Origin of the sequence: Azospirillum baldaniorum, from assembly GCF_003119195.2 — a bacterium.
In the GTDB taxonomy this organism is placed as follows: Bacteria; Pseudomonadota; Alphaproteobacteria; order Azospirillales; family Azospirillaceae; genus Azospirillum; species Azospirillum baldaniorum.
Window position 1 is genome coordinate 1,121,642 of record NZ_CP022254.1, and the last position, 57,671, is coordinate 1,179,312.

Consider the following 57,671-nt stretch of genomic DNA (forward strand, 5'->3'; position numbering starts at 1 on the left):
GGGCTGCTCGGCCACATGGCCCGCATCGACAAGGTGGCGCTCTGCCCGCTGGTCTACGGTTACGTCAACTACGCGGCCCCCACCGCAGCGGGCGAGAAGCCGGTGACCTTCGCCGACGCGCCGCGTGCCACGGCGGACGGGCGTCCCGGCTCGACGCTGGGCGGCACCGGCATCGGCGTCTCCGTGCGCTGCGAGGTGACGCCCGCCCTGCTCGACCATCTGCGCTGGCTGCTCGGCGCCGAGGCGCAGCGGAGCTTCATCCCGGCCCACGACGGCCAGCCGAGCCGCCGCGACGCCTGGGCGGACACGGCGGTGAACGAACGCTGGGGCGGTTTCTACCGCAACACCGCCGCGACGCTTGAGGCCGCCTATGTCCGGCCGCGCCACGCCGGCTACATCGCTTTCCAGGCCGACGCCGCCGCGATGATCCGCGACGCGCTGGCCGACGGCACGCCGCACCCGGCGTTGCTCGACCGTCTGCAACACCGCTACGCCGCCAGCCGCCCGGTTGCTGGCACCGAACGATAAGGCCCATCCCATGGACTCGCTCAACACCCCCGATCCGGCGCTTGGCGCGGTCACCGTCACGGTGGACGGCTTCGTCGCCACCATCACGCTCGACCGCCCGCAGAAGCTGAACGCGGTGACCCCGGAGATGGCCGCGCAGCTGGTCGCCGCCGTGGCCCGCTGCAACGCCGACGACGACATCCGCTGCGTCGTGCTGACCGGCGCCGGGCCGCGCGCCTTCTGCTGCGGCTCCGACATCCGCGAGCTGGACCGCTACGACACCGCCTGGAACTTCCGCAACCGCGAAGACTATTGCGACGCCATCCGCGGCTTGCGCAAGCCCAGCATCGCCGCGGTCAACGGCTACGCCTTCGGCGGCGGGCTGGAAACGGCGATGAGCTGCGACATCCGCATCGCGTCGGAGAACGCGCAGTTCGGCGCGCCGGAGATCAAGCTCGGCTGGATCGGCGGCGGCGGCGTGGCGGCCTTCCTCTCGCACTCCATCGGCACCTCCAACGCCGCGATGATGATCCTGACCGGCGACCCGATCCCGGCGGACAAGGCACTGGCCTGGGGCCTCGTCAGCGAGGTGGTGCCCGCCGACCGACTGCTCGCCCGCGCGCAGGAGATCGCCGCCATCGTCGCCAGCCGTGCCCCCATCGCGGCGGAGACGGCGAAGCTGAACCTGAAGGCCGCCCACACCATGCCGGTGGAAAAGGCCATCGAGTACGAGCGCGACCTGCAGACCATCTGCTTCGCCACCGCGGACGCCGCCGAGGGGCGCGCCGCCTTCAAGGAAAAGCGCAGCCCGGTCTTCCGGCGCAAGTAACGACCCGGCGCAAGCAAGAGGAGAGGCACCCATGAGCAAGCGACCCCTTCCCCTCGACCCCGCCGCCGCCCTGCCGACGGACGAGGGCGCGCTCCTGGTCGGGCGCGCCTGGCGTCCCGGCGTCGGCCCCTCGGTCATCGCCGTGCGCGGCCGGGACGTGTTCGACATCACCAGCCGCGACGCGCCCACCGTGCGCGATCTGGTGGAGACCGGCGCCGCCGCAGCCATCGCCCGCGACCTGCCCGGCGAATGGATCGGCACCGCCGCCGCCATTCTCGCCAATTCCGACGAGGACCGGCGCGACCCGGAGCGGCCCTGGCTGCTGGCCCCCATCGACCTCCAGGCGGTGAAGGCGTCCGGCGTGACCTTCGTGGTCAGCCTGCTGGAGCGCGTCATCGAGGAGCAGGCGCGCGGCGCCCCGGAGAAGGCGCTGGCCATCCGTGCCGACATCGACGCGCTGATCGGGCGCGACCTGTCCAGCCTGAAGCCCGGCTCGCCGGAGGCCATGGAGGTCAAGAAGGCGCTGATCGCCCGCGGGGTGTGGTCGCAGTATCTGGAGGTCGGCATCGGCCCCGACGCCGAGATCTTCACCAAGGGCCAGCCGATGTCGGCGGTCGGCACCGGCGCCCACGTCGGCATCCCGCCCTATTCGGTGTGGAACAACCCGGAGCCGGAAATCGCCGTCCTGGCCTCCAGCCGCGGGGACATCGTCGGCGCCACGCTCGGCAACGACATGAACCTGCGCGACGTCGAGGGGCGCTCCGCCCTGCTGCTCGGCAAGGCCAAGGACAACAACGCCAGCGGCTCCATCGGCCCGTTCATCCGTCTGTTCGACGACCGCTTCACGCTCGACGGTGTGCGCAGCGCCGAGCTTGGGCTGGTGGTCGAGGGCAGCGACGGCTTCCGGCTGGAGGGCTCCAGCTCCATGTCGCAGATCAGCCGCGACCCGGTGGAGCTGGTGGAGGCCACCATCGGCGAGAACCACCAGTATCCGGACGGCTTCGTCCTGCTGCTCGGCACCATGTTCGCGCCGGTCGAGGACCGCGACCGTCCGGGCGAGGGCTTCACCCACAAGCTGGACGACGTGGTGACCATCACCGCCCCGGCGCTGGGCAGCCTGACCAACCGGGTCCGCCATTGCGCCGACTGCGCGCCCTGGGACTTCGGCGCCGCCGCGCTGATGCGGAACCTCGCGGGCCGCGGCCTGCTCGGCTGATGCCGCACCAAGACCGAGAGCAGCGAGAACAAGAAAGGACCCGCCCGTGACCCTCACCGGCATGATGCTGATCGGCGCCGAGAGCCACCGCGGCCGCAACGGCGAGATCCACGCCATCGACCCGTCCACCGGGGCAAAGCTGGAACCCGCCTTCGGCGGCGGCGGGACGGCGGAGGTGGACCGCGCCTGCCAGCTCGCCTGGGATGCCTTCGACCGCTTCCGCGAGACCGCGCCGGAGGACCGCGCCGTCTTTCTGGAGGCGGTCGCCCGCAACATCCTCGACCTCGGCGACGCTCTCATCGTCCGCGCCATGGCCGAAAGCGGCCTGCCGCGCGCCCGGCTGGAGGGGGAGCGGGGCCGCACCGTCGGCCAGCTCCGCCTGTTCGCCGCGGTGGTGCGGGAAGGAAGCTGGATCGGCGCCCGCATCGACCCGGCCCTGCCGGAGCGGGCGCCCCTGCCCCGCCCCGACCTGCGCCAGCGCCGCATCCCGCTCGGCCCGGTCGCGGTGTTCGGCGCCAGCAACTTCCCGCTGGCCTTCTCGGTGGCCGGGGGCGACACCGCGTCGGCCTTCGCCGCGGGTTGCCCTGTGGTGGTCAAGGCCCACTCCGCCCATCCCGGCACGTCGGAGCTGGTCGGCCGCGCCGTCCAGGCCGCCGTCGCCGAATGCGGCCTGCCGGAGGGCGTCTTCTCGCTGATCTTCGGCGCCGGCTCCTCGGTGGGCACGGCTCTGGTCGCCGACCCGCGCATCAAGGCGGTCGGCTTCACCGGGTCGCGCCGCGGCGGCGTGGCGCTGATGGAGGTGGCGGCCAAGCGCCCGGAACCGATCCCCGTCTACGCGGAGATGAGCAGCATCAACCCGGTCTTCCTGCTGCCGGCGGCGCTCGCCGCGCGGGCGGAGGCTCTGGGCCGGGGCTTCGTCGCCTCGCTGACCATGGGCGCCGGGCAGTTCTGCACCAACCCCGGCATCCTGCTGGCGGTGGACGGGCCGGACCTCGACCGCTTCGTGGCGGCCGCCGTGGAGGCGCTGGGCGGCAGCGCGGCGCCGACCATGCTGACGCCGGGCATCCACGCGGCCTTCGACGCCGGGGTGGCCGCCCTGGCCGGCAACGCCCTCGTGGCGACGCTGGCCCGCGGGCTGGACGGCGACGGCCCCAACCGGTGCCGGGCGGCGCTGTTCGCCACGACCGCCGACGCCTTCCTCGACGACCCGGCCCTGCGCGAGGAGGTGTTCGGCGCCGCCTCCCTGCTCATCCGTTGCCCGGATCTGGAGTCCTTGCGCGCGGTGGCGGAACGGCTGGACGGCCAGCTCACCGCGACCCTGCACATGGACGCGGCGGACACCGGAGCGGCGGCGGTCCTGCTGCCGACGCTGGAGCGCAAGGCCGGCCGCATCCTGGCCAACGGCTGGCCGACGGGCGTCGAGGTCTGCCACGCCATGGTGCATGGCGGGCCTTTCCCGGCCACGTCGGACGGCCGCACCACCTCGGTCGGCACGGCGGCCATCGAGAGGTTCTTGCGGCCCGTCTGCTACCAGGACATCCCGGCCGACCTGCTGCCGCAAGCCCTGCGCGACGGCAACCCGCTGGGGCTGTGGCGCCGGTTCGACGGAGCGTTGGGCCGGCACTGAACCCCGACCACCGGCCCGCATACTCTGGTATGGTTCCAGGATTGCGGGCCAAACCAACCAAAAAAGACAGTAAACGAACAAATTCAGAGGAGGACGCAGCATGAAGCCGTTTCTGAGCGCAATCACGGGCATCACCCCCCTTCTGGCCGGCGGGCTCGCCGCCGCCTTGGCGATGGGCACCGCCTCGGTCGCCCTGGCCCAGTCATCCGGAAAGACGGTGGTGACCTTCGCTGCGTCCCACTTCGCCGAGGTCGGCCGCGGCGATCGGCTGAAGGCCTGGGTGGAGACGTTCAACCAGTCCCAGCCCGACATCGAGGTGAAGCCGGTCACCATCCCCTTCTCCTCCTTCGCGACCACCATCTTCACGCAGATGGGCGGCAACGGCGGCCCCGACGTGATCCGCTTCGACCTGCCGGAGTTCTACGCCGCGGTGGCCGCCAAGTCGGTCCTGCCGATCGACGACATCGTGAAGGACGGCGCCCACAACTTCACCGCCGCCGACCAGTACATGAAGGTCGAGGGCAAGCGCTACGGCTTCGCCTTCGACACCGCCAACTACGCGATGGTCTACAACGCCGCGCTGCTGCCCAACGGCACGCCGCCCAAGACCTTCGAGGAGTTCGTGAAGCTCGGCAAGGAGGCGACGAAGGACGGCAACTACGGCTTCGCCTTCCGCGCCACGATGGCCGAGCGCGGCGGCGTCTGGTACGACCTGACCAACTTCGTCTACGGCTTCGGCGGGCGCTGGTCCAAGCCGGACGGCACGCCGACCTTCAACAGCCCGGAGGTCGTGGCGGGTGTCGCCGCCTACAAGACCGTCTACGACGCCGGCATGATCCCCAAGGGCACCGACGCCGCCACCTACCGGCGGATGTTCTGGGAAGGCAAGGTCGCCATGGAGATCGACAACGGCGGCGTCGCCACCATCCTGACCTCGCAGGGCAAGGCGCACCCCATCGCCGCCGCCCCGTCGCCCTTCCCGCACAAGGAGCAGGGCATGATCCTGGCTCCGGTGACCATCAACGCCAACACCAAGGTGAAGGACGCCGCCGGCAAGTTCCTGCAATGGGCGCTCCAGCCCCAGCAGCAGCAGGAACTCCAGACCCTGCTCGGCGCCGCCAACGTCGCGACGACGGTGGAGCGCACGCCGGAGGAGCTTCAGGCCATGCCCTGGCTGAAGGTCTACGACGCGCAGACCCCGAACAGCGTGCCGGCCCTGCCGCAGGGGCTTGAGACCAAGGCGCCGGAGATCCAGCAGATCATCGTCCAGCAGCTCCTCAAGGTGCTCCAGGGCGGCGTCGCCCCGCAGACCGCCATGGACGAGGCGCAGCGCCTGATCACCGCCCGCGTGCTCGCCCAGAAGTAACGCCCGCACAATTCCAGGGCGATCGCATTCGACATCCTTTTAGCCCTCTCCCCCCTGGGGAGAGGGTGGCCCGAAGGGCCGGTGAGGGGGTTGCGCATAACCGTACGTTCGGCAAAAGCGCAACCCCCTCACCCTAACCCTCTCCCCGGAGGGGAGAGGGAATGTTCGGAAGCGATCGCCGTGGTCCCAACTCCGGATACCGCATCATGATGAGCAGGACCGTGAGCCAGCCCAGGGCCGCCGCGCGGCGCGCGCCGATCGACCATGGCCGCTGGGTTCCCGCACTCTTCGTCGCCCCGGTGGCGCTCTACCTCCTGGTCTTCCAGGGCTACCCGCTGGTGCAGGAATTCCTGCTCAGCGTCACCTCCACCTCGCTGCTCTCGCCGGGCCAGCAGACCTACGTCGGGCTGGACAATTACCGCGAGCTCGTCTTCGACCCGGAGTTCCATCAGGTCCTGCGCGTCACCGCGGTCTACACGCTGGTCTGCGTGGTCGCCTCCATCGGGCTCGGCCTGCTGGCGGCGCTGCTGCTCGACGGCACCTTCCGGGGGCGCGGCATCGCCCGCGCGCTGGTCACCATTCCGTGGGCCGCCCCGCCGGTCGCCGCGGCGCTGATCTTCGTGTGGATGTTCAACGCGCAGTACGGCCTGTTCAGCCATCTCGCCCAGTTCCTGGGCTTCGCCGAGGGCGGGGTGAACTGGCTGGACGAGCCGTCCTTCGCCCTGCCGGCCATCCTCATCACCACGATCTGGCAGATCTTCCCCTTCTCCTCCGTGGTCATCCTGGCCGCCCTCCAGGGCGTGCCGTCGGAGCTGCGCGAGGCGGCGGTGATCGACGGGGCTGACCGGCTCAGCATCTTCCGCGCCGTCACCTGGCCGACCATCCGCCCGTCGGTGGCGCTCCTCACTCTGCTCATTACGGTGTGGTCGCTGCGCCGCTTCGACGTGATCTGGCTGATGACCCAGGGCGGCCCGCTGGGCGAGACCAACACGCTGGTCATCGACCTCTACCGCCGCGCCTTCGTCTATCTCGACCTCGGCCGCGCGGCGGCGGTCGGCATCATCGGGCTGGTCGTCGCGATCCTGGTGACGCTGGTCTATTTCTGGCTGTCGACGCGGGCGGAAAAGGCCGCCGGGAAACGGTGATCTCATGAAACACAATTCCACGGCCCGCACGCTCGCCGTCCTGGTCCTCCTCGGGGTGGCGGCCTTCCCGCTCTACTGGATGCTGGTGACCTCGCTCACCCCGTCGGAGCGGCTGTTCGACGACAGGCCGAACCTGCTGCCGACGCTGTCGCAGATCGGCACCTACGCCGCCGCCTTCACCGAGACCTCGCTGCGCCAATGGCTGATCAACAGCCTCATCGTCGCGGTCGGCACGACGGTGCTGAGCATCCTTTTGTCGGTGCTGCCGGCCTACGCGCTGTCGCGGCTGACCTTCAACGGCAAGCTGCTGCTCGGCTTCGCGCTGTTCATGACGCAGATGCTGCCGGAAGCGATGCTGGTGGTGCCGCTCTACGACATCTTCACCAAGCTGTCGCTGCTCAACACGCTGCTCGGCCTGATCCTGGCCAACACGGCCTTCACGGTGCCGGTGGTGACCTGGATCCTGAAGGGCGCCATCGACGGCGTGCCGTCGGAGATCGAGGAGGCCGCAAGGGTGGACGGCTGCTCCCGCCTCGGCATCGTGCTGGCGGTGGTGGTCCCGCTGATCGCGCCGACGCTGGCGGCGGCGGCGGTGATCGCCTTCTTCCACGGCTGGAACGAATATGTCTTCGCCCAGACCTTCATCAGCGACGACGCCCTGCGCACCGCCTCGGTCGGCCTCGCCAGCTTCGTGGGCGAGCTGAGCACGCCGGTGCACACGGTCATGGCGGTCGGCTTCATCTACACGCTGCCGGCGGTCGTCTTCTACCTGTTCGTCCAACGCTACGTGGTCGCCGGCATGACGACCGGCGGCGTCAAGGGCTGACCGTGGGCCGATCCCGCCCCCCTTGCACCGACACGCCCGAGAGATAAAAGGGAAAAGCCCATGGCTATCAAACTGCAGAACGTCACGAAGTCCTTCGGTTCCCTGACCGTGATCGACAACGTGAGCCTGGAGGCCGGCGACGACGAATTCCTGGTGCTGCTCGGCCCGTCGGGCTGCGGCAAGTCCACCATCCTGCGCATGATCGCGGGGCTTGAGACGGTGACCAGCGGCGAGATCCATCTCGGCGGCAAGCGGGTGGACGAGCTGCCGCCCAGCGACCGCGACATGGCCTTCGTCTTCCAGTCCTACGCGCTCTACCCGCACATGACGGTGCGCCGGAACATCGCCTTCCCGCTGATCATGCGGCAGTTCCGCTGGTGGTTCCACGTCCCGTTCATCGGCGACTATTTCAAGCGCCGCATCGAGAACTCGCCGGAGGTGCGCGAGCTGGTGGAGCGCACCGCCGACACACTGGCCCTGACCAAGGTGCTGGACCGTCACCCGCGCACCCTGTCGGGCGGCCAGCGCCAGCGCGTGGCGCTCGGCCGCGCCATGGTGCGCGAGCCGTCGGCCTTCCTGATGGACGAGCCGCTGTCGAACCTCGACGCCAAACTGCGCACCGCCATGCGGGCGGAGATCACCCAGCTCCACCAGCGGGTCGGCGGCAACTTCGTCTACGTCACCCACGACCAGATCGAGGCGATGACCATGGGCACCCGCATCGCGCTGATGCGCGACGGGCACCTCCAGCAGTACGGCACCCCGCGCGAGATCTACGAGAAGCCGGCCAACACCTACGTCGCCCGCTTCATCGGCACGCCGCCGATGAACCTGATCGACGCCGAGGTCGAGGGCATGACCGTGCGCATCGGCAACAGCGTCCTGCCGCTGCCGGACAAGGCGGAGCGCCCGGGCGGCGGCAGCCGCATGAAGGTGTGGCTGGGCCTGCGCCCCGGCGCGCTCGCCATCGTGCCGCCGGGCCAGGGCAAGAGCCTGCCGGGCACCGTCACCCTGGTCGAGCATGTGGGGGCGGAATCGCTGATCTCGGTGAAGCTGTCCGGCGTCCACACCGCCCACGACGACGACGGCGGCCTGACCGACGAGGTAATGGTGTCCGTCCCCGGCTACAGTGAGCTGCGCGTCGGCGAGGCGGTCGGCATCGACTGCCTGCTGAAGGACTTCTCCCTGTTCGAGAAGGACAGCGGCCTCCGCGTCGGCGGACGGGCCGCGGAGGATTTCCTGGCCGGCGGACGCGTCGGCACCATCCGGACGGCCTCCTGACGCGATCCTTACGGACGGCGCCGCCTCTGCATCCCCAGGTGGATCGACAGAGGCGGCGCTGTTCCCGAGCACTACTTTTCAGAAAGGCACCTTCCTCTCTTTCACAACCGAAGTCTCAAATGTATCAATAATCGACAATTTGCTTCCGCATGAGCCAAAATTCATGCAGTAACCATCCCCGCCCTGCGGGGATTTCGCTGTCGCATGACCACCGATCCAAGAAGAATTAACTTCCGGTTGGCCAAAAGACCGGCAGCGTTCAGAATTTCTTTAACAAATCACTTTGTTATTGGCCTTCCCGATACGCGACCGCCGCGATGGCGAGAGGGCCACTATGCCGGACACCCTGGACGCCACCGCCCCGCTCCTGACCATCCCCGATGCCCTGGCGTCCGAAGCGGCGGCGGTGTTGCTGGGCGGCGACCCCGCCGCGCTGAAGGCCGTGCAGGAGAAGCTGGCGGCGGCGCTGACCGGACAGGGCTTGCCGGAAGGCGCCGCGGGCAGCGTGGCGGACGGCTGGATGCGCGACGTCGCGGCGGGGGTCGGCGCCAGCGCCACGCCCGACGACGCGATCGCCCAGGCGAGCCGGATCGCCGCCGGCACCGCGGCGCGCATGGCGGAAGCCGCCCAGGAAACCGCAGCACTGACCGGGGAGCAGCGCTTGGCCGTCGCTCTGGCCCAGGGACAGGGAATCGGGCCGGGCAGCGCGAACGATTCCAAGACGGCGTCCGACCTGTCGGCGGCGCTGTTCAGCGGGGTGATGGACCCGGCGGCCCGCCCTGCGGGCGCCGCCGACCCGATCGCCGCCCTGTCGCAGGCTCTGACCGCTCCACCCACCGCCCCGGCGATGCCGGACGCCGTTCCCGTCTCGCCGTCCGACAAGCTCGCCGCGGCGCTCGCCTCCGGCGTGGGGGTGCAGGACGCGGTGACGGCGCTCGGCCCCGCTCCGGGCGGCCACTTCGCCGAAGCGCTGGAACACGCCCTGTCCAGCGGCGCCGACGCCGCCGGCGCCATTGCCGAGGCTCAGGCGTTGAGCGCCGCCGGCGCGGTCCAGACCAAGTCCGTCGCGGTCGAACAGACCGACGGCGCGCGCCTGCTCGGCGCCCTCGCCGCCGGAAAGACGGACGGCGCAAGCAGCGCATTGGCCGGCAACCCCGCCTTCACCAGCGTCCTGAACGACGCGCTGGCGCAGGGCACGCAACCCGACGCGGCGCTCGGCGCCTCGACCCGGGCGCAGACGGACATGGCGGCCCGGCAGGAGGCCGCCGCCGTTCCGGCGAAGCCGGCGGACGCGCTGGTCGCCTCGCTGTCGTCCGGCCAGAATGTGGCGGCCACCGTCAAGACCTTCGCCGCCGCCGCCGGGCTCGACGGCGCGGCGGCCGGTGGCTTCGGTGAGGCTCTGGGGCGGGCCCTGTCCAGCGGTCAGGAAATGTCCGGCGCGCTGGGGTCGGCGCAGCAGACCGTGTCCACCGCGCTGGCCCTGTCCGCCGAAACCGCGAAGGGCGTCAAGAGCGACGGGCTGATCGCGGCGCTCGCCAGCGGGCAGAACGTCCAGCAGGCGGTGCAGGCGCTCGGCGGGTCCGGCGCCGCCTTCAACGCCGCGCTCGGGCAGGCGCTGGCGGATGGGCGTGCCCCCGGATCGGCGCTCGCCGCCGCCCGCCAGACGGCGGAGACGGTGCAGCAGAACGCCCAGGGCAGCGAAGTTCCCGTGTCCCCCGAAAACAAGGCGCTGGCCGATCTCGCCAACCCGCCGCCCGCGGGAGAGGCGCCCAAGGACGGCGCCAAAGGAGACGGCGACAAGGGCGGCGACAAGGGCGGCGGGGAGAAAACCGCCGAGCAGGTTGCCGAAGCCCCGGCCGAGGGCAAGGAGGGCGGCAAGGAAGAGGGCCGCGAGAAGGACGGCGCCAAAGAGGAAGGCACCAAGGAGGACGGGGCCAAGGAGGACGCGAAGGGCGAAGCCGCCGACAAGACCGCCGACGCGTCCTCGGCGGAGGGCGAGGCGTCTCCGGCCGCGGCCAAATCCAGCATGGGAAGCGAACCCGCGCTGAAGCCGATCAGCTTCGACGCGGCCGGAACCGCCAAGAGCGCCGACACCGCCGCGCCGAGCGTCACCGCCCCCGCGCCCATCACCAGCGCCCCGCCCGCCGCCCCGGCGGTCACCAAGGCGCTGACCAGCGACCCCTTCGCCGTCGCCGCGCAGATCCAGCAGCAGGTGGCCCGCGCCATCGAGGCGGCCGCCGCTACCCAGCCCGCGACGGTGCCGCCGGTGGCGGCCCCCACCCTCTCGACCGGCTTCGACGCGGCGGCCTTCGCGAAGGCCCTGGCGATCGCCGAGGGCACCGCGGCCCCGGCCGGTTTCGCCGTCTTCCACCTGATCGAGGCGATGTTCCGGCCCGGCGAGGCCGGCAGCCGCGTGATCGGCGTCGCCGTGGTGGCGAACCCGGACTCCCCGTTCGGCGTCTGGCAGTACAGCGTGGACGGCAGCCTGTGGCTGGCGGTGGGCACGGTCGGCGACGGCTCGGCGCTCGTGCTTCCGGACAGCGCCCTGCTGCGCTTCCTGCCGGCCGCCAACTGGAACGGCACCGCACCGTCGCTCGGGCTGCGGGCGGTGAACGGCGAATGGGCCGAGGGCTTCAGCGGCGCCGAGCACCGGTTGTTCACGCTGACCGGCGTCGGCGGCACCACCCCGCTGTCGGGGGACGTCGCACCGCTGACGCTGGAGGTGAGCCCGGTGAACGGCGCCCCGGTGGCGACCGGCGCACAAGCGGTCCTGACCCCCACCACCGAAGACAGCGCCGACCCGGCGGGCGCCGGCGTCGCGTCGCTGTTCGGCGGCCTGTTCTCCGACCCCACCGACGCGGTGTTCGGCTCCGCCGGCAACGGCTTTGCCGGTGTGGCGGTGGTCGGCAACGCGGCGACCGCCGCCCAGGGGCAATGGCAGTACTGGACCGGCACCGCCTGGAGCGCCGTGGGAACGGTGTCGGACGGCAACGCCCTGCTGCTGGCCGCCGATGCCAAGCTGCGCTTCGTTCCCGCCGCCGACTGGAACGGCGTGCCGCCGAGCCTGACGGTTCGCCTGATCGACGATTCACAAGGGGCCGTGACCAGCGGCGAGCGGGCGGATGTGACGGGTGCCGGCGGCGACAGCCGCTACAGCGCCGGGACCATCGCGCTTGATACAGCGGTCAACGCGGTCAACGATGCCCCCGTCGCCACCGGCACGGTGGCCACCCTGCCGACCATCGCCGAGGACACCGCCAACCCATCCGGAGCCACCGTCTCCACCTTGTTCGGTCACCTGTTCTCCGATGCTGCTGACGCGGTGAGCGGCGGATCGGCGGCCAACGGCTTCGCCGGCGTGGTGGTGGTCGGCAACGCCGCCACGGCGACGCAAGGCGCGTGGCAATATTGGACGGGCACGGCCTGGGCCGACATCGGCGCGGCGAGCGACGCCAACGGGCTGCTGCTGGGCGCCAACACGGCGCTGCGCTTCGTTCCCGCCGCCAACTGGAACGGCACCACGCCCGCCTTGACCGTCCGGCTGGTCGAGAACAGCGGCATACCGCTGATCACCGGAAACCGCATCGACCTGACCGGCGGCGTCGGCGGCAGCACGGTCTACAGCGCCGGGACCATCGCGCTGACCGGAACCGTTACCCCGGTCAACGACGCACCGGTCGTCACCGGAACGACCGCCACCCTGCCGACCATTGCGGAAGACGCCACCGACCCGGCGGGCGCCACGGTCACCAGCCTGTTCGGTCACCTGTTCTCCGACCCGGCGGACGCCGTGGCGGGCGGCTCCGCCGCGGACGGTTTCGCCGGCATCGCCATTGTCGGCAACGCGGCGACCGCGCAGGGTGCTTGGCAGTATTGGACCGGCACGGCCTGGGCCGCCGTGGGGGTGGTGTCGGACGGCAACGCCTTGCTGCTGTCCGCTGATGCCAAGCTGCGTTTCCTGCCCGCCGCCAATTGGAACGGCGTACCCCCCAGCCTGACGGCTCGCCTGATCGACGACTCGCAAGGGCCGGTCACCAGCGGCGAGCGGGCGGACGTGAGGGGCGCCGGCGGCGACAGCCGCTACAGCCTCGGCACCATCGCCCTGACCACCGCCGTCAGCGCGGTCAACGACGCTCCGGTGGCGACGGGCACGACGGCGACCCTGCCGACCATCGCCGAGGACACGACCAACCCGGCGGGAGCCACCGTATCCGCCCTGTTCGGTCACCTGTTCTCCGATGCTGCCGACGCGGTGAGCGGCGGATCGGCGGCCAATGGCTTCGCCGGCGTGGTGGTGGTCGGCAACGCCGCCACCGTGGGGCAAGGAACGTGGCAGTACTGGACGGGCACCGCCTGGGCCGGCATCGGCGCGGCGAGCGACGCCAACGGGCTGCTGCTGGGCGCCAACACGGCGCTGCGCTTCGTTCCCGCCACCAACTGGAACGGCACCACACCCACCCTGACCGTCCGGCTGGTCGAGGATGGCGCCGCGCCGCTGATCACCGGCAACCGCGTCGACCTGACCGGTGGCGTCGGCGGCAGCACCATCTACAGCGCGGGGACCATCGCGCTGACCGGAACCGTCACCCCGGTCAACGACGCGCCGATCGCCACCGGGACGACCGCCACCCTGCCGACCATCGCGGAAGACACCGCCAATCCGGCGGGCGCCACGGTCTCCAGCCTGTTCGCCCACCTGTTCTCCGACCCGGCGGACGCCGTGAGCGGCGGGTCCGCCGCCAACGGCTTCGCCGGGATCGCCATCGTCGGCAACGCGGCGACCTCGCAAGGCGTGTGGCAATACTGGACCGGCACGGGCTGGACCGCCGTGGGGGCGGCCTCGGACGGCAACGCCCTGCTGCTGGCCGCCAACACGGCGTTGCGCTTCGTTCCCGCGGCCAACTGGAACGGCACCACCCCGGCTTTGACCGTCCGGCTGATCGACGACTCCCAAGGGGCCGTGACCAGCGGCGGGCGGGTCGCCCTGGCGAGCGTGGGCGGCGACAGCCGCTACAGCGCCGGCACCGTCGCCCTGACCACCTCGGTCACTCCCGTCAACGACGCCCCCGTGGCGACGGGCACGGCGGCCACGCTGCCGACCATCGCCGAGGACACCGCCAACCCGGCGGGCACCACCGTCGCCAGCCTGTTCGGTCCCCTGTTCTCCGACGCCGCCGACGCGGTGAGCGGCGGGTCGACGGCCGACACGCTGGCCGGCGTGGTGGTGGTCGGCAACGCCGCCGTCGCGGCGCAAGGGGCGTGGCAGTACTGGACCGGGGCGGCCTGGGTCGACATCGGCGCGGTCAGCGGCGGCAACGGTCTGCTGCTGGCCGCCAACACGGCGCTGCGCTTCGTTCCCGCCGCCAACTGGAACGGCACCACGCCCGCCCTGACCGTCCGGCTGGTCGACACGTCGCACGGCCCGATCGCCAGCGGCGCACGGGTCGACGCGACGAGCGTCGGCGGCAGCACCGCCTACAGCCTCGGCACCATTGCGCTGACGGGCACCGTCATTCCGGTCAACGACGCCCCGGTGGCGACGGGCACGACGGCCACCCTGCCGACCATCGCCGAGGACACCGCCAACCCCGCGGGCACCAGCGTCACCGCCCTGTTCGCCCACCTGTTCTCCGACCCGGCGGACGCCGTGGCGGGCGGCTCCTCCGCCAACGGCTTCGCCGGCGTCGCCATCGTCGGCAACGCGGCGACCGCCGGGCAGGGCGTCTGGCAGTACTGGTCGGGCTTCGCCTGGATCACCGTGGGCGCGGTGGCGGAAGGCTCGGCCCTGGTCGTCGCCGCCGACACGGCGCTGCGCTTCCTTCCCGCCGCCGACTGGAATGGCACCACCCCGGCCCTGACCGTCCGGCTGATCGAGGACGGCGGCGCCCCCGTCGTCACCGGCGGCCGCGTGGACCTGACGTCCGGCGTCGGCGGCAGCACCGTCTACAGCGCCGACACCATCGCCCTGACCGGAACCGTCACCCCCGTCAACGACGCGCCGCAGATCACCGCCGGCACGACGACGCTGGCGACGATGAAGGGCGTGGCGGTGGCGGTCACCGGCCTGTCGGTGTCAGATGTCGATGCCGGCGCGCTGCCGATGCTGGTCACGCTGACCGCCGGCCACGGCACGCTGACCCTGGCCAGCGCCGGGTGGGACGCCGTCATCACCGGCAATGGAACGGACAGCGTCACCATCCGCGCGACGCTCGCCACCATCAACGGGCTGCTCGGCGCCGCCAACGGGCTCCTCTACACGGCCAGTTCCTACACCGGGGCAGACGCCATCCGGATCGTCGTGAACGATCTCGGCAACGGCGGGGCCGGCGGGCCGCTGACCGCGACCGCCACCATCGGCGTCACCGTGGCGCCGCCGAACGCCTCCCCCGTTCTGATCGACACCAACCTCGACGTGGCCGTGGCGGCGGAGGCCCTGGCCGCCCCCACCGCGGGCACGGTCGGTTTCGCGGTGTCCAAGCTGGTTGGGTTGAACGGCAGCGGCCCCGCCAACGTCATCGACACGGACGCCGGGGCCGTCGTCGGCATCGCCCTGACCGGCACCAACGAGAGTTATGGCCGCTGGTGGTTCTCCACCGACAACGGCGCCAGCTGGAGCCTCGTCGGCGCGGTCAACGACAGCGATTCCGCCCTTCTGCTGCGCGCCACCGACCGGCTCTATTTCCAGCCCAACGCCGCGGTGCCAGCGACCGTCAACGGCGCCCTGAGCATCCGGGCCTGGGACCAGACCACCGGCAGCGCCGGCTCCAAGACCGCCGTCACCCTCGGCGACGGCAGCGCCTTCTCCGCCGCGACGGACACCGTCACCCTGCATCCCGGCGTGCTGATCCCCAACGGCACCTTCGACAAGGGGCTGACCGGCTGGAGCTACACCGGCGGCGCTACGGTGGGTGCTACGGGCGACGGGCATGAGGGCACCCTGACCTCCGCGGCCGGCCGGTCGCCGACGCAGCTCGAGGACTTCCTCGGCCTCGCCCACGGCTCCATCGCCGCGGCGACCGGGACCATTCCGTCCTTCGGCAACGCGATGAAACTGGCCACCACCGTCACGGTGACGAAGGACACGACGCTGACCTTCGACTGGACCTTCATCTTCTCCGACCCCGGCTATCACGACTTCGCCTTCGTCAGCGTCAACGGCGTGGTCACGCTGCTCGCCAAGGAGGCGAGCGCCAGCGGCAAGTTCAGCGTGGTGATCCCGGCCAACACCACCCTGTCGCTGGGCTTCGGCACCTCCGACACCAGCGACAACAGCGTCAACCCGATCCTGCGCATTGACAACGTCAAGCTGACCACCGTCGCCAGCGACCCCATCGTGCTGGACATGGCCGGCGACGGGCTGGCCCTGCGGTCGCTGACCGATGGCGTCCTGTTCGACGTCAGCGGCGACGGCGTGGCCGACCGGACCGGCTGGGTCGGCAAGGGCAACGCCCTGCTGGTGCGCGACGACAACCACAACGGGCAGATCGACGACGGGCGCGAGCTGGTGTCGGAACATTTCGGAGCCGGCTCGAACGGTGGCGGCTTCAACAGCAGCCTGGACGCGCTCGCCTCGCTCGACAGCAACCACGACGGGCGCATCGACGCCGCGGACGAGAGCTTCGCCACGCTCCAGGTCTGGCAGGACGCCGACGGCGACGGGGTGAGCCAGCCGGGCGAGCTGCGCACGCTGGCCGACGCCGGAATCCTGTCCATCGCCACCACGGCCACCCCGACCGGCACGACGCTGGCCGGCAACCACATCCTCGGCACCACCAGCATGACCATGGCCGACGGCAACAGCCGCGTGGTGGCCGGCGTCGCCTTCGACGCGCAGGCCACCGTCGCGGCGCAGCTGCACAGCCAGCCGCTGGCCGCGTCGCCATCTCCGTCGTCTCAGGCCGATCATGGGCGCTTCGACTACGCGGCACTTCTCTCCTCCGGCCTGGGCCTGCCGGACACCGTTCCGGTTGTGCAAAACAGTCTTGATGCGCACAGCGGAGACTGGGCGATGGCGCTTCACACCGCGGACACACACCACGCCACAACCCATGCATCGACGATTGTGCCGGTCGCAGAAAATTCATGAGCGACTGACAGAATTCGACGCATTTTTAGGTATTTGGATACTGTTTTGTCCTAAATGAGTATGAGAGTTCTCGACTAAGATCATCATCGCTGTAGGTCGAACGGCCTAAACATGCGGCGATCTCCAGGACCCTCATGCACAAGTTTTGTCTTATCGCCACGGTTGCGCTTCCGCTCCTGACCGGGGCGCCACAATCTCTAGTTGCAGCACCGCGCGACGAGGTGGTGGCGTTGATCGGCAAGGCGACGGAGACCCACGACCGCCTGCGCGGGGCGGAGGCCGCCGCCGACGGGGCCCGCAACGCCCTGCGGATCAGCCATGGCGGCTGGTTCCCGACGCTGAGCCTGTCGGCCAACGGCGGACGCGAGAGCACGACCAAGCCGGCGGGCCTGCCCAACACGGACATGAACGCCTCGCAGTTTTCGGCGCGGGCGACGCAGCTGATCTGGGACTTCGACGCGACCAACGCCGACATCCGGCGCGCCCAGGTGACGCTGGTCCGCGCCGACATCGCGGTGGAGCGCACCCGGCAGGAGCTGCTGGTGGAGGGCCTCACCGCCTACGCCAGCCTCGTCCGCGCCCACCAATTGCTCGCCTTCGCGCGCCAGTCCGAAGACAACATCCGCCGCCAGACCGGGCTTGAGGAGGTGCGGCTTCAGGAGGGCTTCGGCTTCTCCACCGACGTTCTCCAGGCCAAGAGCCAGCTCGCCGGCGCCCAGGCGCGCCGCGTCGCGGCGGAAGAGGCGACGCAGAACGCGCAGAGCCGCTTCCAGGCCTTCTTCGGCCACGTCCCCTTCCAGGTCAGCAACGCCCAGGTCCTGGCGATGACGCGCGCCGGCCTGCCCGTCTCGATGGACGCGGCGATGGAGGAGGCGCGCCGCCACAACCCGCGCCTTCAGGAGTTGGCCCTGACCACCGCGGCGGCGCAGGAGGCGGTGACCTCGGTGCGCGGTCGCACGCTCTACCCGCGGATCGACGGCTTCGTGGAACACAACATCAAGCGCGACGTCGCCGGCCAGTCCGGGCGGCAGAACGAGCTGCTGTTCAAGCTCCAGGTCACCTTCTCGCTGAACACCGGCCTGACCGCGCTCAACAGCATCCGTCTGGCCGAGGCCGACCTGCGGGCCGCCGACGCCACCTGGGCCGATCAGGAGCGCACGGTGCTGGAGACCGTCCGCAACAGCTGGAACCGGCTGGAGAGCGCCCGCGCCCAAGTGCAGTTGCTGAACGATCAGGCGAGCCTCGCCGCCGGCTTCCTCGACGTGGCGCGGTCGGAGCGCGAGCTGGGCACCCGGTCGCTGATCGACATCCTGTCGGGCGAGACGACGCTGATCAACGCGCGCAGCGACGCCGCGGCGGCGGAGACGGAACTGGTGCTGGCCGGCTACCGGCTGCTCGCCGCCATGGGCCGGCTGAACGCCACCGACATCCAGACCAAGCCGATGCCGAAGCTGACCGCGCCGGGCCGCGGCGCTTTCCGCGACCAGGGCGGGCGCGATCCGGGCCAACGCGATCCAGGCCGCCGCGGCACGGGAGACCAGCGATGAGCGGCGGCGCCATCGGTCTGCTGGTGCTGCGGCTGCGCGCCAACCTGCGGCTGACCGCCCGCGTCTTCGCGGCGTCGCTGGCGGCGAACCTGCTGGGGCTGGCCTCCTCCTTCTACACGATGCTGGTGCTGAACCGCTACGTGACGCACGGCGTCGACTCCACGCTGGCAGCGCTGACCGTCGGCGTCGTGCTGTCCATCGCCTTCGAGCATCTGTTCCGCCACGTCCGGCTGGGCATCGCCGGGCGCATCGGTCGCGCCGAGCACGAGCGTCTGACCACCGGGGCCTTCGGCATCCTGATGACCGCGCGCAGCGGCGCCGGATCGGCTGAGGGCGACGCGGCGCGGCGCGAGGCGCTGCGGGCGCCGGAGCAGATCGACTCCGCGCTCGGTTCCGCCAATCTGGCGACTCTGTTCGACCTGCCCTTCGCGCTCGGCTTCATCCTCGTGGTGGCGCTGATCTCCTGGCCGCTGGCGGCGATCTGCCTCGTCTTCACGCTGCTGGCCATCGCCGCCGGGCTGCTCGCCCAGGCGGACATGCGCGCGGTCGGGCGCGACCTCGCCCAGGCCGGCGCCGACGCCCAGGGGCTGGTCACCACCGCCATCGTCGGGTGCGACGCGGTCGCCCTGTTCGGCGGCGCCAAGCCGCTGCTCGGCGACTGGCAGCGCGCCGCCAAGGCCCTGCGCGTGGTCCGCGAGCGCATGTCGATGCGCCAGGGCCGCGCCCAGTCGGCGGCGCAGAGCCTCCAGGCCCTCCAGGGCGTGGCGGTGATCGCCACCGGCGCCGTCCTGGTGGTGCGCGGCGAGCTGGACGTCGGGTCGCTGATCGGCATCAACCTGCTGGTCGGCCGCGCGCTGGCCCCCTTCACCCGGCTGGCCCAGATCGGCGAGTCCCTGGCGATGGCGCGGCAGGCGCAGGCGCGGCTGGAGCAGTTCGCCCGCACCGCGGTCGAGCCGACCGGCGGCACCAGCCTGCCCCGCTACGCCGGCACGCTGGAGCTGCGCGACCTGACCTTCACCCCGCCGGGCGGCGTCACGCCGCTGCTGCGCCGTCTCAACCTGTCGGTGCCCGCCGGCAACATCCTGGTGCTGAAGGGCCGCAACGGCTCGGGCAAATCGACGCTGATCCGCCTGATCGCCGGTCTGGCCGACCCGCAGGAGGGCGCGGTGCTGGCCGACGGGGTGGACATCCGCAAATTCGCCCCCTCCTGGTGGCGCCAGCAGATCGGGCTGCTGCCGCAGGAGCCGGTCTTCCTCAACCGCACGATCCGCGAGAACCTGCTGCTCGCCAACCCGCGCCTGTCGGAGACGGAGCTGCACGCCACCCTGCACCGCGCCGGGGCCGACCGCACGGTGGCCGACTGCGCCCAGGGCCTCGACACGCCGCTGCGCAACTTCGGCCACGAGCTGCCGACCGGCCATCGCCGCCGGCTGGCGCTGGCCCGCGCCCTGGCGGTCGGCGGCCGGCTGATCCTGCTCGACGAGCCGACCGACGGGCTGGACTCCGAAGGCACCGCCACCGTCTACCGCACGCTGATCGAGCTGGCGCGGAGCGGCCACACGGTGATCATCGCCTCCCACGACCCGCGCATCCTCCAGGGCGCCTCGCTGGTGCTCGACCTCGACCAACCGAACGGCGCGGCGCCGAACAGCGATTCAATGGCCCGCGAGCCGGCGGGGCTGGTGACGCCATGAAGCCGCTTCCCCTCCTCACCCGCAAGCCCGCCGCCGCCACCGCGCCCGTGCCGCCCGCGATTCCGACCAGCATCCCAGCCGCCCTCCCGGCCGCCCTGCTGGGAACACAGGCCGCGGACACGGAAAGCCGCTTCGGCGACGGCCTGTTCGCGGTCAGCATCGCCGCTTTCCTCGCGGCACTCGGCTGGGCGGCCATCGCCGAGCTGAACGTCTCCAGCAGCGCCCCCGGCGACGTGGTGCCGCTGTCCTACAACCAGTCGGTCCAGCATTTCGAAGGCGGCATCGTCCGCGACATCCTGGTGCAGGAAGGCGATTCGGTCACCGCCGGCCAAGCGCTGGTCGAGCTGGACCAGACCAAGATCCGCGCCGACCTGGAGGAGCTGAAGCTGCGCCTCGGCTCGCTGTCCGCCGACACCGCACGGCTGGAGGCGGAGGTCGGGCGCCGCGAGGCCATAACCTTCCCCGAGCGGCTGCTGCGCGAGCGGCCCGATCTGGTGGCGCAGACCCGCGACCTGTTCCGCGCCCGCCGCGACCGGCTGGCCTCCGACCTCGACATCCAACGCCAGGACATCGCCCAGCGCGAGCAGCAGGTGGCCGCCGTGCGGGCGCGCATCGGCGGCTCCCAGGTGGCGCAGGGGCTGATCCGCGAGCAGCTCTCCATCAGCGAGACCCTGCTGAAGCGCGAGATCACCAACCGCATGAAGCACCTGGAACTGCTGCGCGACGACGCTCGCGTCAGCAGCGCCATCGCCGAGGACCGCGCCACACTGGCCCAGGCCGAGGCGGCGCTGGCCGAGGCGCGCAGCAAGCTGGTGTGGATCGGCCGCAAGTACGAGGAAGAGAGCCGCAACGCCCTCGACGAGGCCCGCCGCAACCACGACGAACTGTCGCAGCGCCTGACCCGCTACCAGGACAGCCTGGACCGCAGCAGCCTGCGAGCGCCCATGGACGGCATCGTCAAGACGCTGGCCGTCTCCACCAAGGGCGCCGTGGTCAAGGCCGGCGAGACGGTGGTGGAGCTGGTGCCGCGCGACGGCAAGCTGGTGGTGGACGCCCGCCTGCCGGTGCAGGACATCGGCTATGTCCGCCCCGACCAGCCGGTTGTGGTGACGCTCGCCGGCGGCGACGCCTCGCGCTTCGGCCACATCGAGGGGCGGGTGCGGACGATCAGCCCGGACACGCTGCTCGACGCCAACAAGCAGTCCTACTACAAGGTCCGCGTCGAGCTGCCGGTGACCCGTTTCGACTACGGCGGCAAGACCTACGAGCTGTTCCCCGGCGTCCGCGTGACCTGCAGCATCCTAACCGGGCGGCGCACCATCCTCGACTATGTGTTCTCGCCGGTCCTCAACGGCCTCCAGCACGCGATGCAGGAGCAATGAGGATGGCCGGACTGATTGCTATTTCCCCTCTCCCCTCCGGGGAGAGGATCAGGGTGAGCGGGTTGCGCTTGTGCCGGACGCACCGCCACGCACAACCCCCTCACCGGCCCTCCGGGCCACCCTCTCCCCAGAGGGGAGAGGGTTACATCCCCCTCGCCCTGCTCCACCCCGTCACGGACCGCCCGAGGCCCACCCCATGCTGAGCTCGCTCCAGCCCCGCTCCCGGCCGCCGCTGCGCTGGTCGCACCTGACCAAGAAGGCGCGCTTCGCGCTGATCCTGGCGGCGGCGATGCTCGTCACGGTCCTGGTCTCCCTGGTCGTCCGCGCCGGCTTCCTCGGCGACACCGCGCGCGAGCCGCTGACCGTCGCCGTCGTCGGGCCGCTCAGCGGGCCGGACGCGGCGCTCGGGCTAGCCCTGCGCAAGGGGGCGGCGCTGCGCGCCGACACCATCAACGCGGCGGGCGGCATCGCCGGCCGTCCCGTGGTGGTCAAGCCCTTCGACGATGAGGGGGACAAGGGCAAGTCGCTGGAGATCGCCCGGCGCGTCTCCAACGATCCCTCCATCCTCGCGGTGATCGGCCACACGCCCGACGCCACCGACAGCGCGACCGCGATCTACGCCCAGCGCCAGATCCCGCTGATCGCCCCGCGCCCGCTGGTCCGCCCGGCCGACGCCGCGCCAAGCCCCTGGCTGTTCAGCATCACGCTGGACCGCACGCACGAGACGCGCTTCCTCGCCAACTACGTGCGCAACGTGGTGGGCGAGCCGACCGTCGCCATCGTGCGCGAGGACAGCGAGCAGGCCGCCTCCCAGGCCGGACAGTTCGACGCGATCCTCCAGCGCTTCGGCACCAAGCTGGTCGGCCAGTGGACCTTCGCGCCGGGCCGCGGCGGTGCCGGCGCCCTGCCGGCGCTGGCCCAGGCGGTGAAGGAGAAGATGCCGACCGGCGCCGTCGTCGTCATCGGCTCGGCGGTGGACAGCGCGCGGGTGGTGGTGGCGCTGCGCGACGCCGGGGTGCGCAACCTGATCGCCGGCAGCTCGGAGATGGCCTCGTCGGCTTTCCGCACCGAGATCGTCGCCCAAACTCAGGCCAACCCGAAGGCATTGACCCCGGAAGCCTACGGCCACGGCCTGCTGGTGTCCTCGCCCGTGCTGTTCGACACGGCGAACGAGCGGGCGCAGCGCTTTTACGGCCAGTATGTGAAGCGCTTCAACGCGGTGCCCGACTGGGCGGCGGCGCTGGGCGCCGACGGCGTGGACCTCATCGCCGGAGCCATCGCGAAGACAAACACCGCCACCGGCAAGCCGGACGGCGAGGCGCTGCGCCGCGCCATCGCCGACCACGACCGCGCCGAGACCGCCTTTCAGGGCACGGTCGGCACCTGGACCTTCGACAATCGCGGACAGGCGACCCTGCCGGTGATGATGGCCTCCTACAACGGCCTGAACCCGGTGGCGGCGCTGACCCAGCTCCAGCCGATCCGCGAGGCCGGAGTCTCCAACTTCCTGGAGGAGGTCACCAAGGGCCGGGCGCTCTACGTCAACGACCGCTTCATGTACAAGACGGACGTCATCTACACCGGCGTCCAGCTCCACGAGATCCGCGACCTGAACCCGGACACCAACGAGGCGACGCTGAACCTGACGATCTGGTTCCGCTACCGCGGCGCCTTCAACCCGGCGGACGTCGTCTTCACCAACGCGGTCAAGCCGGTCGAGCTGGGCAAGCCCTACCGCGAGGAGCGCGGCGAGGTCACCACCTACGTCGCCTACCGGATCGAGGGACGCTTCGCCCTGAACGTCTTCGACCAGCGCCCGCCCTACGGCAGCCAGACGGTCGGCGTCAGCTTCCGCCACCGGACGCAGAACCGCAACACGGTGATGTTCGTCACCGACGTGCTCGGCATGTCGCTGGTCGACACCAACGACTTCGTGGAGAAGCTGAAGGCGATGGCCGCGGCGGAGACCGCGTCCGCCGTCGATCCCGGCCTCGCCGACCGCTTCCGCCGCGCGCTGGAGGGCGAGAGCGAAAGCTCCACCCTGCTCGACCAGCTCCGCGCCAAGCGGGTGCTGGCGCCGTCGCCCGGCTGGCGCCTGTCGCGCGCCTGGATCTCGCAAGACGTCGCCTCGGTCGGCAGCGAGGGCGATCCCAACTACGTCGGCTTCGGGCGTCCGCAGCCGGACTTCTCGCGCGTCGATTTCGGCGTGGTCGCGACACCGGACTCCCCGGCGGCGCGTGACTTCATCCACCGCGACTTCTTCGTCTACATCGCCATCTTCAGCGCCGTGCTGGCGGTCTTCGCCGCCGTCATGGACCGCCGCGACCGCGGCCAGTTCTGGAAGATCCAGACGCTGTTCATGCGCATCCTGTCCTGGCCGCTGCTGCTGATGTCCGCCGGCAACATCGCGCTGGACCAGGCGGTGGCGACGCTGCCAGCCAGCGGAATCGCCATGGTGGTGAACGGCGTCGACGTGCTGTGGTGGATCGTGCCGGCCATCCTGGTCGACCGCACGCTGGAACGCTTCGTCTGGACCCCGCTGGAGATCCGCACCCAGCGCAAGATCCCCGGCATCGTCCGCCGCTTCTCCACCCTGATCGTCTTCGGCTTCGCCGGCTGCGGCATCATCGCCTTCGTCCTGAAGCAGCCGATCACCAGCCTGCTCGCCGCCTCCGGCCTCGTCGGCATGGTCATCGGCCTCGCCATCCAGGCCAACATCGCCAACGTCTTCTCCGGCATCGTCCTGAACATCGAGCGGCCGTTCCAGATCGGCGACAGCATCCAGATCACCGATCTGGTGCGCGGCGTCGTGGTCGACATGACGTGGCGCACGGTGCGGATACGCAACGTCGCCGGCTTCATCGTCGCCATGCCCAACGCCAAGGTGTCGGAGGCGACCGTCATCAATTTCAGCGCGGTCGACCGGGTGTCGATGAAGCTGGAATATTATGCCGACGCCCGCCACGACCCCGGCCAGATGGGCGGCCTGCTGACCACCGCCCTGCAGAACGCCGACAAGGTGATGCCCAGCGCCACCGGCGGCCCGCCCTTCGTCCGCTACGACGGCATCCGCGGCGTCAACGGGCAATGGTTGTGCAAGTACAACCTGTTCTTCTGGGTCGAGGATTACGACGCCAGCTTCGTCGTGCCGGAGCTGGTTTGGCGGTCCGTCTACCGCACGCTGGCCGAAGCCGGCATCGAGCCGACCCCGCCCGACCTGATGGAGGCCGCCGGCCCCGCCGCGGTCGCCACCAACGCCCAGCGCCGGGCGATTCCGGCATGAGCAGGAACACCCCGATGATGCGAACCCTGATCGCCGCGACGGCGCTGCTGCCGGTCCTGCTCGCCGGGACGGGCTGCGCGCCGCTCGGCAGCGAGCGTCCCGGCGCGATCCTGGAGAAGGTGGCCGACGGCGACTACGACGTCGGCATCCGCTACCCCGCCAAGCGCGCCCGCTACGTGATGATCGTGGAGGAGGACGAGGACGGCTTCGTCGTCACCAACCGTCCCGCCGCCGCCCGCGAGGTGGACACCGCCCCGGCCCCGGTGGTGGCGCAGCCGCAGCGCAACGACCGCGTGCTCGCCCCCTGCGCCGAGGCGACCGGCAACTGGTACCGCCACACCCCGGCGGGCTACGTCTGTGCCGGCCAGTCGGCGCCCGGCGGCGGTGGCTGACATGAAGCGACTCGCGATCATCCTCGCTCTGACGCTCGCCGGCTGCGCCGCCGGTGCGCCCGCGCCTAATGCGGGGCGCGCCGACGCGCCGGTGCTGCGCATCGTCGCCGACCCCGACGCCAACGGGCGACGCCCGGTCGCCGTCGACGTGGTCCGGGTGGCCGACCCGGCGCTGGCCGGACGGCTGGCCGGGCTCGACGCCGCGGGCTGGTTCCGCGACCGCGAGGCGCTGAGCGCCGAGGCCGGCAGCCGCATCGCCATCGCCTCCTGGGAGATGGTGCCGGGCCAGAGCGTGGTCCTGCACAGCCTGCCGCCCTTCGCCACCCTCCCGATCCAAACCCTCGTCTACGCGCGATACGGCACACCCGGCGCCCACCGGCAGACGCTGGACGGCGCCGGCGCCCTGGACGTGCGGCTGGGACGGGAGAGTTTCACCGTGGCTCCGCTGACGGAAGGAACGCCGTGACCGCCCAACTCGCCCAGGCCCACCCCGCTGCGGCGCCGAAGATGGCGCCCACGGGGGCCAAGCCCGCAGGCACGCTGGCCCTGTTCCGCGCCTTCCAGGAGGACCTGCTCGCCGGCTGCGCCGACGCGCAGGCCCCGGCGGGGACGGTGGCCGACCGCCTGACCGCCACGCTCCACGGGATGAGCGGCGCCGCCGTCTCCCAGGGGCCGGGCGCGCACGGCACCGTGGTCAAGGCGGTCTTCGCCATGGCCATGCTGGCCGACCGCGCGCTCGCCCAGACGCGCCCCGCCGACGCCGTGGTCTCCAGCCGCCTGTTCGGCGCGAACGCTTCCCTGCAAACCCTCTTCGTCCAGGCCGACGACCTGATCCGCCAGGGCGCCAAGGCCGACCGCGGGCTGGCCGCCGTCTATCTCGCGGCGCTGGCGCTGGGCTTCCCCGACGACGCCCAGGCGACCGCCCGCCGCCCCGCCCTGCACCGCATCGTCGTCGGCGAGCGCGCCGCGGCCAGCCATCCCAGCCCGCGCGCCTGCGACCCGCCGGAGGGCGCCGTGCCCGGCTACCTCGCGCCGTCCGCGCGGCGCTGGTGGTGGGCGGTCGGCGGGACCGCCGTGCTGTTCCTCGTGGTCTCGCACCTGCTGTGGACCGGCGCCGTCGGCGGCATCCAACGCGATCTGAGCGGCGCCCGCGCCGCGGTCGAGGACATGGGGCTGTCATGGTCCTACTGATGCTCACGCTGGAGCTGGTGCTCTCCACCATCGGCTCCGCCATCGTCACTCTGCTGTCCTTCGCCGTCACGCTGGCGCCCTATGCGCTGCTGGCGCTGCCGCTCTACATCTTCTACCGCCTCGGCCGGATGGTCTGGCCGAAGCTGCGCGGCTGGCGGCGCAAGCCCGCCGCCAAGGGCACCGGCCAAAAGAAGGCGCCCGCGCGCCGGGCCGCCCCGCCGGCGCCGCTGCGCGTCCGCGCCGAGGCCCCTCCCCCCACGAAGGCCGCCGCCAACACGCCGCCCAACGCCCGCGTCTATGGCGAGGGGCTGGACATCCTGACGCGGCAGATGCGCGGTCCCCTGCGCCGCGGCGATATCCCGTGGTTCCTCGCCTTCGGCGTCGGCGGCCCGGCCCTGCTCGCCACCGACCCGACCCATGTCCGCTGGCCCGAGGACGGCAACGGCGAGAACGGCTGCTGGTGGTTCTGCGAAGGGGCCGCGATCCTGCACGTCGGCGCCGACTCCGCCGACGGCTCCCGGCTGGGCGCGTCCTGGCCGGCGCTGGTCGCGGCGATGCGCAAGCGGCCGATGCGCCGCCCGCTGGACGGCGTCCTGCTGATGGTCGGCGCCGACGAGCTGCGCGCCGCCGCCGAGCGCCCCGGCCCGCGCGACGCGCTGGCCAAGCGGGGCGCCGCCCTGCGGGAGCGCTTGCGGACCCTGCGCGACGATCTCGGCGTGGTCGGCCCGGTGCATGTGGTCGTGGTCCGCGCCGAGTCCCTGGACGGCTTCACCGACCTTTGCGCCGCCATGCCCTCCGCCCTGCTGGACGGCGTGCTGGGATGGACCAACCCCCAGGACTGGGCCAAGCCCTTCGAGCCGCGCCGCATCGACGAGGCGTTCGAGGCCATCGCCGCGGACATCGCCGTTCTGGAGGCCGACGCCTTCGCCGCCGGCACCGCCGGGGTGCGCCTGCCGCTGCTGCCGGCAGCCCTGGACACGCTGCGCCATCCGCTGGCGCTGTTCCTCGACGGCGTTCTGGGCGGCGACGACCAGACCGAGCCCTTCCCGCTGCGCGGCATCGCCCTGACCGGCGCCTACGCCCCGGCCACCGGCGGGCGCCGCCCGGTCTTCGCCCGCAACCTGCTGCCGGGCCGCGCCTTCGCCGAGGCCGGCTACGGGCGGCCGTCCGACGCCGCCTACCAGCAGGCCCACAAGCGCCGCCGGATGGCCCAGGCCGCGCTCGCCGCCTCGGTCGCCGGCCTGTCGGTCGCCGCGTGGCAGGGCGTGTCCAGCGTATCCGCCGGCAGCCCGCCGGTCGTCGCGGCCACCGCCGACCTGCGCCGGGCGCTGCTGGCGCGCGATGCCGTCACCGACGGGGCTCTGGCCGGTCGGGTGATCGCCGCCACCGCGGCGATGGAGCGCAGTCCCCTCGCCACGCCGCTGCTGCCGACCTCGCTGTTCAGCACCTTCGACGAGGACAAGAAGCGGCTCGCCTCCGTCACGCTGCGCCGCTCGGTGCTGCGGCCGATCCGCGACGCCCTGCTGCCCAGCGCCACCATGGCCGACCTGCCGCCGGTCGCCAACCCGCAGAAGGTCGAAGACCTCCCCGCCTTCCGCCGGCTCGCCGAGCAGCTCGACCGCATCGGCGGGCGGCGCGACGCGCTGGAGCGCTACGACCGCTTCCGCCGCAACAGCGGCTTCGACGAGCTGAACGCGCTGGCCGAAAGCGTCTACGGCGCCGTCCCCCGGTCGCCGATGACGGCGACGGACGGCTACATCACCCGCATCGCGGCGGGCGCCGACCTGCCCAACCTCGACGCCCGGACCATCGCCGCGGCGGTGCGCGCGGAATCGGTGCAGCTCGCCGCCCCGCTGGCCGAGGAGTTGTACGGCCGCAACCCGCTCCGCCAGCGCGCCGAGGCCCTGGCCGAGCGGCTGCGCGGCCTGCCGGAGACGCCGACCGCCGAGGATGTCGACGACGTCCGCCGCCTCACCGGCGCCGTCGCCGAGGCCGTCGCCTGGCCCATCGCCGGCGCCTTGCAGGAGCCCGCGCGCGGCCTGCCCGACGCGATCCGGGTGGCGCTCCAGAAGGCCGCCATCGCCGATCTGCCGGGCCGCGACACCACCGACCGCATCACCGAGGCCCTGTCCACCGCCGCGACCGGCGCCCGCGCCGCCGTCCTGGCGCTCGACGCGCCGCAGACCGGCGCCCTGTTCGCGGTGGCTGACGGCGGAGCGTTGGTTCTCAACCCGGCGGTGACCGCGCTGCCGGACGCCCTGGCCGCCGCCCTGCCCGCAGCGGTTCCCGACGCTCCCCCCGCCGAAGCCGTCAAGCCGGACGAAACCAAGCCCGCTGCATCCAAACCCGCGGAACCGAAGCCCGCGGAACCGAAGCCCATTTTGCCCGAGGCGGAGCCGGCCAAGCCGGTCGCGGCGGCCCCTCCTCTGCCTCCGCGGCCGGCCCCGTCGCCGGAACCCGCGGCGCCACCGCCCGCCGCGCCACCATCCGCTAATGTGGAGCCGCCGGCCGTCGTCGCGCATCTGCCGGTCCCGCCCAGAATGCCGGTGGAAACCCCGGTTCCGGACGGCGACGCCGCCCTGTCGAAGCTGTCCGCCGCCTTCACGCAGACCCTCGCCGGGCGCTTCCCCTTCGTCGGCTCCGAACAGGCGCGCGGCGCGTCCGACGCCGACCCGCAGGACGTCCGCCGCTTCTACCGGCAGCTCGACGAGCACCGGGCGGCGGTGATGCGGACCGCGACCCCCGAGGTCGCCGCCTTCATGGAGCGGATGGAGGCCGCCCGTCTCCTGCTGGAGGCCGTCGCCCGCCCGGCGCCGGTCAGCGTCCGCCTCACCTACGGCGCCAACCGCGCGCAGGAGGTCGGGGCGGAGCACATCATCGACTGGTCGGTGCGTTCCGGCGCCAGCGCGGTGGGGGCTTCGGCCAACGGCGGGACGCTCGCCTGGACGCCGGGCCAGCCGGTCCTGCTGAGCGCCCGCTGGGCCGCCGGGTCGCCCTTCCGTCCGAAGGGCGCGCCGGCGGGTGGAACCGCCGCGGCAACCGGCGACACCATCACCCTGGCCGAGCGCGGGCCGTGGGCGCTGCTGCGCCTGCTGAAGAGCCACGCTCCGTCGTCGTCGCGGGACGGCCTGCTGCTGCGCGTCGCCCTGCCCACGCAGACCATCGAGGGACAGCCGGTGCGTGACACCGTCCTGGTCCTGGGGGCGGCGGTCAGCACGGGCGGGCGCAACGAACTTCCGGCGCGCGCCCTCGACCTGCCGGCCCGCTTCCCGCAAAGGTAGTGAAGTTCATTATACAAAGAAAAGCTGATGATGAACTTTGTTACAATTCGCAGAAAGATGACGCAGCTTCCAACAAAAACACCGACGGCGGTCATAGGCATTTAATGCGTTGTTAAGCACTGAAAATGTATCAAGTCGTTGGGACATATTGGATCGTTGGGCAGTCATTCTTTGCCCAACGACAGTCCCGAGAAGCACTCTCTAATTTACCAGCGACAATAGGGGCATTCTTTTACCAATCGCTTAAGCAGCGGTTGATTGGCGATGCTTTGTTTCTTTCGGAATGCCAAATTTGCGACGCATAACGTCCTAAGACGTGTGTCTGAGCTTATCGTTTCCACCTGGAATCAACCTCACCTGTCCCTCGAAAGGTTTCGGATCATGGTAGACCGCAAGAAGCGCGCCCAGGAACTGATCAAGTATCACAGCTACGCCTCGGGTGCCTTCGGACTCATCCCCGTTCCCGGCGCGGACGTCGCCGCGGTCAGCGTGGCCCAGCTCAACCTGATCCATAAGCTCGCCAAGCTCTATGAGATCGAGTTCGCGCAGGAGCGCACCCGCGCGATCATCGGCGCGCTGATGGGCGGCGTCATGCCCGGCGCGCTCAGCTCCAGCGTGCTCGGCTCCGCCGTGAAGGCTGTCCCGTTCATCGGCACCGCCCTGGGCGTCGCCGTCATGCCGGCCCTGTCGCTGGCCGCCACCCAGGCGCTCGGCCGCGTGTTCGCGCAGCACTTCGAGACCGGCGGCACGCTGCTGGACTTCGACGTCGAGACGATGCGCGAGCATTTCCGCAAGGAGTTCGAGGCCGCCCGGAACGACGCCGCCAAGAACGAGGCCGGCGAGGCCCCCGCCGCGGCGCCGCAGATGGAAGAGCAGCCGGTCCAGAAGGCCGGCTAAGGGCACGAGGCCGGGGCGCCGGGCAAAGAAGGAAGCATCGCCGTGTTCGAGCTGATCTACATCGGTCTCTGCCTGCTGGTCGGGTTTCTGGGGATCGGCCGCCGCGGCGGCTTCCTGCTTTACGCCTTCCTGGCGGTGGTTCTGACCCCGCCCGGCGCCCTTCTCGTGATGATCCTGCTGACCACCCGCGGCAAGAAGCGGGCGAAGGCATGACGGCGGCGACGGCGTCCATCCTCCGCCCGGCCCTGCGGCTCCTGCTGCCGGTCCTGCTGGCGCTGCTCGCCGCGACCCTTCCGGCGCGCGCCGAATACTGGACCATCGCGTCGGAAGACCATTTCCCGCCCTACAACTACTCCTTCAACGGCACCCGCACGGGGATCGACACCGAGATCGTCGTCGCCCTGCTGAAGGAACTGACCATCACCCCGGTCCACCGGCCGCTGTCCTGGACCGAGGTCGTCCGGTCGATGGACGAGAACACCGCCGACGTCGGGTTCCAGTTCATCGCCTCGCCCGCCCGTTTCGCGCAGTACAACATGATCGGCCCGTTCCGCACCGGCACGACCGTCTTCATGGTGCGCAAGGACTCCCCCATCGCCTTCGAGCGGCTGGAGGACCTGACCCCCTACCGCATCGGCGTGGTCGACGGCTTCGCCTACGCGCCGGACTTCGACGCCGCGACCTATCTGGAAAAGGTCCCGTCGAGCAGCAACGTGGTCAACTTCCGCCGCCTGATCCTGGGCCGGGTGGACGTGATCGTCGGCGACCTGCATGTGCTGAACCACATGGCCAAGCAGGACGGGCGTCTGAAGGACGTGCGCGTCCTGCCCAAGCCGCTCGGCCTGATCCCCCGCTACATCGCCATGCCCAAGGCGCGCAAGGAGAAGGCCGAGCGGTTGCAGGCCGCCTTCGTCAAGCTGCGCGACAACGGCACGATCACCCGCATCCTCGACTCCTGGCTGGCGGAGTGAGGCGGACCGATGAGCAAGAGCAAGACAAGCAAGCGCGTCGCCCCCAGCCGGCCCGTCTCGGCCCTGCTGCCCCTGATCGGGCTGGCCGACCGTGAGATCCTGACCCGGCTGGTGGTGACCGGCTGCGTCGCCGCCGCCGCTAACCTCATCAGCCTGATGAGCCTCAGCGCCGAGCTGAACGGCTGGATGCGCGGCGAGGTGCTGGACACGCCCTTCCTGATCTTCTGCCTGGCGCTGCTGGTCTCCTACGCCTTCAGCAAGCGCTTCGTCGGGCTGGTGCTGACCACCGGCTTCAGCGCGCTGGCCGGGGTGCGGCGGCGCTTCCTGCAGACCGTCACGCTGGGCAACCACGCCGACATCCTCGACATGCAGGCCCGGCGCTCCTTCGACCTCGGCAACCACCATCTGGAGCGCATCGCGGCGCTGCTGCCCAACCTGTCGATCGCCGCCAACATGATGCTGGTGGCGGTCGTGGCCTACCTCTACCTGTGGACGCTGACCACGGTGGGCGCCACGCTGCTTCTGGTGGCCGGCGCGATGATCGGCGGCTGGTACGTGCGCGAGGCGCAGCGGACCCGCGCCCTGCTGGGTCAAGCCAAGGAGTCCGAGGTGCGGATGCTCCAGGGCTTCTCCGAGATCGTCGGCGGCAACGCCGAGATCAAGCTGGGCAAGGCGCGGCGCGACGAGCTGGCCCAGGCGGTCGAGGCCGACGTCGCCCAATGGGAGGACCTGAAGCGGCGCCACGGGCGCAATCTGGGCGAGCTGTTCTCCTGGATCGCCACCATCGTCATCGGCTTCTCCGCGGTCTTCGTCTTCATCTTCCCGCGCATGGGCGCGCTGTCGGCGGCGGAGCTTCCGCTGGTGACCTCGGTCATCCTGTTCCTCGCCCGGCCGCTGTCGAAGTTCCTCAACGCCGTGCCCGACTACATCGCGGCGGAGGATGCGGCGAACCAGCTCACCACCCTCCTCGCCGCCATGCCGGCGGCGGAGTACGCGCCGTCAAAGCTGGCCCGCGCGCCGCGCCGCTTCTCCGCCATCGAACTGCGCGGCGTGCGCTTCGCCTACCGCGCCGGGCTGCGGCCCGAGCCCTTCGTGATCGGTCCCATCGACATGACCATCCCGGCGGGCAGCGTCGTCGGCATCGTCGGCGCCAACGGGTCGGGCAAGTCCACCTTGCTGCGCGTCATCCCGCTGCTGTTCCGCCCGGACGAGGGTCAGGTGCTGCTCGACGGGCAGGCGGTGGAGGGCGACCGGCTGGAGTCCTACCGCGACTTGTTCTGCGCGGTGTTCCAGGACCACCACCTGTTCACCCGCCTGCCGCAGGGGCCGACCTTCGACGCGGAGCTGTTCCGCGAGATGCTGGCCTATCTGAAGATCGACCATCTGGTTCCGGAGACCGGCGACGGCCTGCTGAACCGCGACCTCTCCAAGGGCCAACGCCGCCGCGTCGCCCTGGCCGTCGCGGTCGCGGAGGGGCGTCCGATCATCATCCTCGACGAATGGACGTCCGACCAGGACGCCGAGTTCCGCACCCGCTTCACCAACGAGATCATCGGCAAGCTGCGGGCGCTCGGCCGCACGGTGATCTTCGTGTCGCACGACGGCAACGCCTCGTCGGTCTGCGACGTCACCATTCACATGACCAACGGCCAAATGACAAACGGGCAGATGGACACGCCGGCCGACAAGGCCGCGTCCCGCCCCGCCACGGCTTTGCTCCAGGAGACCGCGTGACATGGCTGACCAGGCCTTCACCTACGACGACGCCGACGCGACGCCGCAGCCGAAGTCGCGCCTGCGCGCGCTGCTCGGCAACTGGTACGAGGAGCACCGCCGGTCGCTGCTGTGCACGCTGCTGGTCGGCATCCTGATCTTCCTCTACTTCGCGCCGTCGATCGTCGTCTTCATCCCCGCCGGCCACGGCGGCGTGCTGTGGAAGCGTTTCCACCAGGGCACCCAGATGGCTCCGGCCCTGGCCGAGGGCGTGCACGTCATCTTCCCCTGGGACAAGATCGAGGTCTACGACCTGCGCCTGCAGGAGGACACCCGCTCCTACTCGGCGATCGCCAACGACGGCCTGAACGTCAGCATCGAGATCACGGTGCGCTACCGCCCCTACGCGGAGATGCTGGCCGCCCTGCACAAGAATGTCGGGCCGAACTATCTGGAAGTGCTGCTGGTGCCGGAGGTCGGGTCGGTCTCGCGCGAGATCGTGTCGCGCTTCAAGGCCGACGAGCTCTACGCCCATCGCCGCCTGCGCGTTCAGACCGAGACCTTCGAGCAGGTCGCCGACCGCGTGATGTACGCCCAGATCATCGGGGCCGAGGACACGCCGAAGCCGGACGGGCGGACCAAGACCGGCTACCTGCTGATCCAGGACATCCTGATCCGCAACGTCTCGCTGCCCGAAGCGATCATGGTGTCGATCGAGCGCAAGATCCAGCAGGACCAGGCCGCCCAGGAATACCAGTTCCGCCTGCAGCGCGAGCTGTTCGAGAGCCAGCGCAAGCAGCTCGAAGGCCAGGGCATCCGCGCCTTCCAGGAGACGGTCCAGGCCAACCTGACCGAGAACTACCTGCGCTGGCGCGGCATCGAGGCGACGCTGGAGCTGGCCCATTCGCCCAACGCCAAGATCGTCGTCATCGGCAACGCCGCCAGCGGCGGGCTGCCGCTGATCCTCGACGCCGCTTCCGGCGGGGGCGCCACCCTCCCGATGCCGGGCGCCCCCGCCCCCGGCGCGCCACAGGCGGGGGCCGCGACGGTCACCATGCCGAGCGGCCTGCCGGTGCCGCCCGCCGCGCAGCTCCCCTCGCTGAGCGGCGAGGGCACCCCCGGACAGGTGCCGGTCGCCCAGATGCCCAGCCTGAACACCGCCGGGGCCGAACCCACCGCCCACCGCCCGCCGACCGCGCCGGTTCCCGGCGTCAAGCCCGAGCCGGCGGGCGCCGCCAGCGGACCGGCCAAGGACGGAAAGGCCGCCGCGGCCCCCATCCTGTCGACCATGTCGCCGTCCCGCCTGCTCGACCTCATCCAGTCCAAGTGAGCCGGCGATGGATCTCTGGCGCATCCTGAGACGCGACGCCCTGCGCAACATGCAGCCGCTGATGCTGCTGGCGGTGCTGGCGGCGGCCCTCAACCTCGCCCTGCTGACCTCGCTGAACAGCGCGCTGGTCATCATGGACGATCCGGAGGGGTTGCAGCGTCTGCTGTTCATCTTCCTGCTGTCCGCCTTCTCCTGGCGGTTCGCGCAGGGCTGGATGATGAGCGCGGCGTCCAAGCGGATGCAGGCGGCGCTGGCGATCCTGCGCGTCGACCTGCTGCGCCGCGCGGTGGCCGCCGACCTGCCCGACGCCATGGCGGTCGGCTCCTCCCGCCTCGCCCAGGTCGCCGGGCCGGAGCTTCAGCTCCTCGCCCAGGCGGTGCCGACGCTGGTCATCAGCTTCCAGTCGGTCGCGGCGATCATCCTCTGCCTGCTCTACCTCGCCACCCTGTCGAACGCCGCGGTGCTGATCGTGCTGGCCTTCCTGACGGTCGGCGGCATCCTGATCACCCGCTCGGTCCTGCGGCTGGAGCGGCTGTCGGAGACGATCCACGAGGCCGAGGGCGCGCTGTCGGAACGGTCGGACCACATCCTGCAGACCCTGCGCGAGTGCAAGCTGAACCGCCGCCGCGCCGCCAACGCGCTGTCCGACGCCACCGCCTGCGCCGAGGCGCTGCGGACGGAGCGCCACCGCTTCGGCGCCGAGTACAGCCACTACTTCACGCTGAGCGAGCTGACCTACTACGCGGCGCTGGCCGGGATCATCTTCCTGCTGCCGGCGGTGTCCAGCACCGACATCACGACCGTCGTGCTGGCCGGCCACGCCGCCGCCTTCATCGCCTACCCGGTCATCACCATCGTCGCCTCCTACCCCTCCTACATCAGCGCCGAGACCGCCGCCCGCTCCTATCTGGCGGTGGAGGCGGAGCTGAAGGCGCCGCCCCGCCCCGCCCAACGCCGGGCCAAGGACGCGCCGCCGACCGGCTTCGCCGACTTCGCCACCATCGCGCTCGACGGCGCGTCCTACCGCCACCCCGGGCGCGACGGCACCGGCTCCTTCACCGTCGGTCCCATCGACCTGTCGGTGGAGCGCGGCGACGTCGTCTTCGTCACCGGCCACAACGGCGCCGGCAAGAGCACGCTGATCCACCTGCTGCTCGGCCTCTACCCGGCGCAGCGCGGCAGCCTGACGGTGGACGGCGCGGTGGTGACGGCGGACACGCTGGGCTCCTACCGCGATCTGTTCTCCGTCGTCTTCTCCGACAACCACGTCACCCGCCAGCTCTACGGCGCGGTGTCGCTGGAGGACGGCTTCGCCGACGAGCTGCTCGACCTGCTGGAGATGTCCGACAAGGTGGCGGTCGAGGACCGCGCCTTCACGACGGTGGACCTGTCGCAGGGGCAGAAGAAGCGCCTCGCGCTGGCCGCCGCCCTGTTGGAGCGCAAGCCCGTGCTGGTGCTCGACGAATGGGCCGCCGACCAGTCCCCCTATTTCCGGCGGAAATTCTACCGCGAGATCATTCCCTGGATGAAGGCGCGCGGCATCACCGTGATCGCCGTGACCCACGACGACGCGTATTTCGACGCCGCCGACGTGCAGATCCAGGTGGAGCAGGGCGGTATCCGCCGGCTCGACACCCCCGCCCTTCCGGCCCCCGACCTGCTGCCCGCCTGATCCAGACCAGCGGATCGGGGCCAGCGGATCGGAGCCACCAACCGAACCCTCCCCTCCCCCAGACGCGAGACCGAGGCACACCATGATCCTTCTCACCGGCGGCACCGGCTTTCTCGGTGGTTCCTTCTACCTCGACGCCGTCAAGAACGGGACCGCGGCGGACTGCCTGCTGCTGATCCGCGGCGCCGACGAGGCCGCCTGCCGCGCCCGTCTCGCCACCAACCTGATGCGCTGCGTCGACCGCGCCACGGCCCAGGCCTACGCCGATCTCTGCCAGATCATTCCGGGCGACCTGCAGTCGCTGGCGACCAGCACCGACCCGCGGCTGGACGCGGTGACCCACATCGTCCACGTCGCCGCCGACACCTCCTTCGACAGCCGCCATTCGGTCTGGCAGATCAACGTCGACGGCACGCTGGCACTGGCCGCCCGCGCCCGCCGCATGAAGCATCTCCAGCGCTTCCTGCACATCGGCACCGCCTTCTGCTGCGGCGAGACGCCGTGGCTGGAGATGGTCTCGGAGGCTCCCGCCCCTGGCCACGACACGCCGCACATCGTCGAATACACCCGCAGCAAGGCGGCGGCGGAACGCGCCCTCGCCGCCGGTTTCCCCGACCTGCCGATCGTCGTCTGCCGCCCGTCCATCGTCGTCGGCCACACCGCGATGGGCGTCCGCCCGAGCGCCAGCATCTTCTGGTTCTTCCGGCTGGTCGACCGCACCGGCGTCCTGCCCTGCTCGCCGGACGGCTTCATCGACATCGTTCCGGTGGACTGGGCCTCGGCCCGGCTGCACGACCTGCTGCGCAAGCCGGAGCTGAAGCACAACCTCTACCACATCTCCGCCGGCCTCGGCAGCCGGACCCTGTGGAGCGACTTCCAGGCCGCCTTCGCCGCGCACGGCCATGAGGGCACCCGCCCCTACAGCTTCTTTGACCCGAAGGGTCCGGAAGGCTGGAAGCCCTTCGACCGCGCCTTCCGCCTGGCCTTCCCGCAGCGCGACATCCTGCACCGGACGATGATGGCCGGCGGGCGCAAGTACCACCGCTTCACCGCGCAGGACATCGCCTTCGACAACAGCCGCCTGCTGGCCGAGGGCTTCACCCCGCCGCCGCGCTTCGCCGACTACATCGGCGTCTGCCTGACCAACCCCGGCACGACCATCGCCGAGCAGTTCGTCGACGACGCCGCCAGCTTCGAGTTCGACGAGTCGCTGGCCCCGGCCGGGTCGCCGGCCACCGCCGCCGCCTGAGCCTCATCGCCGGAGAAGGATGCCATGCCGCTCCTCATCGCCACCCGCCTCGCCTCCAGTCCGATCCACGGGCTGGGGCTCTTCGCCGAGGAGGCGGTCGCCGCCGGCACGCCGGTGTGGGCGTTCGACGCCCGCATCGACCGCCTGCTGGAGCCCGACGACGCCGTGCTGGCGGAGTTTCCGCAGGTCGCCCGGCTGATCGACTTCCACGGCTGCGTGATCGAGGGGGTCGGCGTCCTTCTGCCGGGGGACGACGCCCGGTTCCTCAACCACGCCGATGGTCCGTCCATTGGGCGGGCCGATCCCGGCGACTGGCGGCGCTTCGTCGCCCGCCGCAACATCGCCGCCGGGGAGGAGATCACCTGCAACTATGAGGACATCTGCGCCGACGTGCGCGAGGCCGGGGCGGCGCTCTATCTGACCGGAGCAGGGGCCGGAGCAAGGGAATGACCACGCCCGCGGCGCGTCCTCCCCTGCGGACCAGCTTCGTCGCACCGGCGGCCCTGACGCCGGAGCGCCGGGCGGCGATGTTCGCCCTGCTCAGCGTCTGGTTCGAAGGCTACGGCGAGGACTATTTCAACGAGGAGCTGGAAGACCTCGACCACTGCGTGCTCCAGGAGGACGCCGCGACCGGGGAGCTGGTCGGCTTCGCCACCGTCTACCGGCAGGCGACGGAGATCGGCGGCACCGCCGTTGGCGCCTTTCACACCGCCCATTGCATCCTGGAGCGCCGCTTCTGGGGGTCGAACGAGTTGGTGCGCTCGATGGTCGCCGAGATGGTCGCTCGCGCCCGCGCCGACCGTTCGGGGCGGCTGTGGTACTGGAGCTACAGCGCGGTCGGCTACCGCTCCTACCGCTACATGCCGATGCTGTTCGTCCGCCACACGCCGCACCCGGACCAGCCTCCGGACGACCTCGACCGGGCGTTCCGCGACCACATCGGGCGGGAGTGCTTCGCCCAGTACTACGACGCCGAGACCGGAACCGTGGATTGGCAGTGGCAGGGCTACGGCCTGACCGAGGAGGCCCGCGCCATCAGCGAAGCCAAGCTGGACAGCCCGGCGGTCGCCCAGTTCCGCCGCATCAACCCGCGCTGGGCCGACAGCGTGGAGATCCTCTGCCTCGCCCGGCTGCAGGACGACAACCTCACCGCCTTCGGCCGCCGCTGGTTCTGCACTAGCCCTCTCCCCTCTGGGGAGAGGGTGGCCCGAAGGGCCGGTGAGGGGGTTGTGCTTCTGCCGAACGGTCCGACACGCGCAACCCCCTCACCCTAACCCTCTCCCCAGAGGGGAGAGGGGACAACACGACACCATTTCCGCAAGCCTCGACCCTGGAATGACGACGCCCATGAACACCTTGTCCCTTCGCGCCGCCGCTCTCGCCGGCACCGCCTTCGCCGCCCTGACGTCGGTTCCGGCCCTGGCCGAGCCGAGCTTCGACCTGATCCTCGGCGGCGACGCCTATTTCCAGGGCGCCTACATCCGCCAGCAGCAGGACGAGGGCCTGCGCCCGCGCGAGTTCGCCAACCGCTACCGTCTGGTCGTCACCCCGACGGCGACCGCCGACAACGGCCTGACCTACGGCGCGCGGCTGCGCATCGTGGCGGGCAACGGCGATCCCACCGTCTCGACCCGCAACATCGAGAACGACCGCGCCTTCCTCTTCGCCAACGGCGCCTTCGGCACGATCCAGGCCGGCGTCATCAACGGCCTGTCGGACGAATACGGGATGATCGGCCCGAACGTCGAAGGCGTGGCCGGCAGCCCGGACAGCAACGGCATCCTGTTCCTCAACGGCTCCTCGACCTTCGGCGCCCTGCCGCTGGCCGCCACCAGCCTGCGCACGCTGATCGCCTACGACACCGGCACCAAGCTGGTCTACATCACGCCGAGCTTCGGCGGCCTGTCGGCGGCGGTGTCCTACATGCCGCGCAGCGGCGACTCCAACACCTCGGTCAACCGCCGCACGACCGACGCGCTGGGTGACCTGCTGTCCTTCCGCGACGTGGTCGAGGTCGGCGGCGCTTTCCAGACCGCGGTCGGCGATTTCAGCATCGAGGGCAGCGCCTTCTACGCGACCGGCAAGGCGGTGCGCCAGACCGACGGCGTCGTCAGCCAGTCCTTCGAGGACCTGAACTCCGTCCATGTCGGGGCCAACGTCGGCTACGGTCCGGTGAAGGTCGGCGCCAGCTACGCCTACAGCGGCGACAGCGGCTATGCCGAGGGCCTCGCCCAGACGCGGGCGCAGCAGAACTGGATCTTCGGCGCGCAGTACAGCGCCGGACCGCTGCTGTTCGCCGCCAACTACCTGCGGGCGCTGGGCAACGACAGCGCGACCATGTCCACGCCGAGCAAGGCGGACATCTGGCAGGGCGGCGTCACCTGGACCGTCGCCCCCGGCTTTACCGCCGGTCTGGAGTACGACTACGTACAGTCCGCCCTGCAGGCGGCCCGCCCGGATGGCAGCGACCTGAAGGACCGCGCGCACATCGTGATGCTCGACACTCGTCTGGCCTTCTGATCACGCTGACCGCTGCGGCCTTTGGAAAGCTCCAGGGGCCGCAGCGTTTTCGCGCCATCGACCTTCGCTTAAATCGTTTGTTGGCACCACGGAGCGCGGTCTACCCTGGCCGTCCGAACCAACGTCAGAAGGGTGCGCCGGTGTTCGCGTTTCATCTCGCCTTTCCCATCCGGGACATCGAGGAAACCCGCCGTTTCTACGTCGATGTCCTGGGCTGCCGCGAAGGGCGCTCCACCGAGCGGTGGATCGATTTCGACTTCTTCGGCAACCAGATTTCCGCCCACCACTCGTCCGAGCCGCGCTCGACCGAGACCAGCATGGTCGACGGCAAGTCGGTGCCGCTGCATCATTTCGGGGCGGTGCTGCCGCGCCCCGTCTGGGACGCGCTGAGGGAGCGGCTGGAGGCCGCCGGCGCGACCTTCCTTCTGGAGCCGCAGATCCGCTACCCTGGCAAGCCGTCGGAGCAGGGGACCTTCTTCATCCTCGACCCCTCCGGCAACGGGCTGGAGTTCAAGAGCTTCACCGACGAATCCGGCATGTTCGCCCAGGTCGAGGCGACCTGACGCACCGAGGCAGGGCCTACACCGGCGGGGCGGCGTCCGTGGCCGAGGGTGCCGTCGTCTGCGCCGGTGGGGCCGCTGGCACGTCGTCGCTGCCCTCGCTGCGGTCGCGGTAGAGGGCGGCGCGGGCGAGCAGCATCAGCGTGATCGGCGTGGTCACGATCATGAAGACGGCGATCAGGATCTCGTGCAGAACCAGCCGCGACTGCAGCACGGTGAAGCACAGCATCGAGGCCAGCAGCACGGAGCCGATGCCCATGGTGGTGCCCAGCGTCGGGGCGTGGACGCGCTCGTAGAAGCTGCGCAACCGCACGAACCCGATGGACCCGATCAGCGCCAGCGAGGCGCCGAGCAGGAGCAGCAGCGCCACCGGGATCGCCGCCCAGACCGGCAGGTCGGCCAGATGCGTCATTCGATCACCTCTCCGCGCATGAGGAACTTCGCCAGCGCCGCCGTCGCGACGAAGCCGAGCAGCGCGATGATCAGCGCCGCCTCGAAATAGAGCGTGCTGCCGGTGCGGATGCCGAAGGTCAGCAGCAGCATCGTGGCGTTGACGTACAGCGTGTCGAGCCCGAGCACCCGGTCCTGCGCCCGCGGACCGCGCAGCACGCGGATGGTCGCGCAGGCCATGGCGGCGACCAGCAGGATCTGCGCCAGGAAGATCGACCAGAGCAGCAGCGTGGCGGTCATTCGAAGATCTCCATCAGCCGCTTCTCGTACCGTCCCTTGATGGTGTCGATCCAGGTGCTCTCGTCGACCAGATCGAGGATGTGGAGAAGGATGGTGTTGTTCGCGGAATTGTACTCCACCCAGATCGTCCCCGGCGTCGCCGTGATGATGCAGGCCAGCGTCGCCAGACCGTAGGGCGCCCGCATGTCGAGCGGGATGTGGAGGAAGCCGGACACCCGCTCCGTCTTCCGCGGGTTGAGGATGATCTTGACGACCGCGAGGTTGGAGCGGGCGATGTCGGCCATCACCAGCGCGGCGAGCGCGAAGACGGCGCGCGGCCGCTTCAGCCGTCCGCCCGGCGGGTCGAGCGCCGCGAAGCCCCAGAGCGCGACGGTCGCCAGGATGCCCCCCATCAGGATGGAGCCCAGCGCCACGCTCTCGGTCAGCAGCAGCCACATCGCCACGAGCGCGGCGGTCAGCAGCGGGTACGGCCACCAGCGCTTCATGGCGCGACCCCCTTGCCGGTTCCGGGCGCCGCGGTGGTCATCACCCCCTGGACGTAGCGTTCCGGTCCGTGAAGCGAGCGGGCGGTGTCCTCCATGTAGCGCATCACCGGACCGGCCTGGACGGTCAGCGCCACACAGAGCGCCAGGAGCATCATCACCGGACCGAGTTCGACGAGGCGCACGCGCGGCAGGTCGCCCGCGGGCGACGCCCAGAAGACGTCGATGCCGGTGCGGCTCATCGCGACCACCGTCGCCAGACCGGACAGGATCAGCGCCGCCATCAGCGCCCAGGTGGTGAAGGGAAGCCCCTCCGCCCCCTGCGCCAACATCGGCGCCAGGATGGCGAACTTGGCGAGGAAGCCGGACAGCGGCGGCAGACCGGCGAGAAGCAGCGCGCAGGCCATGAAGGCGATGCCGAGGATCGCCATGATCGCCGGGATCGACACGCCGATGGCGTCGTCGTCGTCCGACTCCTCGTCCTCGCCCTCGCCGAAGGCCTCGCGCGTCACGGCCAGCACGTCGGCGCCGACCATGCGGCCGCGCTCGACCAGTTCGATCAGCAGGAACAGCCCGGCGATCGCCAGGACGGAGCTGGTCATGTAGAACAGCGCGCCGCCGGTCACCGCCACCTGCCCGGCGCCGACGGCGGCCAGCAGCGTGCCGGAGGACACCAGCACGCTGCCCCCGGCCAGCCGCGCCAGATTCTGCGTCGCCAGCACCGCGATGGAGCCGAAGGCGATGGTCAGGACCCCGCCGATCAGCAGCCAGTGCCCGCCGAACCCCGCCGAGGTGCCGGCGCTGTCGCCGAAGACCAGCAGCCAGATTCGGATGATGGCGTAGATGCCGACCTTGCTGAGGATCGAGATGATCGCCGCGGACGGCGCACCGACCGTTGTGTAGGTGTTCGGCAGCCAGAAGCCCAGCGGCCACATGCCCGCCTTGATCAGGAAGGCGACGCCGAGGATCGCCGCCCCGGCCTCCAGCAGCCCACGGTCCTCCGGCGCGACCCCGGCGATGCGCACGGCCAGCTCGGCCATGTTCAGCGTGCCGGACACGCCATAGATCATGCTCACCCCGATCAGGAAGAGCAGGGACGCCGCCAGATTGATGGCGATGTAATGCAGCCCGGCGCGGACGCGGGCGAGGCCGGAGCCGTGCAGCGCCAGCCCGTAGGAGGCGGCCAGCATGATCTCGAAGAAGACGAAGAGGTTGAACAGATCGCCGGTCAGGAAGGCGCCGTTCAGACCCATCAGCTGGAACTGGAACAGCGAATGGAAATGCGCCCCCGCCTTCTGCCAGCGCGCCAGCGCGAAGACCAGGGCGGACAGCCCCAGGATGCCGGTCAGCACCAGCATCATCGCCGACAGCCGGTCGAGCACCAGGACGATGCCGAACAGCGACGGCCAGTCGCCCAGCCGGTAGACGCGCACGGTGGCGTCCGCCCCGGTGGCGGTGTGGTCCGTCAGATAGAGCAGCAGCACCGCCAGCGCCAGCAGCGCCGACGCCGACGCCACGCCGAGCGTGGCCTTCAGCGCCCGCCGCCGCTCGTCGATCAGCATCAACAGCGCGCCGACCAGCAGCGGGATGACGATCGGCGCGATCACCAGATGATCCATCCACCCGTTCACCGGGACTTCTCCTTACCATCCACATGGTCGGTTCCCGTCAGGCCTCGCGCGGCGAGGAGCAGGACGAGGAACAGCGCCGTCGTCGCGAAGCTGATGACGATGGCCGTGAGGACCAGGGCCTGCGGCACCGGGTCGGCGTGGGTGGCGAGGCTGCCGGCCATGCCGCGCTCCAGCACCGGGGCCGCCCCCGTGCGCAGGCCGCCGGTCGAGAAGATGAAAAGGTTGACGGCGTAGGAGAGCAGCGACAGGCCGATGATGACCTGGAAGGTGCGGGGACGCAGCAGCAGCCAGACGCCGGAGCCCGTCAGCACCCCGATCCCAAGGGCGAGGATAAGTTCCATCAGTCGTCTCCGGTTGCGGCGGTCGGGGCGCCGGTCGGGGCAGTGGTCGCGACCGGAGCGGGCGCCGCGGGGGCGCTCGCCGCCGGTGCGCGCGGCGCCGCGGCGCGATGGCCGCGGACCGACTGGCGGGCCAGCGCGATCAGGGTCAGCATGGTGGCGCCGATGACCAGAGCGAACACGCCGATGTCGAACAGCAGAGCGCTCGCCGTCGGAATCTCCCCGATGAGCGGCAGGTCCGCGTAGGCGAAATAGGTGGTCAGGAAGGGCCGCCCGAACAGCAGGGCACCCAGGCCCGTGCCGGCGGCCAGCAACAACCCGAGGCCCATCCAGCGCAGCGGCAGCACGCGCAGCCGCGCCTCCACCCACTGCGTGCCGCCCAGCATGTATTGCAGGATCATCGCGATCGAGCCCATCAGCCCCGCGGCGAAGCCGCCGCCGGGCAGGTCGTGGCCGCGCAGCAGCAGGAACAGCGCGACCATGCCGACCACCGGGAACAGCAGACGCGCGATCACCGACGGAACCAGCAGCCAGTCGGCCACCGTGTCGCCCTCCCGCCGCTCGGGCCGGGCGATGTCGTAGGCGCTCTGGTCGCGCTGCTGCTCCGGCACGTCCACGCTGTCGGGGGCCGGGCGGAAGCGGCGCAGCAGCGCGTAGGCGGTCAGCGCCACCACGCCCAGCACGGCGATCTCGCCCAGCGTGTCGAATCCGCGGAAGTCGACCAGGATCACGTTGACGACGTTGGTGCCACCGCCCTCGGTGTAGGCGCGCTCCAGGAAATGCTGCGCGAGGATTTCCGGCGGGAAGCGGGTCATCACGCCGAAGGCCAGCCCGGCCATGCCGAGCCCGGCGGTGATGGCGATGGCGAGGTCGCGCAGGCGGCGGCCCGTCCGCATCACTTCCGACGTGCCGGTGCCGGGAAGCCGCTTAGGCAGCCAGCGCAGGCCGAGCAGCAGCAGGATCGTGGTGACGATCTCGACCAGCAGCTGGGTCAGCGCGAGGTCGGGGGCGGAGAACCAGACGAAGGTGACGCAGGTGACCAGACCGGTGCCGCCGAGCAGGATCAGCGCGGCGAGGCGGTGGAACTTGGCCTGCCACGCCGCCCCCAGGGCGCAGGCCGCGCCGATCGCCCAGATCAGGGCGAGCACGGGGTCGATGCCCTGCGGCACCAGATTGCCGGGGCCGAGCCCGCGCCGGTAGACCGCCCAGCCCGCGGCCAGGATGGCGACGCAGACGACCAGCCGCAGCTGGGGCTGCAGGCGCCGGGTGCCCAGCAGGCCTTCCAGCGTCCGGGCGAGGCGCCAGGACAGGAAGACCATGCTCCGCTCGAACATGCGGCGGCCTTCCAGGCGGCTGATGAAGGGCGGGCCCTCGATGTTGTTCCGGAACAGCGGCTGCAGCAGGAAGTAGAGCGTCACGCCGGCCGCCAGGGCGAGCAGGCTCATCACCAGCGGCGTGTTGAAGCCGTGCCAGACCGCCAGGCTGTACTCCGGCGTCGCGGCGCCGAGCGCGGCGTGGGCCGCCATGTTCAGATACGGCCCCACGGTGGCCGCGGGCAGCAGCCCGATGATGATGCAGGCCAGCGCCAGGATCTCGACCGGCAGCCGCATCCAGGCCGGCGGCTCGTGCGGCAGGTGCGGCAGGTCGACCGGGTCGGGGCCGAAGAAGGCGCCGTGGATGAAGCGCAACGAATAGGCCACGGCAAAGGCGCTCGCCACCATCGCGGCGAAGGGCAGGATGTGGAGCAGCAGCGGCAGCGACGCCTGGGCCGACAGCGTCTCGGCGAAGAACATCTCCTTCGAGATGAAGCCGTTCATCAGCGGCACGCCGGCCATGGCGGCGGCGGCCACCATCGCCAGCCGCGTCGTGAAGGGCATGAAGCGGTTCAGGCCGGACAGGCGCCGGAGGTCGCGGGTTCCCGTCTCATGGTCGATGATGCCGGCGGCCATGAACAGCGACGCCTTGAAGGCGGCGTGGTTGAGGATGTGGAAGATCGCCGCGACCATGGCGAGTTCGCTGTTGAGCCCGAGCAGCAGCGTGATCAGCCCGAGATGGCTGATGGTCGAATAGGCCAGAAGTCCTTTCAGGTCGTTCTGGAAGATCGCCACATAGGCGCCGATCAGCAGGGTGGCCAGACCGGCGCTGCCGACGATCCAGAACCAGGCCTCCGTCCCCGCCAGCACCGGCCACAGCCGGGCCATCAGGAAGACGCCGGCCTTCACCAGGGTCGCCGAATGCAGATAGGCCGAGACGGGGGTGGGTGCCGCCATGGCGTGCGGCAGCCAGAAATGGAAGGGGAACTGCGCGCTCTTGGTCAGGGCGCCCATCAGGATGAGGACCAGCGTCGGCAGGTAGAGCGCGTGCTCGCGGATCTTGTCGCCCGAGGCCAGAACGACGTCGAGGTTGTAGCTGCCGACGATGTGGCCGAGCAGCAGCACCCCCGCGAACAGGCACAATCCGCCCGTCGCGGTGATGGTCAGCGCCATGCGCGCGCCATCGCGCGCCGCCGCCGTGTGGTGCCAGTAGCCGATCAGCAGGAAGGAGAAGAGGCTGGTCAGCTCCCAGAAGAAGGCGATCTGGATCAGGTTGCCGGAGAGCACCACCCCCGTCATCGACCCCATGAAGGCCAGCAAAAACGCGAAGAAGCGCGGGACCGGGTCGTCCGCCGACATGTAATAGCGCGCGTACAGCACGACGAGCGCGCCGACCCCGAACACCAGCCCGGCGAACAGCCAGGCGAAGCCGTCCATCCGCAACGTGAGGTCGAGGCCGAGCGACGGCATCCAGGCCATCGAATGGCGGATCACCCCGCCCGCCGCCACCGTCGGGTAGGCGGCCCACACCAACCCCAGCCCGATGATCGCGATCGCACCGGCCAGCCACGCCGCGGTGTTGCGCGCGTGCGTCGGCAGCATCCCGGCGACGATCGCGCCGACGAACGGAAGGCCGGTGGCGGCCAGGAGCAACAGGGCGTCGGACATGGTCTGTGACAATGGGGTCTCGGGCAATCGGAGGGGCCAAAATGCTGAGAACTGTCGGCTTTACGAATATAGGAAGGATGGTGGTCCCTCGCCGCGCCGGCCAGAAATCGCTCGGTCAGAAATCGTCGTCGTCAAGCTCCCGTTCGGCGTTGGGGGGAAGCGCCTGCCGGACGAGCTGCACCACCGCGTCGGGCGTTTCCGCCTGACGCAGCTTGCGCAGGGATTGCGGGTCGCGCAGGGCTTGGCAGATCTCGCCCATGACGGGCAGCAGGCCCTTGCGGGTCGCGGTCGGCCAGAGGACGAGGAAGAACAGGTCCACCGGCTCGTCGTCCCGGGCCTCGAAATCGATGGGTTTGCGGAGCCGCGCGAACAGCACCAGCGGGTTTTCCGTCCCGCGCAGCTCCGTGTGGGGAAGCGCCACACCCTTGCCCAGCGCCGTGGAGCCGATGTGCTCGCGCGCCTGCAGGGCCTTGAGAATCTCCTCCTTGGGTGCTCCGATGCGGCTGGACGCCTCGGTGGCGAGAAGATCGAGCAGGGTTTCCTTGTTGGCCGGCCCTGCATCGAGAATGACGTTGTGTGCGGACAAGAGGTCCGAGATGTTCATTCCTGTCTCCATGGGTGGCAAACCTTCCGTCTCCTGTCCCGACCGTCCGCGGTCCGTGCCGGGATGGCCGTGAACCAACAGACTTCCAATCAAATTCGGTACGCCTTGTCCACAGCGCCAATACCCACGACGCCAATCGCCGCCGGGACCGGTGGCCGCCCCACCCCACGGACACGCAGCGCCGGCAGGGCCCGCGCTTCGCAACACACCTCGTTCCTTTCCCGCCCTTGCCGCAGGCTCCACACCCATTTTGGGAATGGAATCGCGCCCCGCAAGTGGCGGGGTAGCCATCCATCTACGTCTTGGCCGCGGCTGTAATCCCACAATCCGTGCTGCGGGGGCGAAAAAACGGATGGGCGGGGCAAGACGCTGCCGCCTGGAGGGCCGATCCGGGAAAGACACGGAAGCCTGAAAATTATCAAGGGCTTGCGCCCATGGGGGACGCCCCGCCCTTCCCCGCGCCATGGGGAAAGGGCGGGGCGGTGCCGTCCCGTCCTTACGCTAGCATCCGCACCGGCTCGCCGGCGTGCCAGGCGAGGATGTCGTCCAGCGCGTCGCGGTAGAAGACCTCGTAATTCTCGCGGGTGACATAGCCCAGATGCGGCGTCAGCACCGTGTTCGGCGCCTCCAGCCAGGGGCTGTCCACCGGCAGCGGCTCCACGGGGAAGACGTCCAGCCCGGCGCCCGCGATGCGATGCTCGTGCAGGGCCGCCAGCAGGGCGTCCCCGTCCACCAGACCGGCGCGCGACGTGTTCACGAAGAAGGCCGAGGGCTTCATCGCGTCGATGTCGTCCGCCCCGACCACGCCGCGCGTCCGCTCGCCCAGCACCAGATGGACGCTGACGATGTCGGAGGTGGCGAACAGGTCGCGCTTGTCCAGCCGGGCGACACCCGCGGCGGCGGCCCGCTCGTCGGTCAGGTTGGGGCTCCAGGCCGCGACCTCCATCCCGAAGGCCTGGCCGACCCGCGCCACCTGGGTGCCCAGCTTGCCCAGCCCGACGAGGCCGAGACGCTTGCCGGCCAGCCCCTGCGTCAGGCCAGCCTGCCAGCGCCCGGCGCGCAGGCCGCGCTCCTCCTGCGGGATGCGCTTGGTCAGCGCCAGGATCAGGCCCCAGGTCAGCTCCGCCGTCGGGGTGCCGACCATGCCGGTCCCGCAGACGGTGATGCCGCGGGCCTTGCAGGCCTCAAGGTCGATGGCGTTGTTGCGCCCGCCCGTGGTGACGAGAAGCCGCAGGTTCGGCAGCGCGTCGATCAGCGACGCGGGGAACGGCGTGCGTTCCCGCATGATCACCAGGACGCTGTAGGGGGCGAGCGTGCCCACCACCTCCTCCGCCGGGATCGGCCGTTCGAAGACCGTCAGCGCGCTGCCGTTGGGCAGGCGATGCCACTCCGCCAGATCGCGCGCGACGTTCTGGTAATCGTCGAGGATGGCGATCTTCATCACGGCTTCGCGAAATAGGGCGCCAGATTGGCCCGGATGCGCTCCACCGCCGGCGTGACTTCCGTGGGAACCTGGAAGGTCTGGCCGGTGATGGTCTCGAACGCCTCGATGTAGATGCGGGCGGCCTCCAGCACGACCTCCGCCGGGATTTCCGGGATGGCGTCCTTGTAGGGGTCGCAGCGCTGGGTCACCCAGCTGCGCACGAAGTCCTTGTCGAAGCTCTCCGGGCGCTGCCCGGCCTCGTACCGCTCCGGATAGCTGGCGGCGAACCAGTAGCGGCTGCTGTCCGGCGTGTGGATCTCGTCGGCGAGGATGATGTTGCCGGCCTCGTCGAAGCCGAACTCGTACTTGGTGTCGACCAGGATCAGGCCGCGCGCCGCCGCGATCTCGCGCCCGCGGGCGAACAGGGCCAGCGCCTTCTCCGTCACCTCGTCCCACTGGGCCTGGGTCAGCAGCCCGCGCTCCACGATCTGGGCGGCGGTCAGCTCCTCGTCATGGCCGGCGTCGAACGCCTTGGTGGTCGGGGTGATGATCGTTTCCGGCAGCTTCTGGTTCTCGCGCAGCCCGTCGGGGAAGACGTGGCCGTACATCTCGCGCCGGCCCTTCTTGTACATCGTCCACAGCGAGGTGCCGGTGGTGCCGGCCAGATAGTCGCGGACCACGATCTCCACCGGCATGATGGTCAGCCGCTTGGCGACCACCACGTTGGGGTCCGGGTATTCCAGGACGTGGTTCGGGCAGAGGTCCTTCGTCGCCTCGAACCAGTAGCGGGCGATCTGGGTCAGCACCTGACCCTTGAAGGGGATGGCGGTCAGGATGATGTCGAAGGCCGACAGCCGGTCGGTGGCGATGATGACGCGCCGCCCGTCGGGAAGGTCGTAATTCTCGCGCACCTTGCCCCGGTAGTGGTTGGGCAGCTCGGGAATGGCGGCGTCCTTGACGACGTTGGACAGATGCGGAGCAAGCTGAGCGGTATCGACCATGGTTCCAGATCCGGCAAAAGGGAGGCGCATGATAGCGCAATCGCCGCGCGGGGCCAGCGCGGTTATAGTCCCGAATCCGGGGAATGGGGACATCCGATGCGGAAAACGGAAGAAATTCAACTCTGTTATGCCGACCTGCGCGGGCTGGCGCACCGGCTGGAGGCGTTCCGCGCCCTGCTGTCCCCCGACGAGGCGGCGCGGGCCGCCCGTTTCGCGACGGAGGAGCTGCGCACCCGCTGCGCGCTGCGGCGCGGTCTGCTGCGCCATCTGCTCGGGCGGGTGACGGGCCGCGACCCGGCGAGTCTGGCCTTCGCCTACGGGCCGATGGGCAAGCCCTCCCTGCCCGGCGGCCCGGCTTTCAACCTCGCCGACTGCAAGGATCATGTGCTGATCGCCATCGCCCCCTGTGCGACGGTGGAGCTGGGCGTGGACATCGAACGGCTGCGCCGCCTGCCGGACGCCGCCGGAATCGCCGAGCGCTTCTTCGCGCCGGAGGAGCGCGACGCCTTCGCCGCCCTGCCCGACGCGCTGCGGGACGAGGCGTTCCTCAACAGCTGGACCCGCAAGGAGGCCTTCATCAAGGCGACCGGCCAGGGGCTGTCCACGCCGCTCGACCGCTTCGCGGTGGAGCTGACGCCGGGCCGCCCCGCCCGCCTGCTCAGCCTGGACGGCGCGCTGGAGGCCGGGGATGCCACGGACTGGTCGCTGTTCGACCTGCGCCCGGCGCCGGGGCTGGTCGGCGCGCTGGCGGTGCGCGGCGACGGCTGGCGCCCCGTGTTCCGCCCGCTGGATGAAACGTTCAGCGCTTGACGATTTCCCAGGCGATGCGCGCCGGCTCCTCGCCCAGCTCCGTGGAGCCGATGACGATCTCGCCGCGCGGCGGGAGCGGCAGCGGTTCGCCGGCCTTCAGCCGCCGCGGCTCCGCCACGCCCGGAACGGCGATCTGGGTGCCGTTGCGGCTGAGATCCTCCACCACGAAGACGCCGTCCTGGCGCGACACCGCGGCGTGCCGCCGCGAGGCCGAGGCGATGTCGAGGACGAACTGGCACTGCGACGACCGCCCGATGACGAGCTGGGTTCCGTCCTCCGGGATCGCCCGGGTCTGGCCGCGCCAGAACAGGACCAGCCGCTCCGCCGCCGCCTTCGACACGTCGATCAGAATCGTCTCCTCGGTCGCCCGCGTCACGACCTCCCCGGCAGGGGCGGCCAGCAAGGGGATGCCGAGCGATCGTTCGGCGTCCGGAATCGCGGCGATCTTGGCGATCAGCCCCTCGGCCAGCGCGCGGGGGATGCCGGCGGCGCGCAGGCGGCGGCCCAGGCCGCTGCGCACGTCGTCCGTGCTGACGCCGGGGGCGACCAGCTCGCGGGCCGAGGTGATGCTCTCGAACTCGGTGGCGACCTGCCGGATCAGGACACTGAGCTTGTTGCGCCCGAAGGGGCTGGTGGCGAGGTCCAGCAGATAGCCGATGCGCTGGGCCGGCGCCGGCAGGCGGGTGGCCAGACGCTGCACCGCCATGTCGAAGGACGCGTCCTGACCGCCGGAACTCCACACCGTCTTGGCGCGCCGGGTCAGCGCCTCCGCCATGCCGGCGCCGCCCAGGAAGCCGTCGAAGTTGGTCAGCCGGTCGACGATGATGCCGAAGGCCTTGCCCTCCGCGGCGGTGCCGGTGCGGGTCAGCGGGGTCAGGCCGGCCAGACCGCCCTGGATGCGGCGCAGCAGCGCCTTGCGCGTCTCGTCGAAGCCACCGCCGCCCAGCGCGTTGGACAGGGCCAGCAGCTCGTCGGTGAAGGGAAGCCGATCGTCGAGGTCGCCGTGCATCGCCGCGATCAGGCTTTGCAGCGCCGCCCCCAGGTCGGGCGCGTAGCCGATCAGCGCGCGCACCGGCTCCCGCCCGTCAACCGTTTCCGCCAGCATCTGGTCGAGCAGGCGGCGGTTCGCCTCCTCCTCCCCGTCCTCGCGGTGGAAGCGCAGCAGCGCCTTGACCTTGCCGGGCCAGTCGCGGCACGGCTCCAGCACCGCGGCGAAGGCGTGGGTGACCAGCCGGTCGCGCTCCTCCGGCGGGCGCTCCGCCGCCGCCGCCAGCAGGCCGGCCACCCCGCCGCGGGCCAGCGCCGCGTCGAAGGGCGCGAGCGTGTCCGACGCCTGCGCCATCTCCTTCAGCCGGGTGAACAGCCGCATGAGCTGGTCGTGCCGGTCGAACGGCTTCACCCCCAGCAACGGCGCCTGAAGGGTGGCGAGCCGGCTGACCGCCGGATTGAACAGCAGGGCCTCCCGCTCGAAATAGCGCAGCGGGTAGTAGCGGTGGAGCTGCTCGGCCGGGATCACCGCCTGATCGTCCCAATAGCCGCGCAGCAGGCGCAGCAGCAGCATCCGGCTTTCGAAGGAAAAGAGCTGGAGCGCGTCGGTGCAGAGGCTGGCGGGCCCGACGTCGGTCTCGTCGATGGTGGAGATGGTGGTCGGCTTGCCACCGCCGGAGCTGGACTTCTGGAAGATGACCTCTTCCTTGCCCGCCTGATTCACCTTCAAAATCCGGACAACCGGAAATTTCGCAAGACGAAGCAAATACGCCGCGCGTTCCCGGGCCGCGGCCTCGTCGGGAAAGACCCCGTCGATGTTGGGTTTTCCGCCCTGGTCGACGACCACTTCGAACGTGAGGCTGCGGCGCCGTGACATCATGGGCTTTTCAGCTCTTTCCCCAGAGGCGTGGCGTCTTTTGAGGACTTCATCGTACGGTAAGCGGACTTTCCGCGCAGCAAGATTCCTGGCCCGTCCCAGACCCGGCCAACGATTGACGCGGATGCCGGCCGGGGCTTTGCGCTAGACTGGCCGCCATGCGGCTACCGACCTTCTCCATCCTGTTCCTGCTGGCCTGCCTCACCGCGGTGTCGGCCTGCGCGTCCCCCTATGGCGCCACCGGTCCGGACGACCGGGCGGCGATCGCCCGCAACGGCTTTTCCGCCGATGACGTCGGCTACGTGCTGTTCGATCCGGACAGCGGCGCCGTCCTGGCGGAGCGGCAGCCGGCCAAGCCCTTCGCCCCGGCCTCGGTCGCCAAGCTGCCGGCGATGGCCGCCGCCCTGGCGGTGCTGGGGCCGGACCACCGCTTCGAAACCACGCTGCACATCACGGGGCGGCTGGGAGACGGCGTTCTGGACGGCGACCTGATCCTGAAGGGCGGCGGCGACCCGTCCCTGTCCAGCGAAGGGCTGGCGGAGTTGCTGCGCGACCTCGGCGCGCTGGGCGTCACGCGGGTGACCGGGCGCTTCCTCTACGACACCTCCGCCCTGCCCGAGATGCCGGAGATCGACGCCGGGCAACCCTGGACCGCCGGCTACAACACCGGGGTCGGGGCGCTGTCGCTCAACTTCAACCGCTTCCGCTTCGACTGGGCGCGCCCCGCCGCCGCCGGGCAGCCGGTGCGGGTCAGCGCGTGGTCGGTGTCCGACACGGGGCGCGTGCCGCTGGACAGCGTGACGGTGCAGCTCGGCGCCGGGGCCGGGGCCGCCTTCACCCCGCTCATCGCCATGGATGGCGAACCGGCCAATGGGGAACCTGGGGGCGAGCGCTGGCGCTTCGCCCCGCAGCCGGGCATGGCGGCCAGCCTGTGGCTTCCGGTCACCCGCCCCGGTCTGGCGGCGGCCTACGTGTTCCGCCGGCTGGCCGTGGAGGCGGGGATCGCCCTGCCCGCCCCGGCCCCCGGCGCGGTGCCGCCGACCGCCACGCTCGCCGCTCTGCACCGCAGCGAGCCGCTGGAGGTTCTGGCCCGGCAGGTCCTGCGCTACTCCAACAACCTGTCGGCGGAACTGATCGGGCTGGCCGCTGCCCGGCGGCTGGACCCGGCGGTGCAGACGCTGCCAGAGTCGGCGGCGGTGCTGACCGCGCCGGCCATGCTGGCGGCCCCGCGCACCGACTGGACGGGGCTGCGGCTGCTCAACCATTCGGGGCTCAGCGCCGCATCGCGCATCACCCCGGCCCAGACCATGGCGCTGATCCAGGGCGCCGGCCCGGCGGTTCTGGCCCTTCTGCCCGGCGAGGACGAGGGCAAGGTCCTGCCCCCCGGCGTGCGCGCCAAGTCAGGCACGCTGGCCTACGCCAAGGCGCTGGCCGGAACGCTGAAGACGGCGGGCGGGCGCACGCTCGGCTTCGCCTTCTTCGTCACCGACGAGGCGCAGCGCGCCGCCATGGACCGGACGATGGACCGCCGCATCGCCGAGATCCCCCCGGAGGCCCGCGCCTGGCTGGCCCGCGCCCGCAAGCTCCAGGCCGACCTGCTGGAGTTGTGGATCGCCGGTTTGTAAGAGTCTTCCCCCCTCTCCCGCTCCGGGAGAGGGGGCACGCGAAAGCGGGCGGGTGAGGATCGTGCGAGGATTGAAGCATGATCCTTGGTGGCACCCTCACCCTTCCCACGCCTGCGGCGTGGGCCCCTTCCCTCTCCCGGGGCGGGAGAGGGGGCAATCGCGCCCGCAACCGCGACGCTTGGCGAAAGGCGGCGGTCGGTTGTACACTGCGACCGAATGTCCCACCGAGGTTCTGGATGCCGATCACCCCGCGCGCACGCCGACTCCAGCAGGGTTCCGACACACCGGACATCGCGGCCAACCGCTACCACGACCGGCAGTTGGGTGCGGAGGTGGTCAACATCGTGGTCGGCGGCTGCGTGGTCAGCGACGACCCCAACGTCGTCATCACCACCACGCTGGGCTCCTGCATCGCCGCCTGCCTGTTCGATCCCGTCGCGGCGATCGGCGGGATGAACCACTTCCTGCTGCCCGACCACAACGGCGACCGGCTGTCCATCTCCTCCCGCTACGGCAGCGCGGCCATGGAGCAGCTCATCAACCGGCTGCTGGCGGCGACGGGGCGGCGCGACCGGCTGCGCGCCAAGATCTTCGGCGGGGCCAGCGTGAACGGCGCCCCGCGCAGCGCCGGCATCGGCCAGCGCAACGTCGAGTTCGTCATGGAGTATCTGGCGGCCGAAGGCATCCCGACGATGAGTTGGGACGTCGGCGGCTCGACGGCCCGCGCGGTGCGCTTCTACCCCACCTCGGGCCGCACCCAGCGCCGCCTGATCGGGGAGGAAACGGTGCGCGACATCGCGCGGTCCGAGACCTCCTTCATGGACCGGCTGCGCAAGACCGGGATCGATGGCGACGTGGAACTGTTCTGATCCCCATGCTCCATGGATTGTCCCGCCTGCTGCCCGCCATCGCGGACCAGAATCTCGACGAGGCCGCCGTCTACCGGCGGGAGTCGCTGTACGAGCGTCCGCGCTACGAGGGCGCCCGCGGCCTGATCCCCGCCGCCGGCCCCCTGCTCTGCCCGCTCTGCGGGCGGGAGGCGGCGCGCTTCCTCCCCTTCGGCCTGGGCGGGCGGCGCAACGCCCGCTGCCCGGACTGCGGGTCGCTGGAGCGCCACCGCTTCCTGTGGAGCTTCCTGGCGGAACGGACGGACGTGCTGCGCCGGTCTCTGCGCATCCTGCACACCGCCCCCGAACCCTGCCTGGAGCCGTTGCTGCGGGCGCGGCACGGCCGGCGCTACGTCACGCTGGACCGCTTCAACCCGGCCGCCGACGTGCAGGCCGACCTGACCGACCTGCCCTTCCCGGACGGCCATTTCGATCTCGTGCTGTCCAGCCACGTGCTGGAGCATGTCCCCGACGACCGCGCCGCGCTGCGCGAGATCGCCCGCGTCCTGAAGCCCTCGGGCCGCGCCGTCCTGCTGTTCCCCTACGACCCCAAGGGGCCGACGCGGGAGGACCCGGCGATGGACACGCCCGCCAAGCGGCTGGCCGCCTTCGGCCATCCCTATCACTACCGGATTTATGGTACGGATACCCCCCAGCGCATGGCCGAGGCCGGGCTGGACGCCACGCTCGTCGCCTCCACGGCGATGCTGAGCGCGCACCGCCGGCGGCGGCGGCGCATCAACCGCAACCACCTGTTCCTGGCGCGCCCGCGCGCCGCGGCGGGCCGGGCGTCCGGGGAGGGGTCATGAGCCGCAGCATCCGCATCGCCACCTTCAACCTGGAAAGCCTGGACGACACCGGCGACCTCTCCTTCGAGGAGCGCGCCGCCGTGCTGCGCCCGCAGTTGGAGCGGCTGGACGCCGACATCCTGTGCCTTCAGGAGGTCAACGGCCAGCGCGAGGCGAAGGGGGAGCCGCGCACCCTGCGCGCTCTGAACCGGTTGCTGGAGGGCGGCCCCTACGCCGATTTCCACCGGACCTCCGGCGGCGAGGGGACCAAGCTGGCCGACCGCCACAACCTCGTGCTGGTGAGCCGCTGGCCGATCCTGGCGGCGCGGCAGTACCGGCACGATCTGGTGCCCTCCCCGCAGGTCCGCATGGTCACCGCCGACCCGGCCCAGCCCGGCGGCGACGCCGTGACCTGGGACCGCCCGGTGCTGCACGGCGAGATCGAGCTGCCCGGCGGGCGGCGTCTGCACGTCTTCAACCTGCATCTGCGCGCGCCCATCGCCGCGCCGGTGCCGGGGCAGAAGAAGAACGCCTCCACCTGGAAGAGCGTCGGCGGCTGGGCGGAGGGCTTCTATCTCGCCTCGATCAAGCGGGCCGGGCAGGCGCTGGAGGCCCGGCTGGCGGTGGAGCGGGTGTTCGACGCCGACCCGCAGGCGCTGATCCTGGTCGCCGGCGACCTCAACGCCGAGATCGAGCAGACCCCCGTCCGCATCATCCGCGCCGACCTGGACGAGACCGGCAACGGCCACCTCGCCGGGCGGTCACTGGTGCCGCTGGAACGCTCCGTCCCCGAGGAACGGCGCTTCACGGTGCTGCACGGCGGCGACGCGGTGATGCTCGACCATCTGCTGGTGTCGCGCGCCCTGCTGGGCTGGTTCCGCTCCGCCGAAATCCACAACGAGGCCCTGGGCGACGAGCTGGTCGCGCACGCCACGGTCAGCCATTCCCCGGAAAGCTACCACGCGCCCCTGGTCGCCCGCTTCGAGCTGCCCGATCAGACGGTGACGGAGACGATGGCGCCCGGCGAACCAGCGCCGTAGGACCCCGTGGCGCGGGGAACGGCGGCCGGGGTGGTTCCCGCCGGACCGGCGCCCGTCGCGGGCGGCGTTCCGCTGGACGGGGCGCCGCTCGACGGGATGGCGCCGTATCCCGATCCGACGCTCCGCCCGGCGACGCCCGGCGTGGCCGTAGCGCCGGATGCCGCGGTTCCTTTGCCGGTGTCGTGGCCTTCCGCCGCCGCGTCGGTCGCGACGCCCAGGCGGCTGGCGGTGCGGCGGTATTCCTCCACCACCTGTTGCGCCGGGATCTGGTTCTGGGTTTCGCCGGAGGAGCGGTCGCGGAAATAGATGACGGCCAGCCGGGCGCCCTGGTCATAGCGCAGGACCGGGCTGATGTAGCCGCCGGCCACCACCACGGGATCGGACGGGGACGCCGCCGAGGTGGATTGGTCCGCAACGCTGGACGTGGTTTGGGAAGTCGGTGCCGCGGCATCGGCCACGGATTGCGGCGTCGGGACCGCCGATGCCGGAGTCGGCCGGTTCGCCTGGATGCCGGAAACGCTTCGGATGTCCATGGCTGGCCGCCTTTCCCCTGCGGGCCCTGCCCCGGACCGGCCGGGCGGGCCCCGATTGGACGACGCGCGATCAGACCGTGATGTTGAGGTTCTGTCCGCGGGTCGGGGTGGTGTTGCCGCCCGACGACAGGGCCTGCTGGCTCTGCTGCGCCTGCTGGTCCTGGGCCTGGACCTGCTGACGGCGATCCTCTTCGGCCTTCTGGGCCTGCTGGTTCGCGTCGGTTCCCCGTGTCTGCTGCAGGGCCGCCGGCCCGCTGCTTAACGGTGTCGTGAAAGGCTGCTGCTGATAGCCCCCTATGCCGCTGACGCCCATGACACGCACTCCTCGCTGTCCGCACTCCCACTCAAGTAGAGTAGGCAAAAATTGCCGCGCGTTCAAGTGGGACTCGCGGCGCATCCCTCGCAAGAC

General features: G+C 70.9%; 45 protein-coding genes (1 of these 45 cut by a window edge). 33 read left to right on the forward strand and 12 right to left on the reverse strand.

The features are described 5' to 3' along the window. The 28 genes from Sp245p_RS19440 to Sp245p_RS19570 form a co-directional block, all read left to right on the forward strand. A protein-coding gene (locus Sp245p_RS19440; RefSeq protein ID WP_014197899.1) for an ABC transporter substrate-binding protein crosses the window boundary here: on the forward strand, positions 1-528 show its final stretch. 624 nt of this gene lie to the left of the window's left edge; only the last 528 of its 1,152 coding nucleotides appear in the window; its start codon lies beyond the left edge, outside the window; the stop codon is at positions 526-528. 10 nt (positions 529-538) lie between these two features. Continuing rightward, the gene (locus Sp245p_RS19445; protein ID WP_014197900.1) at positions 539-1,336 is read left to right on the forward strand and encodes an enoyl-CoA hydratase/isomerase family protein; all 798 of its coding nucleotides are present in this window, start codon (positions 539-541) and stop codon (positions 1,334-1,336) included. 31 nt (positions 1,337-1,367) lie between these two features. Continuing rightward, entirely contained in the window at positions 1,368-2,552 is a 1,185-nt protein-coding gene (locus Sp245p_RS19450; protein WP_014197901.1) for a fumarylacetoacetate hydrolase family protein, read from the forward strand. A gap of 46 nt (positions 2,553-2,598) precedes the next feature. Next, a complete protein-coding gene (locus Sp245p_RS19455) occupies positions 2,599-4,179 on the forward strand; it encodes an aldehyde dehydrogenase (NADP(+)) (RefSeq protein ID WP_014197902.1) in 1,581 nt (526 codons plus the stop codon). A 100-nt stretch (positions 4,180-4,279) separates the two neighbouring features. Then, positions 4,280-5,545 (forward strand): ABC transporter substrate-binding protein, encoded by a 1,266-nt coding sequence (locus Sp245p_RS19460; RefSeq protein WP_014197903.1) that lies wholly within the window; start codon positions 4,280-4,282, stop codon positions 5,543-5,545. Between the two features lie 206 nt (positions 5,546-5,751). Further along, on the forward strand, positions 5,752-6,690 hold the full coding sequence (locus Sp245p_RS19465) for a carbohydrate ABC transporter permease (RefSeq protein WP_145626999.1): 939 nt from the start codon (positions 5,752-5,754) through the stop codon (positions 6,688-6,690). Positions 6,691-6,694: 4 nt separating this feature from the next. Beyond that, positions 6,695-7,516, forward strand: a complete 822-nt coding sequence (locus Sp245p_RS19470; protein ID WP_014197905.1) for a carbohydrate ABC transporter permease — start codon at positions 6,695-6,697, stop codon at positions 7,514-7,516. 60 nt (positions 7,517-7,576) lie between these two features. Then, positions 7,577-8,797 (forward strand): ABC transporter ATP-binding protein, encoded by a 1,221-nt coding sequence (locus Sp245p_RS19475; RefSeq protein WP_014197906.1) that lies wholly within the window; start codon positions 7,577-7,579, stop codon positions 8,795-8,797. Positions 8,798-9,131: 334 nt separating this feature from the next. Then, entirely contained in the window at positions 9,132-16,883 is a 7,752-nt protein-coding gene (locus Sp245p_RS35410; RefSeq protein ID WP_186466859.1) for a hypothetical protein, read from the forward strand. Between the two features lie 224 nt (positions 16,884-17,107). Then, positions 17,108-18,430 carry a TolC family protein gene (locus Sp245p_RS19485; protein WP_158310416.1) on the forward strand — a complete coding sequence of 441 codons (1,323 nt, stop codon included), beginning with the start codon at positions 17,108-17,110 and terminating at the stop codon, positions 18,428-18,430. Next, complete coding sequence (locus Sp245p_RS19490) at positions 18,427-20,124, forward strand: ATP-binding cassette domain-containing protein (RefSeq protein ID WP_109138775.1); 1,698 nt, start codon at positions 18,427-18,429, stop codon at positions 20,122-20,124. The genes Sp245p_RS19485 and Sp245p_RS19490 overlap by 4 nt, the downstream gene beginning before the upstream one ends. Beyond that, the gene (locus tag Sp245p_RS19495) at positions 20,121-21,506 is read left to right on the forward strand and encodes an HlyD family type I secretion periplasmic adaptor subunit (protein WP_014197912.1); all 1,386 of its coding nucleotides are present in this window, start codon (positions 20,121-20,123) and stop codon (positions 21,504-21,506) included. The genes Sp245p_RS19490 and Sp245p_RS19495 overlap by 4 nt, the downstream gene beginning before the upstream one ends. Positions 21,507-21,702: 196 nt before the next feature. After that, complete coding sequence (locus Sp245p_RS19500) at positions 21,703-24,789, forward strand: ABC transporter substrate-binding protein (RefSeq protein WP_014197913.1); 3,087 nt, start codon at positions 21,703-21,705, stop codon at positions 24,787-24,789. Further along, positions 24,786-25,181 carry a hypothetical protein gene (locus Sp245p_RS19505; protein WP_129557199.1) on the forward strand — a complete coding sequence of 132 codons (396 nt, stop codon included), beginning with the start codon at positions 24,786-24,788 and terminating at the stop codon, positions 25,179-25,181. The genes Sp245p_RS19500 and Sp245p_RS19505 overlap by 4 nt, the downstream gene beginning before the upstream one ends. Before the next feature lies 1 nt (position 25,182). After that, positions 25,183-25,647, forward strand: coding sequence for a hypothetical protein (locus Sp245p_RS19510; RefSeq protein WP_109138777.1), 465 nt, complete (start codon positions 25,183-25,185; stop codon positions 25,645-25,647). Next, complete coding sequence (locus Sp245p_RS19515; RefSeq protein ID WP_109138778.1) at positions 25,644-26,372, forward strand: hypothetical protein; 729 nt, start codon at positions 25,644-25,646, stop codon at positions 26,370-26,372. The genes Sp245p_RS19510 and Sp245p_RS19515 overlap by 4 nt, the downstream gene beginning before the upstream one ends. Then, complete coding sequence (locus Sp245p_RS36305; RefSeq protein WP_281291731.1) at positions 26,360-29,653, forward strand: type VI secretion system protein; 3,294 nt, start codon at positions 26,360-26,362, stop codon at positions 29,651-29,653. The genes Sp245p_RS19515 and Sp245p_RS36305 overlap by 13 nt, the downstream gene beginning before the upstream one ends. Positions 29,654-30,034: 381 nt before the next feature. Continuing rightward, entirely contained in the window at positions 30,035-30,550 is a 516-nt protein-coding gene (locus Sp245p_RS19525; protein WP_014197918.1) for a YcjF family protein, read from the forward strand. A 42-nt stretch (positions 30,551-30,592) separates the two neighbouring features. Continuing rightward, entirely contained in the window at positions 30,593-30,763 is a 171-nt protein-coding gene (locus tag Sp245p_RS35015; protein ID WP_014197919.1) for a hypothetical protein, read from the forward strand. Further along, positions 30,760-31,521 carry a substrate-binding periplasmic protein gene (locus tag Sp245p_RS19530; RefSeq protein WP_014197920.1) on the forward strand — a complete coding sequence of 254 codons (762 nt, stop codon included), beginning with the start codon at positions 30,760-30,762 and terminating at the stop codon, positions 31,519-31,521. The genes Sp245p_RS35015 and Sp245p_RS19530 overlap by 4 nt, the downstream gene beginning before the upstream one ends. Before the next feature lie 9 nt (positions 31,522-31,530). Continuing rightward, a complete protein-coding gene (locus Sp245p_RS19535) occupies positions 31,531-33,255 on the forward strand; it encodes an ATP-binding cassette domain-containing protein (RefSeq protein ID WP_014197921.1) in 1,725 nt (574 codons plus the stop codon). 1 nt (position 33,256) lies between these two features. Further along, entirely contained in the window at positions 33,257-34,564 is a 1,308-nt protein-coding gene (locus tag Sp245p_RS19540) for an SPFH domain-containing protein (protein ID WP_014197922.1), read from the forward strand. A 7-nt stretch (positions 34,565-34,571) separates the two neighbouring features. Beyond that, positions 34,572-36,236 carry an ATP-binding cassette domain-containing protein gene (locus Sp245p_RS19545; protein WP_014197923.1) on the forward strand — a complete coding sequence of 555 codons (1,665 nt, stop codon included), beginning with the start codon at positions 34,572-34,574 and terminating at the stop codon, positions 36,234-36,236. An 82-nt stretch (positions 36,237-36,318) separates the two neighbouring features. Further along, positions 36,319-37,485 (forward strand): SDR family oxidoreductase, encoded by a 1,167-nt coding sequence (locus tag Sp245p_RS19550; RefSeq protein WP_014197924.1) that lies wholly within the window; start codon positions 36,319-36,321, stop codon positions 37,483-37,485. A gap of 24 nt (positions 37,486-37,509) precedes the next feature. Beyond that, on the forward strand, positions 37,510-37,935 hold the full coding sequence (locus Sp245p_RS19555) for an SET domain-containing protein (protein ID WP_014197925.1): 426 nt from the start codon (positions 37,510-37,512) through the stop codon (positions 37,933-37,935). Further along, on the forward strand, positions 37,932-38,759 hold the full coding sequence (locus tag Sp245p_RS19560; protein WP_014197926.1) for a hypothetical protein: 828 nt from the start codon (positions 37,932-37,934) through the stop codon (positions 38,757-38,759). The genes Sp245p_RS19555 and Sp245p_RS19560 overlap by 4 nt, the downstream gene beginning before the upstream one ends. Positions 38,760-38,832: 73 nt before the next feature. Continuing rightward, positions 38,833-40,005: a porin gene (locus Sp245p_RS19565; protein ID WP_014197927.1), complete on the forward strand. Its 1,173-nt coding sequence runs from the start codon at positions 38,833-38,835 to the stop codon at positions 40,003-40,005. A gap of 140 nt (positions 40,006-40,145) precedes the next feature. Continuing rightward, the gene (locus Sp245p_RS19570) at positions 40,146-40,568 is read left to right on the forward strand and encodes a VOC family protein (protein ID WP_014197928.1); all 423 of its coding nucleotides are present in this window, start codon (positions 40,146-40,148) and stop codon (positions 40,566-40,568) included. Positions 40,569-40,584: 16 nt separating this feature from the next. On the opposite strand, the gene mnhG is transcribed toward Sp245p_RS19570, so the two are convergent. The 9 genes from mnhG to Sp245p_RS19615 all read right to left on the reverse strand — a co-directional run bounded on the left by mnhG (position 40,585) and on the right by Sp245p_RS19615 (position 49,715). Next, on the reverse strand, positions 40,585-40,977 hold the full coding sequence (gene mnhG, locus Sp245p_RS19575; protein ID WP_014197929.1) for a monovalent cation/H(+) antiporter subunit G: 393 nt from the start codon (positions 40,975-40,977) through the stop codon (positions 40,585-40,587). Continuing rightward, positions 40,974-41,255 carry a K+/H+ antiporter subunit F gene (locus tag Sp245p_RS19580; protein ID WP_014197930.1) on the reverse strand — a complete coding sequence of 94 codons (282 nt, stop codon included), beginning with the start codon at positions 41,253-41,255 and terminating at the stop codon, positions 40,974-40,976. The genes mnhG and Sp245p_RS19580 overlap by 4 nt, the downstream gene beginning before the upstream one ends. Next, positions 41,252-41,740 (reverse strand): Na+/H+ antiporter subunit E, encoded by a 489-nt coding sequence (locus Sp245p_RS19585; RefSeq protein WP_014197931.1) that lies wholly within the window; start codon positions 41,738-41,740, stop codon positions 41,252-41,254. Before Sp245p_RS19585 ends, Sp245p_RS19580 begins: the two co-directional genes overlap by 4 nt. Further along, on the reverse strand, positions 41,737-43,356 hold the full coding sequence (locus tag Sp245p_RS19590; RefSeq protein ID WP_014197932.1) for a monovalent cation/H+ antiporter subunit D: 1,620 nt from the start codon (positions 43,354-43,356) through the stop codon (positions 41,737-41,739). The genes Sp245p_RS19585 and Sp245p_RS19590 overlap by 4 nt, the downstream gene beginning before the upstream one ends. An 8-nt stretch (positions 43,357-43,364) precedes the next feature. After that, the gene (locus Sp245p_RS19595; protein WP_014197933.1) at positions 43,365-43,709 is read right to left on the reverse strand and encodes a Na+/H+ antiporter subunit C; all 345 of its coding nucleotides are present in this window, start codon (positions 43,707-43,709) and stop codon (positions 43,365-43,367) included. Next, positions 43,709-46,687: a monovalent cation/H+ antiporter subunit A gene (locus Sp245p_RS19600; RefSeq protein WP_109138780.1), complete on the reverse strand. Its 2,979-nt coding sequence runs from the start codon at positions 46,685-46,687 to the stop codon at positions 43,709-43,711. Before Sp245p_RS19600 ends, Sp245p_RS19595 begins: the two co-directional genes overlap by 1 nt. A 115-nt stretch (positions 46,688-46,802) precedes the next feature. Continuing rightward, complete coding sequence (locus tag Sp245p_RS19605; RefSeq protein WP_014197934.1) at positions 46,803-47,291, reverse strand: PTS sugar transporter subunit IIA; 489 nt, start codon at positions 47,289-47,291, stop codon at positions 46,803-46,805. Between the two features lie 496 nt (positions 47,292-47,787). After that, the gene (locus Sp245p_RS19610; protein ID WP_041812367.1) at positions 47,788-48,732 is read right to left on the reverse strand and encodes a D-2-hydroxyacid dehydrogenase family protein; all 945 of its coding nucleotides are present in this window, start codon (positions 48,730-48,732) and stop codon (positions 47,788-47,790) included. After that, positions 48,732-49,715 carry a phosphoribosylaminoimidazolesuccinocarboxamide synthase gene (locus Sp245p_RS19615; RefSeq protein WP_014197936.1) on the reverse strand — a complete coding sequence of 328 codons (984 nt, stop codon included), beginning with the start codon at positions 49,713-49,715 and terminating at the stop codon, positions 48,732-48,734. The genes Sp245p_RS19610 and Sp245p_RS19615 overlap by 1 nt, the downstream gene beginning before the upstream one ends. Before the next feature lie 96 nt (positions 49,716-49,811). Here Sp245p_RS19615 and Sp245p_RS19620 point away from each other — a divergent pair, with 96 nt between their 5' ends. Continuing rightward, a complete protein-coding gene (locus tag Sp245p_RS19620; protein ID WP_014197937.1) occupies positions 49,812-50,525 on the forward strand; it encodes a 4'-phosphopantetheinyl transferase family protein in 714 nt (237 codons plus the stop codon). Here Sp245p_RS19620 and Sp245p_RS19625 read toward each other — a convergent pair. Beyond that, positions 50,515-52,236, reverse strand: a complete 1,722-nt coding sequence (locus Sp245p_RS19625) for an FHA domain-containing protein (protein ID WP_246119796.1) — start codon at positions 52,234-52,236, stop codon at positions 50,515-50,517. The genes Sp245p_RS19620 and Sp245p_RS19625 overlap by 11 nt on opposite strands. A 311-nt stretch (positions 52,237-52,547) precedes the next feature. Here Sp245p_RS19625 and dacB point away from each other — a divergent pair, with 311 nt between their 5' ends. From dacB to Sp245p_RS19645, 4 genes are all read left to right on the forward strand, one after another. After that, positions 52,548-54,014 (forward strand): D-alanyl-D-alanine carboxypeptidase/D-alanyl-D-alanine endopeptidase, encoded by a 1,467-nt coding sequence (gene dacB / locus Sp245p_RS19630; RefSeq protein WP_014197939.1) that lies wholly within the window; start codon positions 52,548-52,550, stop codon positions 54,012-54,014. Positions 54,015-54,250: 236 nt separating this feature from the next. Continuing rightward, entirely contained in the window at positions 54,251-54,883 is a 633-nt protein-coding gene (locus Sp245p_RS19635) for a chemotaxis protein (protein WP_014197940.1), read from the forward strand. Positions 54,884-54,888: 5 nt separating this feature from the next. Further along, positions 54,889-55,710, forward strand: a complete 822-nt coding sequence (locus Sp245p_RS19640; RefSeq protein WP_014197941.1) for a class I SAM-dependent methyltransferase — start codon at positions 54,889-54,891, stop codon at positions 55,708-55,710. After that, on the forward strand, positions 55,707-56,729 hold the full coding sequence (locus Sp245p_RS19645; protein WP_014197942.1) for an endonuclease/exonuclease/phosphatase family protein: 1,023 nt from the start codon (positions 55,707-55,709) through the stop codon (positions 56,727-56,729). The genes Sp245p_RS19640 and Sp245p_RS19645 overlap by 4 nt, the downstream gene beginning before the upstream one ends. Here the strand turns inward: Sp245p_RS19645 and Sp245p_RS19650 are convergent. Both Sp245p_RS19650 and Sp245p_RS19655 read right to left on the reverse strand, forming a co-directional pair. Beyond that, positions 56,684-57,262, reverse strand: a complete 579-nt coding sequence (locus tag Sp245p_RS19650; RefSeq protein ID WP_014197943.1) for a hypothetical protein — start codon at positions 57,260-57,262, stop codon at positions 56,684-56,686. The genes Sp245p_RS19645 and Sp245p_RS19650 overlap by 46 nt on opposite strands. A 70-nt stretch (positions 57,263-57,332) precedes the next feature. After that, positions 57,333-57,575 carry a hypothetical protein gene (locus Sp245p_RS19655; RefSeq protein ID WP_035677748.1) on the reverse strand — a complete coding sequence of 81 codons (243 nt, stop codon included), beginning with the start codon at positions 57,573-57,575 and terminating at the stop codon, positions 57,333-57,335. Positions 57,576-57,671 lie beyond the last annotated feature (96 nt).

Coding starts and splice junctions, on each gene's coding strand:
- Sp245p_RS19530 (WP_014197920.1), top strand. CDS start 30,760: ATGACGGCGGCGACGGCGTCCATCCTCCGCCCGGCCCTGCGGCTCCTG.
- Sp245p_RS19550 (WP_014197924.1), top strand. CDS start 36,319: ATGATCCTTCTCACCGGCGGCACCGGCTTTCTCGGTGGTTCCTTCTAC.
- Sp245p_RS19450 (WP_014197901.1), top strand. CDS start 1,368: ATGAGCAAGCGACCCCTTCCCCTCGACCCCGCCGCCGCCCTGCCGACG.
- Sp245p_RS35410 (WP_186466859.1), top strand. CDS start 9,132: ATGCCGGACACCCTGGACGCCACCGCCCCGCTCCTGACCATCCCCGAT.
- Sp245p_RS19655 (WP_035677748.1), bottom strand. CDS start 57,575: ATGGGCGTCAGCGGCATAGGGGGCTATCAGCAGCAGCCTTTCACGACA.
- Sp245p_RS19555 (WP_014197925.1), top strand. CDS start 37,510: ATGCCGCTCCTCATCGCCACCCGCCTCGCCTCCAGTCCGATCCACGGG.
- Sp245p_RS19645 (WP_014197942.1), top strand. CDS start 55,707: ATGAGCCGCAGCATCCGCATCGCCACCTTCAACCTGGAAAGCCTGGAC.
- Sp245p_RS19565 (WP_014197927.1), top strand. CDS start 38,833: ATGAACACCTTGTCCCTTCGCGCCGCCGCTCTCGCCGGCACCGCCTTC.
- Sp245p_RS19600 (WP_109138780.1), bottom strand. CDS start 46,687: ATGTCCGACGCCCTGTTGCTCCTGGCCGCCACCGGCCTTCCGTTCGTC.
- Sp245p_RS19445 (WP_014197900.1), top strand. CDS start 539: ATGGACTCGCTCAACACCCCCGATCCGGCGCTTGGCGCGGTCACCGTC.
- Sp245p_RS19560 (WP_014197926.1), top strand. CDS start 37,932: ATGACCACGCCCGCGGCGCGTCCTCCCCTGCGGACCAGCTTCGTCGCA.
- Sp245p_RS19545 (WP_014197923.1), top strand. CDS start 34,572: ATGGATCTCTGGCGCATCCTGAGACGCGACGCCCTGCGCAACATGCAG.
- Sp245p_RS19605 (WP_014197934.1), bottom strand. CDS start 47,291: ATGAACATCTCGGACCTCTTGTCCGCACACAACGTCATTCTCGATGCA.
- dacB (WP_014197939.1), top strand. CDS start 52,548: ATGCGGCTACCGACCTTCTCCATCCTGTTCCTGCTGGCCTGCCTCACC.
- Sp245p_RS19635 (WP_014197940.1), top strand. CDS start 54,251: ATGCCGATCACCCCGCGCGCACGCCGACTCCAGCAGGGTTCCGACACA.
- Sp245p_RS19595 (WP_014197933.1), bottom strand. CDS start 43,709: ATGGAACTTATCCTCGCCCTTGGGATCGGGGTGCTGACGGGCTCCGGC.
- Sp245p_RS19490 (WP_109138775.1), top strand. CDS start 18,427: ATGAGCGGCGGCGCCATCGGTCTGCTGGTGCTGCGGCTGCGCGCCAAC.
- Sp245p_RS19585 (WP_014197931.1), bottom strand. CDS start 41,740: ATGAAGCGCTGGTGGCCGTACCCGCTGCTGACCGCCGCGCTCGTGGCG.
- Sp245p_RS19620 (WP_014197937.1), top strand. CDS start 49,812: ATGCGGAAAACGGAAGAAATTCAACTCTGTTATGCCGACCTGCGCGGG.
- Sp245p_RS19640 (WP_014197941.1), top strand. CDS start 54,889: ATGCTCCATGGATTGTCCCGCCTGCTGCCCGCCATCGCGGACCAGAAT.
- Sp245p_RS19580 (WP_014197930.1), bottom strand. CDS start 41,255: ATGACCGCCACGCTGCTGCTCTGGTCGATCTTCCTGGCGCAGATCCTG.
- Sp245p_RS19590 (WP_014197932.1), bottom strand. CDS start 43,356: ATGGATCATCTGGTGATCGCGCCGATCGTCATCCCGCTGCTGGTCGGC.
- mnhG (WP_014197929.1), bottom strand. CDS start 40,977: ATGACGCATCTGGCCGACCTGCCGGTCTGGGCGGCGATCCCGGTGGCG.
- Sp245p_RS19535 (WP_014197921.1), top strand. CDS start 31,531: ATGAGCAAGAGCAAGACAAGCAAGCGCGTCGCCCCCAGCCGGCCCGTC.
- Sp245p_RS19475 (WP_014197906.1), top strand. CDS start 7,577: ATGGCTATCAAACTGCAGAACGTCACGAAGTCCTTCGGTTCCCTGACC.
- Sp245p_RS19460 (WP_014197903.1), top strand. CDS start 4,280: ATGAAGCCGTTTCTGAGCGCAATCACGGGCATCACCCCCCTTCTGGCC.
- Sp245p_RS19615 (WP_014197936.1), bottom strand. CDS start 49,715: ATGGTCGATACCGCTCAGCTTGCTCCGCATCTGTCCAACGTCGTCAAG.
- Sp245p_RS19505 (WP_129557199.1), top strand. CDS start 24,786: ATGAGCAGGAACACCCCGATGATGCGAACCCTGATCGCCGCGACGGCG.
- Sp245p_RS19510 (WP_109138777.1), top strand. CDS start 25,183: ATGAAGCGACTCGCGATCATCCTCGCTCTGACGCTCGCCGGCTGCGCC.
- Sp245p_RS19465 (WP_145626999.1), top strand. CDS start 5,752: ATGATGAGCAGGACCGTGAGCCAGCCCAGGGCCGCCGCGCGGCGCGCG.
- Sp245p_RS19525 (WP_014197918.1), top strand. CDS start 30,035: ATGGTAGACCGCAAGAAGCGCGCCCAGGAACTGATCAAGTATCACAGC.
- Sp245p_RS36305 (WP_281291731.1), top strand. CDS start 26,360: ATGGTCCTACTGATGCTCACGCTGGAGCTGGTGCTCTCCACCATCGGC.
- Sp245p_RS19470 (WP_014197905.1), top strand. CDS start 6,695: ATGAAACACAATTCCACGGCCCGCACGCTCGCCGTCCTGGTCCTCCTC.
- Sp245p_RS19540 (WP_014197922.1), top strand. CDS start 33,257: ATGGCTGACCAGGCCTTCACCTACGACGACGCCGACGCGACGCCGCAG.
- Sp245p_RS19650 (WP_014197943.1), bottom strand. CDS start 57,262: ATGGACATCCGAAGCGTTTCCGGCATCCAGGCGAACCGGCCGACTCCG.
- Sp245p_RS19610 (WP_041812367.1), bottom strand. CDS start 48,732: ATGAAGATCGCCATCCTCGACGATTACCAGAACGTCGCGCGCGATCTG.
- Sp245p_RS19500 (WP_014197913.1), top strand. CDS start 21,703: ATGCTGAGCTCGCTCCAGCCCCGCTCCCGGCCGCCGCTGCGCTGGTCG.
- Sp245p_RS19495 (WP_014197912.1), top strand. CDS start 20,121: ATGAAGCCGCTTCCCCTCCTCACCCGCAAGCCCGCCGCCGCCACCGCG.